Annotated in this window: 68 protein-coding genes and 1 pseudogene (2 of these 69 only partly in view); 9 read left to right on the plus strand and 60 right to left on the minus strand. The window is 43.6% G+C overall.

The features are described from left to right. The 4 genes from ilvD to tgt all read right to left on the minus strand — a co-directional run. Positions 1 to 787 carry the 5' end (the start) of a dihydroxy-acid dehydratase gene (ilvD, locus tag B5F53_RS11265; RefSeq protein ID WP_087223435.1) on the minus strand. 884 nt of this gene lie to the left of the window's left edge, so the window shows 787 of its 1,671 coding nt (coding positions 1-787); it begins with the start codon at positions 785 to 787; its stop codon lies beyond the left edge, outside the window. Positions 788 to 808: 21 nt separating this feature from the next. After that, positions 809 to 1,894, minus strand: coding sequence for a 3-isopropylmalate dehydrogenase (gene leuB, locus B5F53_RS11270; RefSeq protein WP_087223437.1), 1,086 nt, complete (start codon positions 1,892 to 1,894; stop codon positions 809 to 811). A gap of 165 nt (positions 1,895 to 2,059) precedes the next feature. After that, on the minus strand, positions 2,060 to 2,380 hold the full coding sequence (yajC, locus tag B5F53_RS11275) for a preprotein translocase subunit YajC (RefSeq protein ID WP_087223439.1): 321 nt from the start codon (positions 2,378 to 2,380) through the stop codon (positions 2,060 to 2,062). A gap of 79 nt (positions 2,381 to 2,459) precedes the next feature. Further along, complete coding sequence (gene tgt / locus B5F53_RS11280) at positions 2,460 to 3,599, minus strand: tRNA guanosine(34) transglycosylase Tgt (RefSeq protein ID WP_087223441.1); 1,140 nt, start codon at positions 3,597 to 3,599, stop codon at positions 2,460 to 2,462. 212 nt (positions 3,600 to 3,811) lie between these two features. Between tgt and B5F53_RS11285 the strand changes: the two genes are divergently transcribed. Together B5F53_RS11285 and B5F53_RS11290 are read left to right on the plus strand one after the other, a co-directional pair. Further along, positions 3,812 to 8,074 (plus strand): acyl-CoA dehydratase activase-related protein, encoded by a 4,263-nt coding sequence (locus B5F53_RS11285; RefSeq protein WP_330396193.1) that lies wholly within the window; start codon positions 3,812 to 3,814, stop codon positions 8,072 to 8,074. Positions 8,075 to 8,193: 119 nt separating this feature from the next. Continuing rightward, the gene (locus B5F53_RS11290) at positions 8,194 to 9,327 is read left to right on the plus strand and encodes an aldo/keto reductase (RefSeq protein ID WP_087223443.1); all 1,134 of its coding nucleotides are present in this window, start codon (positions 8,194 to 8,196) and stop codon (positions 9,325 to 9,327) included. 46 nt (positions 9,328 to 9,373) lie between these two features. Here the strand turns inward: B5F53_RS11290 and B5F53_RS11295 are convergent, their stop codons facing one another. The 12 genes and pseudogenes from B5F53_RS11295 to B5F53_RS20850 form a co-directional block, all read right to left on the minus strand. Then, positions 9,374 to 10,000: a serine hydrolase gene (locus tag B5F53_RS11295; protein WP_087223445.1), complete on the minus strand. Its 627-nt coding sequence runs from the start codon at positions 9,998 to 10,000 to the stop codon at positions 9,374 to 9,376. Beyond that, entirely contained in the window at positions 9,975 to 11,615 is a 1,641-nt protein-coding gene (locus B5F53_RS11300) for a recombinase family protein (RefSeq protein ID WP_087223447.1), read from the minus strand. The genes B5F53_RS11295 and B5F53_RS11300 overlap by 26 nt, the downstream gene beginning before the upstream one ends. A gap of 94 nt (positions 11,616 to 11,709) precedes the next feature. Continuing rightward, a complete protein-coding gene (locus tag B5F53_RS11305; RefSeq protein ID WP_087223449.1) occupies positions 11,710 to 11,946 on the minus strand; it encodes a hypothetical protein in 237 nt (78 codons plus the stop codon). Further along, positions 11,947 to 12,297 (minus strand): replication initiator protein A, encoded by a 351-nt coding sequence (locus tag B5F53_RS11310; RefSeq protein WP_087223451.1) that lies wholly within the window; start codon positions 12,295 to 12,297, stop codon positions 11,947 to 11,949. 370 nt (positions 12,298 to 12,667) lie between these two features. Continuing rightward, the gene (locus B5F53_RS11320) at positions 12,668 to 13,030 is read right to left on the minus strand and encodes a cysteine-rich VLP domain-containing protein (RefSeq protein WP_087223455.1); all 363 of its coding nucleotides are present in this window, start codon (positions 13,028 to 13,030) and stop codon (positions 12,668 to 12,670) included. Between the two features lie 259 nt (positions 13,031 to 13,289). Beyond that, entirely contained in the window at positions 13,290 to 13,754 is a 465-nt protein-coding gene (locus tag B5F53_RS11325; RefSeq protein WP_330396194.1) for a response regulator transcription factor, read from the minus strand. 78 nt (positions 13,755 to 13,832) lie between these two features. After that, positions 13,833 to 14,417 (minus strand): flavodoxin family protein, encoded by a 585-nt coding sequence (locus B5F53_RS11330; RefSeq protein ID WP_087223458.1) that lies wholly within the window; start codon positions 14,415 to 14,417, stop codon positions 13,833 to 13,835. Between the two features lie 27 nt (positions 14,418 to 14,444). Next, positions 14,445 to 15,194: a dihydrofolate reductase family protein gene (locus B5F53_RS11335; protein ID WP_087223460.1), complete on the minus strand. Its 750-nt coding sequence runs from the start codon at positions 15,192 to 15,194 to the stop codon at positions 14,445 to 14,447. Between the two features lie 48 nt (positions 15,195 to 15,242). After that, positions 15,243 to 15,755, minus strand: coding sequence for an MATE family efflux transporter (locus tag B5F53_RS11340; protein ID WP_162610586.1), 513 nt, complete (start codon positions 15,753 to 15,755; stop codon positions 15,243 to 15,245). Continuing rightward, entirely contained in the window at positions 15,740 to 16,558 is an 819-nt protein-coding gene (locus B5F53_RS11345) for an MATE family efflux transporter (protein WP_087223464.1), read from the minus strand. Before B5F53_RS11345 ends, B5F53_RS11340 begins: the two co-directional genes overlap by 16 nt. A gap of 5 nt (positions 16,559 to 16,563) precedes the next feature. Further along, positions 16,564 to 17,154, minus strand: coding sequence for a cytidylate kinase-like family protein (locus B5F53_RS11350; RefSeq protein ID WP_087223466.1), 591 nt, complete (start codon positions 17,152 to 17,154; stop codon positions 16,564 to 16,566). After that, positions 17,151 to 17,926 (minus strand): annotated as a pseudogene (locus B5F53_RS20850) (MFS transporter). Before B5F53_RS20850 ends, B5F53_RS11350 begins: the two are co-directional and overlap by 4 nt. 130 nt (positions 17,927 to 18,056) lie before the next feature. Between B5F53_RS20850 and B5F53_RS11360 the strand changes: the two are divergent. After that, positions 18,057 to 18,968, plus strand: coding sequence for an AraC family transcriptional regulator (locus B5F53_RS11360; protein ID WP_087223468.1), 912 nt, complete (start codon positions 18,057 to 18,059; stop codon positions 18,966 to 18,968). Positions 18,969 to 19,330: 362 nt separating this feature from the next. Here the strand turns inward: B5F53_RS11360 and B5F53_RS11365 are convergent, their stop codons facing one another. The 7 genes from B5F53_RS11365 to B5F53_RS11395 form a co-directional block, all read right to left on the minus strand. Further along, positions 19,331 to 19,765 carry a serine hydrolase gene (locus tag B5F53_RS11365; RefSeq protein WP_087223470.1) on the minus strand — a complete coding sequence of 145 codons (435 nt, stop codon included), beginning with the start codon at positions 19,763 to 19,765 and terminating at the stop codon, positions 19,331 to 19,333. A 19-nt stretch (positions 19,766 to 19,784) separates the two neighbouring features. Beyond that, entirely contained in the window at positions 19,785 to 21,437 is a 1,653-nt protein-coding gene (locus B5F53_RS11370; RefSeq protein WP_087223472.1) for a putative polysaccharide biosynthesis protein, read from the minus strand. A gap of 14 nt (positions 21,438 to 21,451) precedes the next feature. After that, positions 21,452 to 22,126, minus strand: coding sequence for a uracil-DNA glycosylase (gene ung / locus B5F53_RS11375; RefSeq protein WP_087223474.1), 675 nt, complete (start codon positions 22,124 to 22,126; stop codon positions 21,452 to 21,454). Between the two features lie 45 nt (positions 22,127 to 22,171). Beyond that, complete coding sequence (gene hisF / locus B5F53_RS11380) at positions 22,172 to 22,930, minus strand: imidazole glycerol phosphate synthase subunit HisF (RefSeq protein WP_087223476.1); 759 nt, start codon at positions 22,928 to 22,930, stop codon at positions 22,172 to 22,174. Then, the gene (gene hisH, locus B5F53_RS11385) at positions 22,930 to 23,550 is read right to left on the minus strand and encodes an imidazole glycerol phosphate synthase subunit HisH (protein ID WP_087223478.1); all 621 of its coding nucleotides are present in this window, start codon (positions 23,548 to 23,550) and stop codon (positions 22,930 to 22,932) included. Before hisH ends, hisF begins: the two co-directional genes overlap by 1 nt. 102 nt (positions 23,551 to 23,652) lie before the next feature. Then, positions 23,653 to 25,158, minus strand: coding sequence for a sensor histidine kinase (locus B5F53_RS11390; RefSeq protein WP_242970304.1), 1,506 nt, complete (start codon positions 25,156 to 25,158; stop codon positions 23,653 to 23,655). Beyond that, complete coding sequence (locus tag B5F53_RS11395; RefSeq protein WP_087223480.1) at positions 25,142 to 25,822, minus strand: response regulator transcription factor; 681 nt, start codon at positions 25,820 to 25,822, stop codon at positions 25,142 to 25,144. The genes B5F53_RS11390 and B5F53_RS11395 overlap by 17 nt, the downstream gene beginning before the upstream one ends. Before the next feature lie 207 nt (positions 25,823 to 26,029). On the opposite strand from B5F53_RS11395, the gene B5F53_RS11400 reads away from it, so the two are divergent. Together B5F53_RS11400 and B5F53_RS11405 are read left to right on the plus strand one after the other, a co-directional pair. Next, positions 26,030 to 26,542, plus strand: coding sequence for an RNA polymerase sigma factor (locus tag B5F53_RS11400; protein WP_087223482.1), 513 nt, complete (start codon positions 26,030 to 26,032; stop codon positions 26,540 to 26,542). Beyond that, complete coding sequence (locus tag B5F53_RS11405; protein WP_087223484.1) at positions 26,539 to 27,837, plus strand: DUF4179 domain-containing protein; 1,299 nt, start codon at positions 26,539 to 26,541, stop codon at positions 27,835 to 27,837. Before B5F53_RS11400 ends, B5F53_RS11405 begins: the two co-directional genes overlap by 4 nt. A 50-nt stretch (positions 27,838 to 27,887) precedes the next feature. Here B5F53_RS11405 and B5F53_RS11410 read toward each other — a convergent pair whose 3' ends face one another. From B5F53_RS11410 to B5F53_RS11440, 7 genes are all read right to left on the minus strand, one after another. Next, positions 27,888 to 28,310: a flavodoxin gene (locus B5F53_RS11410; protein ID WP_087223486.1), complete on the minus strand. Its 423-nt coding sequence runs from the start codon at positions 28,308 to 28,310 to the stop codon at positions 27,888 to 27,890. A 35-nt stretch (positions 28,311 to 28,345) separates the two neighbouring features. Continuing rightward, positions 28,346 to 28,897 (minus strand): DUF3793 family protein, encoded by a 552-nt coding sequence (locus B5F53_RS11415; protein WP_087223488.1) that lies wholly within the window; start codon positions 28,895 to 28,897, stop codon positions 28,346 to 28,348. Between the two features lie 162 nt (positions 28,898 to 29,059). Next, positions 29,060 to 31,168 (minus strand): heavy metal translocating P-type ATPase, encoded by a 2,109-nt coding sequence (locus tag B5F53_RS11420; protein WP_087223490.1) that lies wholly within the window; start codon positions 31,166 to 31,168, stop codon positions 29,060 to 29,062. An 11-nt stretch (positions 31,169 to 31,179) separates the two neighbouring features. Continuing rightward, positions 31,180 to 31,419, minus strand: a complete 240-nt coding sequence (locus tag B5F53_RS11425) for a DUF1490 domain-containing protein (protein ID WP_087223494.1) — start codon at positions 31,417 to 31,419, stop codon at positions 31,180 to 31,182. An 86-nt stretch (positions 31,420 to 31,505) separates the two neighbouring features. Further along, on the minus strand, positions 31,506 to 32,120 hold the full coding sequence (locus tag B5F53_RS20350) for a DUF3783 domain-containing protein (RefSeq protein WP_242970305.1): 615 nt from the start codon (positions 32,118 to 32,120) through the stop codon (positions 31,506 to 31,508). A gap of 11 nt (positions 32,121 to 32,131) precedes the next feature. Further along, positions 32,132 to 32,365 carry a helix-turn-helix domain-containing protein gene (locus B5F53_RS11435; RefSeq protein ID WP_087223496.1) on the minus strand — a complete coding sequence of 78 codons (234 nt, stop codon included), beginning with the start codon at positions 32,363 to 32,365 and terminating at the stop codon, positions 32,132 to 32,134. A gap of 48 nt (positions 32,366 to 32,413) precedes the next feature. Next, positions 32,414 to 32,884 carry a YbaK/EbsC family protein gene (locus B5F53_RS11440; RefSeq protein WP_087223498.1) on the minus strand — a complete coding sequence of 157 codons (471 nt, stop codon included), beginning with the start codon at positions 32,882 to 32,884 and terminating at the stop codon, positions 32,414 to 32,416. Positions 32,885 to 33,119: 235 nt separating this feature from the next. Between B5F53_RS11440 and B5F53_RS11445 the strand changes: the two genes are divergently transcribed. Then, positions 33,120 to 34,490: an MATE family efflux transporter gene (locus tag B5F53_RS11445; protein WP_087223648.1), complete on the plus strand. Its 1,371-nt coding sequence runs from the start codon at positions 33,120 to 33,122 to the stop codon at positions 34,488 to 34,490. Positions 34,491 to 34,500: 10 nt separating this feature from the next. Here the strand turns inward: B5F53_RS11445 and B5F53_RS11450 are convergent, their stop codons facing one another. The 3 genes from B5F53_RS11450 to B5F53_RS11460 all read right to left on the minus strand — a co-directional run bounded on the left by B5F53_RS11450 (position 34,501) and on the right by B5F53_RS11460 (position 37,073). After that, positions 34,501 to 34,815, minus strand: a complete 315-nt coding sequence (locus B5F53_RS11450; RefSeq protein ID WP_087223500.1) for a hypothetical protein — start codon at positions 34,813 to 34,815, stop codon at positions 34,501 to 34,503. A 15-nt stretch (positions 34,816 to 34,830) separates the two neighbouring features. Further along, on the minus strand, positions 34,831 to 36,114 hold the full coding sequence (locus tag B5F53_RS11455) for a DNA polymerase Y family protein (protein ID WP_087223502.1): 1,284 nt from the start codon (positions 36,112 to 36,114) through the stop codon (positions 34,831 to 34,833). Between the two features lie 83 nt (positions 36,115 to 36,197). Further along, positions 36,198 to 37,073: an aminoglycoside 6-adenylyltransferase gene (locus B5F53_RS11460; RefSeq protein ID WP_087223504.1), complete on the minus strand. Its 876-nt coding sequence runs from the start codon at positions 37,071 to 37,073 to the stop codon at positions 36,198 to 36,200. Between the two features lie 172 nt (positions 37,074 to 37,245). Between B5F53_RS11460 and B5F53_RS11465 the strand changes: the two genes are divergently transcribed. From B5F53_RS11465 to B5F53_RS11475, 3 genes are read left to right on the plus strand one after another with little or no spacing between them, the layout of a single operon-like run. Further along, positions 37,246 to 37,611 (plus strand): YccF domain-containing protein, encoded by a 366-nt coding sequence (locus tag B5F53_RS11465; RefSeq protein ID WP_087223507.1) that lies wholly within the window; start codon positions 37,246 to 37,248, stop codon positions 37,609 to 37,611. A gap of 58 nt (positions 37,612 to 37,669) precedes the next feature. Next, on the plus strand, positions 37,670 to 38,566 hold the full coding sequence (locus tag B5F53_RS11470; protein WP_330396198.1) for a helix-turn-helix transcriptional regulator: 897 nt from the start codon (positions 37,670 to 37,672) through the stop codon (positions 38,564 to 38,566). 55 nt (positions 38,567 to 38,621) lie between these two features. After that, a complete protein-coding gene (locus tag B5F53_RS11475; protein WP_087223510.1) occupies positions 38,622 to 39,239 on the plus strand; it encodes a GyrI-like domain-containing protein in 618 nt (205 codons plus the stop codon). A gap of 343 nt (positions 39,240 to 39,582) precedes the next feature. On the opposite strand, the gene B5F53_RS11480 is transcribed toward B5F53_RS11475, so the two are convergent. From B5F53_RS11480 to B5F53_RS19630, 27 genes are all read right to left on the minus strand, one after another. Next, positions 39,583 to 41,883: a hypothetical protein gene (locus B5F53_RS11480; protein WP_087223512.1), complete on the minus strand. Its 2,301-nt coding sequence runs from the start codon at positions 41,881 to 41,883 to the stop codon at positions 39,583 to 39,585. Between the two features lie 76 nt (positions 41,884 to 41,959). After that, positions 41,960 to 43,186 (minus strand): sensor histidine kinase, encoded by a 1,227-nt coding sequence (locus B5F53_RS11485; RefSeq protein ID WP_204246930.1) that lies wholly within the window; start codon positions 43,184 to 43,186, stop codon positions 41,960 to 41,962. Beyond that, complete coding sequence (locus tag B5F53_RS11490; RefSeq protein ID WP_087223514.1) at positions 43,179 to 43,862, minus strand: response regulator transcription factor; 684 nt, start codon at positions 43,860 to 43,862, stop codon at positions 43,179 to 43,181. Before B5F53_RS11490 ends, B5F53_RS11485 begins: the two co-directional genes overlap by 8 nt. Positions 43,863 to 44,136: 274 nt before the next feature. Continuing rightward, positions 44,137 to 45,276 (minus strand): tyrosine-type recombinase/integrase, encoded by a 1,140-nt coding sequence (locus tag B5F53_RS11495; RefSeq protein WP_162610587.1) that lies wholly within the window; start codon positions 45,274 to 45,276, stop codon positions 44,137 to 44,139. Between the two features lie 138 nt (positions 45,277 to 45,414). After that, positions 45,415 to 45,729 (minus strand): conserved phage C-terminal domain-containing protein, encoded by a 315-nt coding sequence (locus B5F53_RS11500; protein WP_162610588.1) that lies wholly within the window; start codon positions 45,727 to 45,729, stop codon positions 45,415 to 45,417. Between the two features lie 14 nt (positions 45,730 to 45,743). After that, positions 45,744 to 46,154: a hypothetical protein gene (locus B5F53_RS11505; RefSeq protein WP_087223520.1), complete on the minus strand. Its 411-nt coding sequence runs from the start codon at positions 46,152 to 46,154 to the stop codon at positions 45,744 to 45,746. 22 nt (positions 46,155 to 46,176) lie between these two features. Further along, complete coding sequence (locus tag B5F53_RS11510; protein WP_087223522.1) at positions 46,177 to 46,404, minus strand: hypothetical protein; 228 nt, start codon at positions 46,402 to 46,404, stop codon at positions 46,177 to 46,179. A gap of 1 nt (position 46,405) precedes the next feature. Beyond that, the gene (locus B5F53_RS11515; protein ID WP_087223524.1) at positions 46,406 to 46,750 is read right to left on the minus strand and encodes a hypothetical protein; all 345 of its coding nucleotides are present in this window, start codon (positions 46,748 to 46,750) and stop codon (positions 46,406 to 46,408) included. Further along, positions 46,750 to 46,956 carry a hypothetical protein gene (locus tag B5F53_RS11520; protein WP_087223526.1) on the minus strand — a complete coding sequence of 69 codons (207 nt, stop codon included), beginning with the start codon at positions 46,954 to 46,956 and terminating at the stop codon, positions 46,750 to 46,752. The genes B5F53_RS11515 and B5F53_RS11520 overlap by 1 nt, the downstream gene beginning before the upstream one ends. Before the next feature lie 2 nt (positions 46,957 to 46,958). After that, positions 46,959 to 47,393: a hypothetical protein gene (locus B5F53_RS11525; protein ID WP_087223528.1), complete on the minus strand. Its 435-nt coding sequence runs from the start codon at positions 47,391 to 47,393 to the stop codon at positions 46,959 to 46,961. After that, on the minus strand, positions 47,393 to 47,698 hold the full coding sequence (locus B5F53_RS11530) for a hypothetical protein (protein ID WP_087223530.1): 306 nt from the start codon (positions 47,696 to 47,698) through the stop codon (positions 47,393 to 47,395). Before B5F53_RS11530 ends, B5F53_RS11525 begins: the two co-directional genes overlap by 1 nt. Continuing rightward, a complete protein-coding gene (locus tag B5F53_RS11535) occupies positions 47,699 to 48,364 on the minus strand; it encodes a hypothetical protein (RefSeq protein ID WP_204246931.1) in 666 nt (221 codons plus the stop codon). Continuing rightward, positions 48,357 to 48,548, minus strand: a complete 192-nt coding sequence (locus tag B5F53_RS11540; RefSeq protein ID WP_087223532.1) for a hypothetical protein — start codon at positions 48,546 to 48,548, stop codon at positions 48,357 to 48,359. The genes B5F53_RS11535 and B5F53_RS11540 overlap by 8 nt, the downstream gene beginning before the upstream one ends. Further along, positions 48,542 to 48,865 (minus strand): hypothetical protein, encoded by a 324-nt coding sequence (locus B5F53_RS11545; protein WP_087223534.1) that lies wholly within the window; start codon positions 48,863 to 48,865, stop codon positions 48,542 to 48,544. The genes B5F53_RS11540 and B5F53_RS11545 overlap by 7 nt, the downstream gene beginning before the upstream one ends. Continuing rightward, complete coding sequence (locus B5F53_RS11550) at positions 48,862 to 49,155, minus strand: hypothetical protein (RefSeq protein ID WP_087223536.1); 294 nt, start codon at positions 49,153 to 49,155, stop codon at positions 48,862 to 48,864. The genes B5F53_RS11545 and B5F53_RS11550 overlap by 4 nt, the downstream gene beginning before the upstream one ends. Next, positions 49,148 to 49,660: a GNAT family N-acetyltransferase gene (locus B5F53_RS11555; RefSeq protein ID WP_087223538.1), complete on the minus strand. Its 513-nt coding sequence runs from the start codon at positions 49,658 to 49,660 to the stop codon at positions 49,148 to 49,150. The genes B5F53_RS11550 and B5F53_RS11555 overlap by 8 nt, the downstream gene beginning before the upstream one ends. Next, a complete protein-coding gene (locus B5F53_RS11560) occupies positions 49,654 to 50,133 on the minus strand; it encodes a hypothetical protein (protein ID WP_087223540.1) in 480 nt (159 codons plus the stop codon). The genes B5F53_RS11555 and B5F53_RS11560 overlap by 7 nt, the downstream gene beginning before the upstream one ends. Beyond that, on the minus strand, positions 50,130 to 50,534 hold the full coding sequence (locus tag B5F53_RS11565) for a hypothetical protein (protein WP_087223542.1): 405 nt from the start codon (positions 50,532 to 50,534) through the stop codon (positions 50,130 to 50,132). The genes B5F53_RS11560 and B5F53_RS11565 overlap by 4 nt, the downstream gene beginning before the upstream one ends. Positions 50,535 to 50,546: 12 nt before the next feature. Then, positions 50,547 to 51,122 (minus strand): pentapeptide repeat-containing protein, encoded by a 576-nt coding sequence (locus tag B5F53_RS11570; protein WP_087223544.1) that lies wholly within the window; start codon positions 51,120 to 51,122, stop codon positions 50,547 to 50,549. Beyond that, positions 51,119 to 51,406, minus strand: coding sequence for a hypothetical protein (locus B5F53_RS11575; RefSeq protein WP_087223546.1), 288 nt, complete (start codon positions 51,404 to 51,406; stop codon positions 51,119 to 51,121). Before B5F53_RS11575 ends, B5F53_RS11570 begins: the two co-directional genes overlap by 4 nt. Before the next feature lie 3 nt (positions 51,407 to 51,409). Continuing rightward, entirely contained in the window at positions 51,410 to 51,721 is a 312-nt protein-coding gene (locus tag B5F53_RS11580) for a MazG nucleotide pyrophosphohydrolase domain-containing protein (RefSeq protein WP_087223548.1), read from the minus strand. Further along, positions 51,718 to 52,104 carry a hypothetical protein gene (locus B5F53_RS11585; protein ID WP_087223550.1) on the minus strand — a complete coding sequence of 129 codons (387 nt, stop codon included), beginning with the start codon at positions 52,102 to 52,104 and terminating at the stop codon, positions 51,718 to 51,720. Before B5F53_RS11585 ends, B5F53_RS11580 begins: the two co-directional genes overlap by 4 nt. A gap of 33 nt (positions 52,105 to 52,137) precedes the next feature. Then, positions 52,138 to 52,851 carry a DNA methyltransferase gene (locus tag B5F53_RS11590; protein ID WP_087223552.1) on the minus strand — a complete coding sequence of 238 codons (714 nt, stop codon included), beginning with the start codon at positions 52,849 to 52,851 and terminating at the stop codon, positions 52,138 to 52,140. Positions 52,852 to 52,912: 61 nt separating this feature from the next. Next, entirely contained in the window at positions 52,913 to 53,086 is a 174-nt protein-coding gene (locus tag B5F53_RS19870; RefSeq protein WP_162610589.1) for a hypothetical protein, read from the minus strand. Continuing rightward, positions 53,067 to 53,690: a hypothetical protein gene (locus tag B5F53_RS11595; RefSeq protein WP_087223554.1), complete on the minus strand. Its 624-nt coding sequence runs from the start codon at positions 53,688 to 53,690 to the stop codon at positions 53,067 to 53,069. The genes B5F53_RS19870 and B5F53_RS11595 overlap by 20 nt, the downstream gene beginning before the upstream one ends. 189 nt (positions 53,691 to 53,879) lie before the next feature. Then, positions 53,880 to 54,473, minus strand: coding sequence for a hypothetical protein (locus tag B5F53_RS11600; protein WP_087223556.1), 594 nt, complete (start codon positions 54,471 to 54,473; stop codon positions 53,880 to 53,882). Further along, a protein-coding gene (locus B5F53_RS19630; protein WP_140398241.1) for a hypothetical protein crosses the window boundary here: on the minus strand, positions 54,382 to 55,225 show its 3' portion. It continues 71 nt past the right edge of the window; only the last 844 of its 915 coding nucleotides appear in the window; its start codon lies beyond the right edge, outside the window; the stop codon is at positions 54,382 to 54,384. Before B5F53_RS19630 ends, B5F53_RS11600 begins: the two co-directional genes overlap by 92 nt.

The raw sequence follows: 55,225 nt of genomic DNA on the forward strand, positions 1-55,225 counted from the left end.
CCATATCTACGGTTAAAGCATTTAAAATTGCTTTTTCAGTCATAATGTCTCTCGGGCGGATATTCTTTCTGTACATCTCCATAACCTGCATTCCTGCATGTTTTGCAAGGGCAATACGCTCCGAATAGACCGCCGGAATGGTTCCGTTTCCTTTTAATCCCATACCCAGAACTTCTGTCAGACAGTTCATACTGTTGGCCGTATACATACCGGAACAGGAGCCGCAGGTTGGGCAGGCTTTATTTTCATATTCTTTTACATCTTCCTCCGTCATGGTTCCTGCACTGTAGGAGCCAACTGCTTCAAACATGCTGGAAAGGCTGGTTTTATGTCCTTTCACATGGCCTGCCAGCATGGGACCGCCGCTGACAAATACGGTGGGTACATTAATTCTGGCTGCCGCCATCAAAAGTCCCGGAACGTTTTTGTCACAGTTCGGCACCATAACCAGGGCGTCAAACTGATGGGCCAGAGCCATGGCTTCTGTGGAATCTGCAATTAGATCTCTGGTAACCAGAGAATATTTCATTCCAATATGTCCCATGGCGATTCCATCACACACGGCAATGGCCGGAAACATCACAGGAGTTCCTCCTGCCATGGCAACCCCCTGTTTCACTGCATTTACAATTTTATCCAGGTTCATATGTCCCGGTACAATTTCATTATAGGAACTGACAATCCCCACCAATGGGCGTTCCATCTCTTCTTTTGTCATTCCAAGAGCATTAAATAATGAACGGTGAGGGGCCTGCTGCATTCCTTTTTTTACTGCATCACTTTTCATATCGGTTTCCTCCTTGCTTTATCAGTCAATTGCTTCTGCAATCTTATCTCCCATTTCTCTGGTTCCCACACAGGTGCATCCTTCCGACATAATATCCGGAGTACGGTAACCCTGGGTAAGAACCGTCTGTACCGCCTTTTCCACAGCGTCTGCCTCCTGATCCAGATTCAGGGAATAACGCAGCATCATAGCTGCAGACAAAATCGTAGCTATGGGATTGGCTTTATTTTCTCCCGCAATATCCGGCGCGGATCCGTGGCTTGGCTCATACAGGCCAAATGAGGTTTCATTCAGACTGGCTGAGGAAAGCATACCGATAGATCCGGTTACCATGCTGGCTTCGTCAGAAAGAATGTCTCCAAACATATTCTCTGTTAAAATCACGTCGAACTGTCCCGGATTCTTTACAAGCTGCATGGCACAGTTGTCTACCAGCATATGTTCCAGGGTAATCTGAGGGTATTCTTTGGCAACCTCTTCCACCACGCTTCTCCAGAGTCTGGAAGAATCCAGTACGTTGGCCTTATCCACACTGGTTACTTTCTTTCTTCTTTTGCCGGCGATTTCAAAAGCTTTGCGGGCAATTCTTTCAATCTCTTTTTCATTATAAGTAAGGGTATCAATAGCTTTCTTTACCCCGTTTTCTTCGATGGTTTTTCTCTCTCCGAAATAGAGACCTCCTGTCAGTTCCCGGACAATCACCATATCAAAACCGTCCCCGATGATTTCTTCTTTCAGAGGGCAGGCTTCTTTTAATTCCTGATACAGATAAGCGGGTCTTAAATTTGCAAACAAGTTTAAGGATTTCCGAAGCTTCAAAAGTCCGGCTTCCGGACGTTTCGACGGCTCCAGCTGATACCATGGGGACGTTTTTGCATCTCCTCCTATGGATCCCATCAGCACGGCGTCTGCCTTTTTTGCCTCTTCAATGGTTTCATCTGTAAGGGGAACTCCATGTACGTCAATAGAGGCTCCGCCCAGCAGCAGTTCCGTGTAGGTAAATGAATGTCCATATTTTTCACATACTTTATCCAGTATTTTTTTCGCTTCTCTGACAATTTCCGGCCCGATTCCATCCCCCGGAATCAATGCAATTTTCTGTTCCATCGTATCATATCCTTTCTGTTTTTAGCGTATCGTTATTATCATACTCCACTTTTTGCAGGATTTCAACTAAATATAGAAAATTCGACACGCAGATTAAGACATGCTGCACAATTTTAAAAGCCGCCCGGAATCTCCTATGAGTTTCCGGACGGCTCCCCGTTTTTCTTATTCTGCAGAGGCGCTCTCTGGCTTTTCTACTTCTGCAATCGCTGCTTTACGCATGGGAATTCTGCAGTTTCTGTTATTTCCAAATTCTACAATCACATCTTCTTCTGTCATGCTGATAATGGTACCGTAGAATCCGCTTGTTGTTACTACACTATCACCAACTTCCATGTTGGAAAGCATTGCACTGACTCTTTTTTGTTCTTTTTTCTGCGGGCGAATCATCATAAAGTACAGCAGACCGAAGATAACTACCATCCAGATAACTGTAAATCCGATTCCCGTTGTCCCTGTTGAGGCTGATGCCACTACATTACCCATTTTCTTTCCTCCTATTTCTTGTATGAACATTATAGAACATCATACCGAAAAATTCTTATTTTATCAAGTGTTTTTCCAATTATTTTTCTGCCTTCGCCTGTTCAAAGCCCTCCAGCTTTTCTTTTTTATAAGCTTCAAATCTTCCCTGTTCCAGAGCCTGCCGAATCTCTTCCATCATATGATTATAGAAATACAGATTATGAAGGACACATAAACGCATTCCCAGCATCTCTTTTGCCTTCAGAAGATGGCGGATGTATGCCCGGCTGTAATGACGGCAGGCCGGACACTGACAGCCCTCTTCAATGGGTCTGGAATCCAGTTCATATCTGGCGTTAAACAGATTCCGTTTTCCCTGGCTGGTATATACGTGACCGTGGCGGCCGTTTCTGCTGGGGTAAACACAGTCAAAGAAGTCCACGCCTCTGCTGACTGCCTCCAGAATATTGGACGGAGTCCCTACTCCCATTAAATACGTGGGTTTATTCTGTGGAAGATGAGGCACCACCTCATCTAAAATCCGGTACATTTCTTCATGACTTTCCCCCACAGCCAGTCCTCCCACAGCATAACCGTCCAGATCCATTTCTGCAATCTCCTGGGCATGGGAAATACGAATATCCTCATAAACCGCCCCCTGATTAATACCGAAAAGAAGCTGATTCTTATTAATGGTATCTTCCAGGCTGTTCAGTCTTGCCATTTCCTCTTTACACCGTTTCAGCCAGCGGGCTGTCCGGTTTACAGAAGCCTGTACATAGTCTCTGTCCGCCCTGCTGGAAGGACACTCATCGAAAGCCATGGCGATTGTGGAAGCCAGGTTGGACTGAATCTGCATACTTTCCTCCGGCCCCATGAAAATCTTCCTTCCGTCCACATGCGAGTTAAAATAGACGCCCTCTTCCTTAATTCTTCTTAATTTCGACAGGGAGAAAACCTGAAATCCGCCGGAATCGGTCAGGATCGGTTTATCCCAGTTCATAAATTTATGCAGGCCTCCAAGCTGTTTTACCACCTTGTCTCCCGGTCTTACATGGAGGTGATACGTGTTGGACAGTTCCACCTGGGTTTTAATTTCCTGTAAATCCATCGTGGAGACAGCCCCCTTAATGGCAGCCGCTGTTCCCACATTCATAAAGACCGGCGTCTGAATGGTGCCGTGCACCGTCTCCAGCTGCGCCCGCTTTGCTCTTCCTTCCGTTTTAATTATCTGATACATAATGCTCCTCTTTGTTTTCTCTTCTATTTTTTCAGCTGAAGGTAGTATATATGGAATAGAAGAAAATGTAAAGTATTTCAATTTAATCCAGTACTATTATTGTTAAGTTTTAACATTGTCTTTTTAAATTTCTTGTCGTATAATGTTACGGAATTAAAATTTTATTACTTATTTATTATATTTTAGAGAATAAGAGGAGGCAGTTTTTAACCTTGAATACATCAATACATACTTATACTCTGGGAATCGACATCGGTTCCACAACTGTAAAAATTGCTGTTCTGGATGAAGAGGCTCATCTTCTCTTTGCAGATTATGAACGTCACTTTGCCAACATCCAGGAAACTCTGGCTTCCCTTCTGGGAAAAGCCCGTAAACAGCTGGGGGAACTGACGGTACACCCCGTAATCACCGGTTCCGGCGGCCTCACCCTGGCCAACCATCTGGAAGTTCCTTTTGTTCAGGAGGTCATTGCCGTTTCCACTTCTCTGGAAAAGTTTGCGCCGAAGACAGACGTGGCCATTGAACTTGGCGGGGAAGATGCGAAAATCATATATTTTGAAGGCGGAAATGTGGAACAGCGTATGAACGGAATCTGTGCGGGAGGAACCGGTTCTTTTATTGATCAGATGGCTTCCCTTCTTCAGACAGACGCGCCGGGACTGAATGAATATGCGAAAAACTATCAGGCGCTCTATCCCATTGCCGCCCGCTGCGGCGTTTTCGCCAAAACGGATATTCAGCCTTTAATCAATGAGGGCGCCACAAAAGAAGATTTGTCAGCCTCCATTTTCCAGGCAGTTGTGAATCAGACCATCAGCGGTCTGGCCTGTGGAAAACCTATCCGAGGACATGTGGCTTTCCTGGGGGGGCCGCTTCACTTTCTCTCCGAATTAAAGGAAGCCTTTATCCGTACCTTAAAGTTAGATGAAGAGCATACCATTGTGCCGGAAAATTCTCATCTGTTTGCCGCTATAGGTTCTGCTCTGAATTATAAACCGGAAGTAACCGTTTCTCTGACTGCCATGCGGGACCGTCTGGCGGCCTCCATCCCCATGGATTTTGAAGTGGAACGTATGGAACCTCTGTTCTCTTCCGAAAAAGACTATAATGATTTCAATGAGAGACAGGCGCTCTATCATGTCCCAACCAAAGAACTGTCCGAATATCAGGGACGCTGTTATCTGGGAATTGATGCCGGTTCCACTACCACCAAAGCTGCCCTGGTAGGAGAAGACGGAACCCTGCTCTATTCCTTTTACAGCAACAACGACGGCAGCCCGTTAAAAACAAGTATCCGGGCCATCCAGGATATTTACCGGAAACTTCCGGGCTCTGCCGAAATTGCTTATTCCTGCTCCACCGGATACGGAGAAGCTTTAATTAAAGCCGCACTCCTTTTGGATGAGGGTGAGGTGGAAACGGTTTCTCATTACTATGCAGCCGCCTACTTCGATCCGGAAGTGGACTGTATTTTAGACATCGGCGGTCAGGACATGAAATGCATCAAAATTAAAAACCAGACCGTTGACAGTGTCCAGTTAAATGAAGCCTGTTCTTCCGGATGCGGTTCCTTTATTGAAACCTTTGCCAAGTCCTTAAACTACAGTGTTCAGGATTTTGCCAAAGAGGCTCTTTTCGCTCAGCATCCCATTGATCTGGGAACCCGCTGTACCGTATTTATGAATTCCAAGGTAAAACAGGCTCAGAAAGAGGGGGCTTCCGTAGCCGATATTTCTGCCGGGCTTGCCTACTCAGTCATTAAGAACGCCCTTTATAAGGTCATTAAGGTATCCGACGCTTCTGAACTGGGAAAACACATTGTTGTTCAGGGCGGAACCTTCTATAATGACGCTGTTTTACGCAGTTTTGAAAAAATCGCCGGATGCGAAGCCATCCGTCCGGACATTGCCGGAATCATGGGAGCCTTCGGAGCGGCTCTGATTGCCCGGGAACGGTACACCCAGGGAAAAGAAACCACCATGCTGCCCATTGAAAAAATTAACAGTCTTCAGTACAAAACCACTATGGCAAACTGCAAAGGCTGTACCAATAACTGTCGTCTGACTATCAGCAAATTCAGCGGAGGACGTCAGTTTGTCAGCGGCAACCGCTGTGAAAAGGGAATCGGAAAGGAAAAGAACAAGGATAAAGTCCCCAATTTGTTTGATTACAAATACAAACGACTTTTTTCCTACAAGCCTCTGGATCCTGTATCCGCTGTCCGGGGAAAAGTGGGAATTCCCAGAGTTCTGAATATGTTTGAGAACTATCCGTTCTGGTACACCTTCTTTACCAGACTGAAATACCAGGTGATTCTCTCCCCAACCTCTACCAGAAAGATTTATGAGCTTGGCATTGAATCCATCCCCAGCGAATCCGAATGTTATCCGGCCAAGCTGGCCCACGGCCATGTAACCTGGCTTCTGCGAAATGACGTAAAATTTATTTTCTATCCCTGTATTCCTTATGAACGGGTGGAATTTCCGGACGCCGTCAACCATTATAACTGCCCCATTGTAACTTCTTATCCGGAAAATATTAAAAACAATGTGGATGAGTTAAATGATCCCTCCATTGATTTCCGCAACCCGTTCCTGGCCTTTACTTCTGAACAGATTCTGACCGACCGGCTGGTGGAAGAATTTGCGGATCTTCCTTCACAGGAAGTAAGGGAAGCCGCTCACGCTGCCTGGGAAGAACTGGAAGCCGCCAGAAAAGACGTGCAGAAGAAAGGGGAAGAAACCCTGAAATATATGAAAGAGACCGGACGCAGGGGAATCGTCCTGGCCGGCCGCCCCTACCATATTGATCCGGAAATTCATCACGGAATCCCGGATCTGATTAACAGTTACGGCGTCGCTGTGCTTACGGAAGATTCCATTTCTCATCTGGCGCAGATTGAACGCCCCATCCGCGTCAACGATCAGTGGATGTATCATTCCCGCCTTTACGCCGCTGCAAATTTCGTTAAGACACAGGAGAATCTGGATCTGATTCAGTTAAATTCCTTCGGCTGCGGTCTGGATGCCGTAACTACCGATGAAGTTTACGAAATCCTGGAAAAGAGCGGAAAGATTTACACCTGTCTGAAGATCGACGAAGTGAATAACCTGGGAGCCGCCAGAATCCGGGTGCGTTCTCTTCTGGCAGCCTTAAAGGCAAAGGAGAAACAGGAAACCAAAAGACAGATCCTGCCTTCTTCCATTGAAAAAGTATCCTTCACCAGGGAAATGCGCAAAGATTATACCATTCTCTGCCCGCAGATGTCTCCCATTCACTTCACCATTCTGCAGGCGGCTTTTAACGCTTCCGGATACCATCTGGAAGTATTGCCAAACGATAACAAAGCCGCGGTGGATGTGGGATTAAAATACGTAAACAATGACGCCTGCTATCCTTCTCTGATGGTCGTGGGACAGATTATGCAGGCCCTTCTGTCCGGCAAATATGATTTGAATAAAGTAGCAGTTGTCATGTCTCAGACCGGAGGCGGCTGCCGTGCTTCCAACTATATTGCCTTTATCCGCCGCGCTCTGAAAAAAGCCGGCATGGAACAGATTCCGGTTATTTCCGTAAACTTAAGCGGACTGGAGAGCAATCCCGGATTTAAGATGACTCTTCCTCTGATAAAGCGTGTGGTCTATGGAGCCGTATTCGGAGACATTTTAATGAAATGTATTTACCGTATGCGTCCCTATGAGGTCACAAAGGGTTCCGTAAATGCCATGCATAAGAAATGGGAAGAACGCTCCATCCAGTTTGTGACAGGAAAAAACGTCAGCCACAGCCGTTTTAAAAAGATGTGCCGGGAAATGGTTCATGACTTTGATAATATTCCCATTACCGAGGAGCGGAAACCACGGGTAGGTATTGTGGGCGAAATCCTGGTGAAATTCCTTCCGGCAGCCAACAACCATCTGGCAGATTTGCTGGAAGCCGAGGGCGCTGAACCGGTGGTTCCTGATTTGATCGACTTTATTAATTACTGTTTCTATAACCAGAACTTTAAAGCTCAGTTCCTGGGATTTAAAAAATCCAAGGCAACCATTGCCAACTGGGGAATCAAAGGAATTGAATGGGTGCGGAAAGCGGCCAATGAGGCCCTGGAGGCCAGCCGTCATTTCCATCCTACTGCAGACATCAGAGAGCTTTCCCAAATGGCTTCTCCCATTGTCTCCACCGGAAACCAGACAGGAGAAGGCTGGTTCTTAACCGGAGAAATGCTGGAGCTTATCCATGACAATGTCCCTAACATTGTCTGCATCCAGCCCTTTGCCTGCCTGCCGAACCACATTGTAGGAAAGGGTGTTATTAAAGAAATCCGACGCCGCCATCCGGAAGCAAATATTGTAGCGGTTGACTACGATCCGGGAGCCAGCGAAGTCAATCAGCTGAACCGAATCAAACTGATGTTATCCACCGCCTGGAAAAATCTGAAAAAGGAAGAAGAAAGTAAATCCTCTGCAGGCTGAGACAAAGACGGCAGTCATGCCCTTTGCGTATCTTAATCCATATAAGATAAGCATTTGTAAAATTTCTTTCCGGCGTTTATACTAAGAGGAGAAGAAGTATCGAAGAAAGGAGTATCACTATGATTTACAAAAACTTTCAGGACTTAAAACTTTCTGCTCTTGGTATGGGCGCCATGCGTCTTCCGGTTCTCAATCAGGATGACTCATCCATCGATGAAGAAACTGCTGCAAAAATGGTGGCGTATGCCATGGAGTCCGGCGTGAATTATTACGATACCGCCTGGGGATACCACGGCGGTAATTCCGAACTGGCAATGGGCAGGATCTTATCCGGTTATCCCCGGGAGAGTTTCTATCTGGCAGATAAATTCCCGGGCTATGATCTTTCCAATATGGATAAAATAGAAACGATTTTTCCGGAACAGTTAAAGAAATGCCAGGTTACATATTTCGATTTCTACCTGTTTCACAATGTCTGTGAAATGAATATCGACGCATACCTGGATAAAAAGTACGGAATTTTTGAATATCTTTCCCAGCGGAAAAAAGAGGGCCAAATCCGTCATCTCGGTTTTTCCGCCCACGGAAGTTACGACGTGATGAAACGTTTTCTGGAAGCCTACGGCGAGCACATGGAATTCTGCCAGATTCAGCTGAATTATCTGGACTGGGATTTCCAGGACGCCAAACGAAAAGTGGAACTGTTACAGGAATATCAGATTCCCGTATGGGTAATGGAGCCCCTGCGCGGCGGCAAACTGGCCAGTTTAAAGGAAGAAGACGCAGCACAGCTTCAGGCCCTGCGTCCCGAAGAGAAAATTCCTGCCTGGGCCTTCCGTTTCCTCCAGTCCATTCCCAGTGTCACTATGATTCTCTCCGGTATGTCCAATGAAGAACAGTTAAAAGAGAACATCCGTACTTTCCAGGAAGACAAACCACTGAATCAGGAAGAAATGGATACGCTTTTAAATCTTGCTGATACTATGGTAAAACGGATTGCCCTTCCCTGTACAGCCTGCCGGTATTGTGTCAGCCACTGTCCTCAGCATCTGGATATTCCCGATCTTCTGGCCCTTTATAACGAGCATTGTTTTACAGAAGGCGGTTTCCTGGCTCCTATGGCATTATCCGCCATCCCGGAAGACAAACGTCCCGGCGCCTGCATCGGATGCGGAAGCTGCGAGGCAGTCTGTCCCCAGCAGATTAAAATCTCCGAGGCCATGGCCGATTTCAACGAGAAATTAAATCAATAGAAAAAACGTCAGATCAGAATTTATCCCCTCTCTGGTCTGACGTTTTTTAAGTTTCCAGTGCAGCATACGTTATACCGGATAAAACCCGGATCGTTTCTATCGCTCTTCCTTCTTCTTTCCATCCACAGGACATGATACATATAATATAATCGGTTTTTTCTCCGAATACAATAGCAGCGTCATGCTGAACTTCTTCGGTTTCTCCCGTTTTATTTGCAACGGAAATCCCATTGGGAACCCCCTGAGGAATTTTCTCTGTGGTCTCCTGATGCAGAAGGAAATCCATCATCTCTTCCGATGCCTCTTCAGAAACACAGGTTCCCCTGTAGATCTCCTCCAGCAGCTTTCCACAGTCTGCTGCGCAGGTATAGTTCTTGGTATCTTCATCTGCAATGGATTCCTCTTTTGTCTCCGAGGGACTTAAGGTATGAAAAATTCCTGTGTTTTCATACCCTGTCTCTGCCAGATATTCTCCTATCTTCCTGCATCCCTCTAAGAAATCTGCACTTTCACTGTGCAGACGGACCAGCTCATTATATGCTTCGTTATCGGAAGTCTCAATCATATTCCTCAAAAGTTCTTTCACATTAGCCGGAGACCCATAAGGAAGTAAATGAAATTTCCCGGTAGAACCGGCGTGGTAAAAATCACGCCGGTTTTTCCGTACTTGCAGGCAGTTCCGGTTTCTGAAGCGGAATCCGAATCTTGCCTACATAAGTAAAATAAATCTCAATCGTCACATGCTTTCTCCCGTCGATTTTCTCCGGGCTGTGTATGACGATTTTTTCAATCAGTTCGTTGACTGTCGCGGCGTCAAGCTCCTGTATATCGGAATACCGTTCTGCGAGCTGTAAGAAACGCCCTACATCAGAAACCTGTTTAGCTTCTTCTTGGATTTCCCGCTCCAGCGTCTCGGAAAGCTGCCGGATTTCTGCCTGCTCTGTCTCATACTGTGCGGATAACTTCTGGAAACGGAGGTCGCTCAGTCTTCCCAATGCATTATCTTCATAAAGGCGTTGGATAATTCTATCCAAATCCTCCATACGCTTCTGTGCACCGGAGAGGGCTTTTCGTTTCTGCGTCAGTTCCGCTTTCCGGCTGGCTTCATCCTGCATCAGCATTTCCTGTGTGAAATCATCCTTAAACAGTTGCACATAAGTCAGGGTCTGTTGAATACATTCCAGCATCCGTTTATACAGCGTAATTTCACGGATATAATGAATCCGGCAGGAACCGGTATTGCTCTTGTAATTGGAACAGACGAAATGGTCTTGCGAATCATCTTTGTAGCTGTTGCAGGTACAGTAGTAGAGCTTAGCTCCGCAGTCAGCACAACGGACAAGTCCGGAGAACATACTTGTCTTGCCGGTTTTGGTCGGTCTACGTTTATTTTCCCGGAGAATCTGTACCCGTTCCCATTGTCCATACTCAATGATTGCCGGCTGTGTTCCCTCAAATATCCGTTGGTTTTCTTTTGGATTTTGCAGCCGTTTCTTAAATTTCAGGGATTTGGTATAGGTTTTTAAGTTGACGGTACAGCCGGTATATTCCCGCCGTTCCAAAATACCGGAAACCGATTTTGCACACCATTGATACAAATGCTCCGGCATAGTCCAGCCTTTCTGTCTTGCATGGTAGGCGGTAACGGTCAGAACCTTTTCGGCTGTCAGGATTTTTGCAATCTGCATCGGCCCTTTCCCTGCAATGCACAGTTCAAAGATACGTCGCACCACCTTCGCCGCTTCTTCATCCACAATCCATTTCTTCTTGTCCTGTGGGTCTTTGATATAACCATAAGGCGGATTGCTGGCAAGGTGTTCCCCGGCTTCTCCACACATTTTGACAACCGCCCTTATTTTCTTGCTGGTGTCCTTTGCGTAATAATCATTGAACACATTTTTGAAAACGGCGAAATCATTTTCTCCTTTGGCGCTGTCCACATCGTCATTGATTGCGATAAAGCGGACATCGTAAGCCGGGAAAATGAAATCCTGCAAACGCCCCATATAGGAATACTCTCTGCCGAGCCGGGACAAATCTTTGACAATCAGGATAGAAACGGAATAGTCTTCCACATATTTCATCATTTCCTGAAATCCAGGTCGTTGAAAATTCGTTCCTGAGAATCCGTCGTCCACAAAAAACATAGTGTTGCGGAAGCCGTGTTCCGCCGCATACTTGGAGAGCAGAGCCTTTTGGTTGGTAATGCTGTTGGATTCCCCGTCAAGGGCATCATCCTGACTTAAACGGCAATATAAAGCTGTGATTTTATCTGGCTGCTGGTTCATAAGTAGCTCCTTTCATCCCATAAAAGGGATAACAGCCAGGTAAACGGTTGCCTGTATTATAACGCATTCTTCCTGCTTTTTCAGCCTCCCGCATTTACATTTCCTCCATATTTTTTGCAATCATCCGGCGCAGCTTGTCCAGCACGCTTTCCGCACCGTCACCGGCATAATGGGGAATGACATGGTAAACCGTGTTGCCTTCCTCGGAGATATGTTCCCCGGTATCAAAATCAAATTCAAACGCGCCGTCTTTGAAATGCTTTGCCACACGTTCCGCCACTTCCGGTTTTAGAAACTGCGGAAGTGTACTTAAATCTTTTTTCTCCGCCATTCAGTCCTCCTTTCCAGCAGGAATCCTCAGGGTAATTACCGCCGGTCTGCCAAGCCCCTGTTTCCTGCGGACAATCAAGCCACTGCGCTCTAATTCCTGAAATGCACGAGTTGTTACCTGACGGCTACGGTGCAGCTTTTCCTTTGCTTCCTGTACGGTAAAATACAGCCGCACTGTCCCGTCTGTTTCTATAAAGCCATTCTCCTTTGAAATGCCTGCCCGGTCAAAAAGCAGGGTATAAAGAACCTTTGCGTCATTGGATAAAGCCAATGGAATTAAAAATCGTGGAAACGGCAGATAAGGAGGTACTGCTGTGTCCGCTTTGTAAGGAATAAAAATATTGTTCTGCATACATTTTCCTTTCCATCGATCCATCCTGATTGATTGGATTGATATTGACTATTTTATAATTTACTTATTTCTCTTTGATTTCCGTCTAATTTCCGGCTCTCCAAAGGGTCGGAATACCCACTGCCGGAAAGACAGTTTTGGGGCCGTACAGAGCGTCCGCTTTTCCAGTCTCTGAAATTCCAGGACAGGATAACCCCGTTTGGGCGGGAACGCAAGGATACATGAACTATAAGAGAAACAGATAGGTACCTAATCGGGAAAATCCCGGATAGGTGAAATTGCCTCTGCGGACAGTTTCAGGCCAGCTTTTCGGGCATAGAAGGGATTTATACTGACTACCCACTGACAAGCGTTGAAACAGCTAGCAATATCAAGGATTTTTCACTCCTAATCGTCCGCATAGGAGCCTTCTTTTGCGGTTGCTGGCATTCTTCTGCTTCCGGTGCACCTTTGACGCACATGGCTTGCAGTATTTCGCCCGGTTGGAGCCTGGGAGAAATGGTTGCCCGCAGACAACACACCGCTTCATACTGTCCCTGTGTAACAGGGCTGCCTCTAAAGGCTTGTCCAGTGGAAGAACCGCAATCTGAAACCATCTGCATAAAAGTGAATAGGAAATGCTCTGAACACAGACGCATTCCTCCCCGTCATCCAGCAAGATGCAGTTTCCGTTGTCATAATTGCAGCACATATGGACTAATTTCCTTGCCCTGCGGTACTGCCTGTAATCCATGCCCCATATTTTATTTTTAATATACTTCACCTCCTGACCGTCAAAAAATATCCCTTCACTATACAGGACATTTTTCGGGCAAAATTACGGGGGTATTTTGAAAAATTCACAAAAAATTCATAATCAGCCTTGTCAGAAAAGGGCAGACGCAAAATTCCCTCCATTATTCAGTACATATTTCAGGAAAAAGTTGCCGTCTATCCTGAAAAATACAAAAAAATTCACACCGCAGGTTTTGCCCTATGGTGTGAATCTATAGTCATGCAAATTTATATCCGATTCCGGTAACGTTTTTAATATAGCTGGGATCGTCCGGCCGTATCTTTAATTTTTTGCGCAGATTGCTCACATGGTTGGTAATTGCTTTCCGGGAATAGTAGGTATAGCCCTCGTTCCAGACGAAATCCATGATAAGTTCATAGGTAAACACTCGTTTCGGATTGCTGGCAAGTAAAAACAATATATCAAACTCTTTTGCAGTCAAAAAAATTTCCTGTTCACGGACTTTTACAAGCCGTTGTTCCAGGCAGCGGTATAAATCGCCTTCCCGTATTTCTGTGAGAGGACTATCCTGCTGCCAGTTATGCTTTGCTAAATTTGCACCTGTATCAACAGTTGATACTATATCCTCAAGAAGATATTGAGCAAGCTCTTTTTGTTGCTTTTCGTTAAGCAGGAGTGCTAATTTTTCACCAATCTGTACACCGGTTTCAGATATATCCAATACAGCTAATTTCCCATATTACCACCACCTAACGATTGTCAAATGCAATGCTTCTCTATTTTGAGCTTTTTAGCCATATTACTCGTTGGGATAGATATTTTTTCCAAACGCAAACGCCTGTTCAAGCCATTTCGTTTCTTTAATCTTGCCTGATCCATTGGTATCCCCGCACCCCCCGGCAAGAATCATTCCCCGGTCGTGGAAGCCTATATAGTTTACCAGAGCAAATTGATAGTAGGACACCGCCTGTTCAAATGTCCAAAAATAGTTATCCGCCGCTGTCATCAAAAGGGCGCTGTCTTTGACAGGATAGGATTCATACCTTCCCAACGAAGGCTCGCATTCCTCCGCCATGCAGTAAAAGCGGTCGATAAAGGCTTTTAATCGAGCCGAAAATGTAAAGTAGTACAGAGGTGAAGCAAACACAACTAAATCAGCAGCCACGATCTTGGGAACCATTTCATTGAAAGAGTCCTTTTGCACACAGGGCTTCCCATACCGGCAGGCGTTACAGCCCATGCAGTCCTTTACCTCATTTTTGAGAAGCGATATAATTTCTGTCTGATGTCCGGCGCTTTTCGCTCCCTCCACGAAAGCGGCGATAAGCTGGGCCGTGTTTCCGTTTGGCCTTCCGCCGCCTTGTATCACTAAAATACGTTTCATAAACTTCTCTCCTTTGCAAATGGTCGTTTACTTATTTTTAGTAAATGTCATCAACAGGCCGGTATCGTCAATCTTTTCTACCTTTTTCACAGTAAAATTAACTGGAACCATCGCCCCTTGATTCGCACTCGCTTCAAAAGAGGTCTTGGCTGGCTCTTTGGGGGAACCGCCGTCAACCGTGGCAACCAGCAGTACAGTGTACTCATCTACCAGACCTTCCCGGATGAAAGTGCCATTAAGGTGTCCGCCCCCTTCCAAGAGTAGATGGTCGATCCCAAACAGGGCATAAAGTTTTTCAACCACCAGCTTGAAATCCAGCGTTTCCTTGCCGCCGAAGATATAGGAAACTTTCATGTTCCGGAGGTATTGCAGGTAGGCATCGGAAACTTTTTCCGTCAGGACAGAAATAATATGGTCGCCCACCCGGTTTGTGTAAATGTCGGACGAACCGCGCAGCATCACATTCGCTCCCCATGCAAGTTTTCCCGACTGGTCGATAGCAACGCAGTATTTATCCGCCTCCACATCTGCCACATAGTCCGTCCGGTCTATATGAGGAACATTTTCTGGAAGCTCCGGCTTGTTTCCTGGGGCTAATTGCCAGGGCCAATCCATAAAAGTAACCCGCCCGAACATACAGGCCTTTGCGTCCATCCTGTCATGAAACTGCTCATATTTGGCGATGTATTCACGGCCTCGTTCTGTATTGAAATACTCCCCGATGATCTTTCCATCCAGTGAGTTCAGCATATAGCAGGTAATATAAGGTCTGTTCATTGTAAAATACCTCTTTTCTTTTTTTAATTTGATTTTATAAACTATACTTCAGGAGACTTGCCTATTGGTACGCCTTAACGGAACCAATATGGCAACAACCAAAATTTCGGCAATTCCCATTGCCCACCACACACCATCAAGCCCCCATGCTAATGGAAGCAGGTACACCAATATTCCACTGAATAGCAAGCCTCGCAGCAAAGCCAAAATGGTCGCCAATTTTGCCTTCAATATCGACTGAAAATAATAAACCGTTTGGATATTGACACCCATCAAAAGGAACGAAAGGAAATAAATACGGATAATTTTAGGCGCAATTTCCAAAATTTCAGGGGTTGCATCAATAAACAGCCGAATGATCTGTAAAGGGAACAGCTCGCCGATCAAGGTAAATCCCGCCCCCATAAAAAGCGCTGTCATCATTGAAAATCTATCAACATCACGAATTCTCTGTTTGAACCCGGCTCCAAAGTTTGTTGAAACAATCGGTTGTATTGCCTGTCCTACACCGGCAAACAGGCTCTGGAACAATAGCAAAAAGGTAACTACCACACCAAACACGGCCAGCGCTGTTTCTCCGCCATAACGCACAACCTGTGTTTATTGAGAATGACTGTCAGGATGCTGAGTGAAATTGAAACAACGCTGGAACTAAATCCTGTAAGCAGTATGTTTCGGAAAGCTCGGAGAGGTCGAAACGGCTTTGCAATCCTTAGTCCACATTGCTTGCTCCAGAAATGGGAGCACAATATGGTAAACTGGATGATCATTCCCAGTACAGTAGCTAAGGCGGCACCAAACATTCCCCACCCCATAGGGAATACAAAAAACCAATCTCCAAATATGTTAAATATGCCGCCGATTATGACTGCCTTCATAGCCTTGTTTGGAGCGCCGTCACTTCTCACAATGTTCGTGAGGTACGCCGACAGAATAAAAAATGGCATTGTCCAGACAATACAATTCGTGTATTCCTGCACATAGGGCATCAGATTTTCCGTAGCGCCAAAAAATCGATAGATGGGGGTTGAAAAGACGATAAATCCCACCCATGCAAAAATGGTCACAACAACTGCAAGAAAAAGCGACGCTGAAAAATAGGCGTTTGATTTTTCTGTTGCTCCTTCGCCGCGTGCTTTTCCCAAATATACGCTCCCACCTACACCACAGAGGATACCAAAAAAAGAGATGATCCCTAAAATGGGGGTTGCAATAGAAATCGCAGCGGTTCCTTCCGGGCCTACACCCCGCCCAATCGCAATCATGTCAACAAAGCTATAAACGGAAGTAACGACTGCTGAAAGTAAGGATGGAACAAGAAAATTCCTATATAACTTTTGAATTGGACTTTTTAGTAAATCCATATAATCTACCTCCTGAAATGTTCTGCAAAGACAGCTACAGCATCCGCACAGCCTTCCAAAGAGTTATGTGTGGTGTTGATACAGAGATGATAATTCTTAATATCTCCCCATTTGACATCTGTGTAATGCTCATAATAGTGTCTGCGTTTTTTGTCAATCTCTTTGATATGATGTTCTACCTCTTGAACAGAGCCGGGAATACCTTGCCGGATTTTGCGCTCTATCCTTGCTTTCATATCTGCATATGCAAAAATACACAGCGCATCATCCAGTACCTTGTCAGCACAACGCCCTACAATGACGCAAGGGCCTTTTTCCGCCAATTTCCGAATGATTTCACACTGTCGAAAATAGATTTGATCCGTAATGGGCTGCTGATAAAACGGGAGCAGATTTTGTCCTGCGCTCCAAAGCGTGTTTAATTGCAAATGTTCTTCATATTGTTCAATCACTTCAGCCGACAGGGTATTGCCCTGAGCGGCAAGAAAAATCAGTTCTTTGTCGTAAAAGGGAATATGAAACCGCTGGGCGATAAGCGCCCCCAGCTCCCGGCCTCCGCTTCCAAATTCCCTGCTGATGGTAATGACTTTGTTCATATGTTTCTCTTTCCTCCATTCCTGAGCATGATTTTCTTACAAAGAAAAGCTCCAACAAGCAGCAATATCGGAAAAATAGTTGCCGCTAAAATTCCTACTTTCAAATTGCCACTAAAAGCGTTTGACACAATTCCCACCAAAGTGGGGCCGGACGAACTTCCAATATCTCCGCCTAAAGCCAGGAGCGCAAACATGGCCGTCCCGCCTCTTGATAACGCTGCGGATGCTTTACTGAATGTTCCGGGCCACATAATTCCAACGGAAAGTCCACAAACCGCACAGGCTATTAAACTGAGCTGTGGGATATGGAGAACAGCACGACACCCGCCTGACCCCAAGAGTAAAAGGGGTGCAGCTTACTCATCGTCTTTTCTTTGTTGTCGGAAGGACACTCTTCCACCACTGGGCTTACAAGCACCTCCAGAACACCGCCCCCAATGGCATATACTGCTACAGCAACCAAGATTCCAGCAAAAGCAGATGGCAAAATCTCTGGCAATATTGTCAAAAGGATAAAACCGACTGCCGTAAGCAGATGGGCCAGAACCATGGATGCCCGATACCCAATCCTGTCGATGAATCCGGTGGAAAACAAATCAATCAAAAGCTGTATTCCAAAATTAAATGTAGCAATCAATGTGATTTGTGAAAGCGGAATATGGTAGCTTTTTTGAAACGTCAAAAAAAGCAATGGCACAAAGTTATTTACAATGCCCTGAACGATATAACCGACAAAGCACGCTCTGATTGTCGTGCGAAAACTGGCTTTCATGTTCAGTCCTCCTTTCTTCTTGTTGACATTCGCACAGTATATGATTATAATACCGATATAAAGTGAATCAAAGAGAGAATAGTACATATTTTTGTAAAAATCGTTCCATCTTCACGGAAGGAGGTAACCCATGGAGTATAAGACGCTTCAAATTGCGGAAAATTTTCGGGAAAATATATTATATGACAGCGACTCTCTTGCGCTTGCTGTATGTAGCGACCATTTCGATGATTATTTGCACAGAGAATGGGGGTGTCATTGGCATGACGAATTTGAGTTTGGACTTGTTTTGCAAGGCGTTGTAGAATATACGATTTATAATGAACACGAGCAATTGTCAGTACATAAAATCTCCGTAGGCGATGGTATTTTCCTGAATGCCGGATGCTTTCACAGTGTCAAAGGACTCGAACCAGGTACAGTGATGGCAGGCATCATCTTGCCGACCAATTTTTTTAATACAGAGTCTTTTCGTACCATTTATAATCGGAATATTTACCCTATACTGGAATCGGGGACGGAATGTTTGGTTTTTGCACAAAGCAATCCGTCCAACGCCGCCATTTTGTCCGGCCTAAAAGATTTATATGAAATAAACAGGACAGAGCAAACATACGAACTTCGCTGCATGGAAGCTGTTTGTAAAATATCCCGCTTATTGGCAGAGCAAATAAGCGCAAACAAAAGTCCGCTCACACCTATTTCAAAGAGTACTCAGACGAAGCGCTTACAAAAGATTATGACTTTTATTCATGCACATTATGGTGAGCGCATCAGCGCAGACGATATGGCAAGAGCAGCCGCTATCAGCAGAACCGAGGTTTTTCGCTGTTTTCAGACTGTTTTAAGGAAAAAACCGATTGAATATCTTACAGAATATCGACTATCCATAGCTACCATACTGCTTGCAAGCACAGACAAAACCCTGTTAGATATTTCTATTTCATGCGGCTTTAACAGCGCGAGCTATTTCGGGAAAGTTTTTCGGGAACATCATGGTATATCCCCCAAAAAATACAGAGACCAGCTCCGAGAAAAATAAATACTTTATACTTTAATTTTTCCCTGAATGATAAATGTCATAAATCAATGTCAAGTTAACTAAATAAGTTATCGCTTATCTTTCGAGAAACATATCGGCAAGCAATGCAATCTTCCGTAAGACTGCGTATTTTAGGAAGGAAACCGTTCCCGGTATTCCTGCCTAAAATGCTTGTTGGTGACATATCCCCAAACCCCTACGATCATCGCCTGCGGCGATGGCTGCGCGTTCCGTTGGAACGCTGAAAAGCAAATAAATAAACTGTATTAAAACAAAAACTCTATGTGAAAGATTTCTCAATCACATAGAGTTTTTTATTTTCCCGTTTACCTAGCATAACTCATAGTATCTGTAATATTTCCTTATGAGCTACCGCCATTCTCAGGATTCCTTTTGTTCTGCGCCGTCTTCCGGCTGTTTTCTTCCAGCAGTTCCCTGTTTTCATAAGAACTTTCCATCACAAACAGTTTAATTAAACTGGCCGCATACATCTGCTCCGGATTGATGGAAATCTCATCTTCCGTATTCAGATCCTTTATATAGATACTCCAGGTTCCGCTCTCTTTGGCAACCCGCTCTTCCATTCTGGTCTGCAGGCTTTCCAGAGCGCTGACCGGTTCAGGAGTGGCTGTGACTTCTTCTGTTTTTGTTTCTGGGGCTGCAGCCGTTATTGCTTCTTTTTGTTCTTCTTTATCATTCTGCCAGCCGGCAAAAATCCCGGCTCCCATAATCAGAAGGAGTCCTCCGCCTGCAAGCAGCCTCCTCCTTCTCTGTCTTTTTCTCTGTTCTTTCTCCATAGTATCGCAAAAGAGTCTCTTAATCTCTTAACAGATGAAATCTGGAAGCAAGCCTGATAATAATTCCGGATCCGGGAAATCCCATCAGACTTTCCCGGGACGGTTTCGCCACAAATAAATAAACAATAAAATAAACCGCCGCCGCAATGGCGATAGTAATCACCAGACAGATTCCTATGGACACACTTATCGATCCCAGTACTTTCTCCGGCATTACCTTATCCAGGCCGAAATACAGAAGCCAGGCCACAATCCCCATGGGAATGGAGGCAAGAAACGGAGGAAGATAAGCTTCTTTCCATGGATTTTTGTAATCCATATATTTCTTCATGGCTCTGTCATTCAGTACGCACATTACAATGGCATACGCAATCATGGCGATAACCACACAATAAATTCCCAGGTCAGTAAACGCCAGTAAAACACCCAGCAATACCACATCCACAGCCAGGGAAACGGCTGCGTTCACCATGGGGATATTGGGTTTTCCGATTCCCTGAAGCACTCCGTTGGAAATATTGGACATTCCGTTTAACACAATGGTGACAACGCCCAGGATCATTAAATGGGCGGCAACACCGGAAGTCGCCGGGAACAAAAGAGCCGTAATCGGTTTGGCCAGAACTCCCAGTCCCACTGCGGCGGGAATGGAAATCAGCATGCTGATCCAGGCCGCTTTATTGGTTTTCTCCGTTGCTTCTTTTATATCGTTTCTGGCATAGTGGGCGGAAACCTCCGGAATCATGGAGGTAGGCGCCGTACTTGCCAGAGTCAGGGGAATATTAATCAGCGTCATATAATATCCGTATTCCGCATACAGAGCCTGAATCGTATTTTTCTCAAGTCCTTTCATCCCCATAAATTCTGAGTACATATAACTGTTGATATAACCGTTTACGTTATAAATAAAGGCGCTGAAAATAATGGGCATGACAATCATTACAATGATTTTCATAACCCTGCCGTAGCTCTCATTCTGAGAAACCCGGTCTCTTTCTATTTTCCGGCGGATGGTTTTCCGGTTCACCGCATATACAAAAAGCATAAACAAAAAAGCGGCAGAAACGCCGGCGCCGGTTCCCATGGTTGCTCCGGCTGCTCCCCAACGGATAGCTGCGTCTTCTCCCTGATTCGAAAAAAGACGCATCATATATCCTGCCATAGCTAACGCCACACAGGCATTTGCAATCTGTTCAATAATCTGTGACAGGGAGGTAGGCATCATATTCCGATAAGCCTGGAAATACCCCCTGAAAACCCCTAAAAGGCCGGAAATGAAAATCGTGGGAGCCAGCATCTGCAAAGCCAGTCTGGCATTGCTCATATTATCCGGAACCATAATCGAAGCCCCGAATACACAAAACAGAGCCACTGCACCCCCGGCCAGAGCTGCATATAATAACGCTCCTTTAAAGACCCTCTGTGCGTCCCGGTACCGTTTGAAGGCGATACGTTCTGCCATAATCTTGGAAACTGCCTGAGGAATACTGAAAGATGCAATCATCAGTAAGATGAAATAGGCGTTTTGTGCAAACTGAAAGCACCCAAAGCTCTCATTGCCCAGCATAGCAGAAAGAGGACTTTTATAAATCATACCGATGATTTTGGAAATCAGCGCCGCCACCATCAGAAAAGAAGCATTTTTCACAAGTGTGTTATCTTTCTTACTCATTGTGCCTTCCTTTCTTAATGATTCTCTATCTGCCAGTCAATGGGTGTCAGCCCGTTCTCTTCCAGGAACCGGTTGGCCTGGCTGAAATGCCTGCATCCGAAAAATCCTCTGCCGGCGGAAAAAGGACTGGGATGAGGCGCTTCCAGAATCAGATGCTTCGGATTATGCAGCATCTCTTTTTTCGTCTGAGCCGGTCTTCCCCACAGCATAAAAACTATGGGACGATCCTGTTCATTAAGGGCTTTAATTGCCGCGTCGGTAAATTCTTCCCAGCCGATTCCTCTGTGAGAATTGGCCTGATGGGCTCTGACCGTCAGCACGGTGTTTAAAAGCAGTACGCCCTGTCTTGCCCATTTTTCCAAATATCCGTGGCTGGGAATATAACATCCCAGATCATCATGAAGTTCCTGATAAATATTCACTAAAGAGGGAGGAATCGCCACGCCTTTTTTAACGGAAAAACAAAGGCCGTGGGCCTGACCGTAATTATGATAGGGATCCTGTCCCAGAATCACCACTTTTACTTTCTCTAAAGGGGTAAAGTCAAAGGCGTTAAACATATCCTGTGCCGGCGGAAAAATCGTCTTTGTCTTATATTCCTCTGTCACTGTCCGGTATAAATCTGCATAATAGGGCTTCCCGAACTCCTCTTTTAAGGCTTCCAGCCATTGTCCCTGTATTTCTCCCATACTTCTCTCCTTACTCAAATTCCCTTTTTGGGGATTTATCTGTTGTTAAAGTCTGACGGAAATTTCTCTTTCAGCCAGGTATTCTTTCACCTGCCGGATTTCCAGTTCTTTATAATGAAACAGGGAAGCTGCCAGAGCGGCGTCTGCTTTTCCCTCTGTAAATGCATCATAAAAATCTTCCAGGTTTCCGGCGCCCCCGGAAGCTATAACAGGAATGGATACTGCCTCTGCAATGGAACGGGTCAGTTCCAAATCGTATCCGGCCTTGGTTCCATCGCAGTCCATGCTGGTCAGAAGGATTTCTCCTGCACCCAGGCTCTCTGCCTGTTTTGCCCAGGTTACGGCGTCTATTCCCGTATCCAGCCGCCCGCCGTGTTTATAAATATTCCAGCCTCCGTCGGTTCTTCTCTTGGCGTCAATGGCCACTACCACACACTGGCTTCCGAATTTATTGGCTGCTTCTGTAATCAGCGCCGGACGGTCAATGGCCGAGGAATTCACGGAGATTTTATCCGCTCCTTCCCGCAGAAGGGTCCGGAAATCCTCCACGCTTCGGATTCCTCCTCCTACCGTAAAAGGAATAAATACATTGGCGGCCACTTCTCTGACCATGTCAACCACTGTTTTTCTTCCTTCATTGGAGGCCGTAATATCCAGAAAGACCAGCTCGTCTGCTCCGGCTGCGTCATAGGCCTTGGCAATCTCCACCGGATCTCCTGCATCCTGCAGGTCCACAAAGTTTACGCCTTTTACCACTCTTCCCTGATTTACATCCAGGCAGGGAATAATCCGTTTCGTAAACATCAGTCTCTTCCTCCTTTTAGTTCTGCAAAATTTCTCAGAATCCGAAGTCCTGTGGCACTGCTTTTTTCCGGATGAAACTGGCAGGCGAAAATGTTGTCTTTTTCCACTGCTGCATGGATACAGGTACTATACTCGGTTACTGCTTTAACTATCTGAGGCTCTTCTGCCTTCAGATAATACGAATGCACAAAATATACATAACTGTCTTCCGGAATTTCCCTGAAAAGCCTTCCTCCATTCTGCAGATGAAGGGAGTTCCATCCCATATGGGGAATTTTCAGTCCCGGAGAATCGGGAATACGCAGAATTTCTCCCTTTAATAAGCCAAGTCCGGAAACGCCCGGGCTCTCCTGGCTTCTCTCAAACAGAAGCTGCAGTCCCAGGCAGATTCCCAGAAAGGGAGTTCCTCTTTCTGCAATCTCATGAATCACAGGAATCAACTCATACTTTTTCAGATTTTCCATGGCGTCGCCAAAGCTACCCACTCCCGGCAGAATCACCTTGTCTGCCTTCAGAAGGGTTCCGGGATCTCTGGTAATTACCGGAGTTTCGCCCAGATATGCAAGCGCCTTCTCTACACTTTTAATATTACCGGCATCATAATCAATAATTCCAATCATCTTATCTCACAGCCTTTACTCATATACTCTATTTCACTAATATAATAGTATAACGCAAAAAGAGAATGGTTGCAAAACGTTTTTACAGCCATTCCCTTTTTTCTACTTTCTATCTAACGTAAACCAGAATTCCACCCCATTATCGTAATTTATGACACCGTATTCCTGATGGAAGGATTCCATAATCGCCTTTACAATGGACAGGCCGATTCCGCTGCCTCCGTATTCCCGGGTTCTGGCCTTATCTACCTTATAAAATTTGTTCCATAAATTAGGAAGATCTTCTTCAGGTATCGTTTTTCCCGTGTTAAACACATGAACCTTCACCTGGTTTTCCCCATATTCCGTAATTTTAATTTCGATTTCCTTCTCCCCTTCCAGATGATTTAAGGCGTTGGTAAAATAGTTGGTAACTACTTCTTCCACTTTAAATTCATCGGCCCAGACAGAGATCGGGTTCGTTTCTTCAAAAATCACGGTGGCTTCTTTTTGCTGTACTAAAATGTCGGAAGACTGAATGACGCCCCGTATCAGCTCCACAAGATCAAACCGCTCCATGGTCACCATATCCTGGCCGGATTCCAATTGATTTAAGGTCAGCAGATTTCTTACCATTTTATTCATCTTAGCGGCTTCGTCCATAATGACATCACAGTAGAATTCTCTGCTCTCTGCATCTTCTGAAATATTTTCTTTTAAACCTTCCGCATATCCCTGTACCAGGGCAATGGGTGTTTTCAGTTCATGAGACACATTATTTAAAAACTCTTTTCTCATTTCATCAATTTTCACTTTATCTTCGATGTCTTTCCGAAGAGCGTTATTAGCGGATTTCAGCTCAGAAATCGTATGTTCCAACTGCTCGGACATCCGGTTAAAATTCTCTCCCAGCACATCAATCTCATTGCCGGCGCGGCTTTGATACCTGGCGTCGAAATCCAGCTCGGACATCCGTACAGAAAGAGCCGTCAGTTCGCTGATGGGCCTTGCAATCCGTTTGGTTACCATCCAGATAATCACAATCCCCAGAAAGATAATCATAATTCCCACATAGAAGTAAAATCCATTGGAAATATTGGCGCTTTCCCGGATGCTCTCCAGAGGGGATCGAACCATACAGTAGTCTCCGTTGTTTAAAATCCCCCAGATTTCCAGATAATCCATCCCTGCAAAACTGTCCCTGTTTTTCTGTATAATATAGGTACTTGTTTTCTCTAAGACCTCCGGGCTCGTCCTGTCAATGTTATAAATATAGCCGAAAAGACGGGCCGCCTGCTGGCTGATGTCCTGTCCCACTCCGGCGACGGCAGCTCCCGACTGGGAATCCACAATAACCCAGGTCAGATTTTTCTTCTGACTGGTCCGATACCATTGATCAGGAATCTCTCCCTCTTCCTCCCGATACTCCTGAAGACTGTTAAACGCCTGTAAGAGCGACTCTGTTTTCTTACTTACATAGTAATCCTCCAGAAAAAATCCGTTAATGATAATTATAGAAGCGATGGACAGTAAAAACAGTCCCAGAAATATCACTGTAATCTGATACCGGAGGGAATGGGGCGTCAGCCTGTTCAGGGAATCCTGTGTTTTCTTATGATTCGATTTCAAATTTATACCCCATTCCCCATACCGTTTTAATGTATTCTCCGCACTCTCCCAGCTTTGAGCGCAGTTTCTTTACATGTGTATCAATAGTTCTGGCATCACCGAAATAGTCGTAATTCCATACGGAATTTAAAATCTTTTCCCTGGAAAGGGCAATTCCCTGGTTTTCCATAAAATACGCCAGAAGTTCAAATTCCTTATAACTGAGTTCCACCGGATTTCCTTTCATAGTCACCATATGAGCGGATTTATCCAGAACAATCTCCCCTGCGCTTATCACATCTCCCATTTCTCCCTGGCCGGTACGCCGCAAAATGGCTTCTACCCGGGCAACCAGAATTTTCGGGCTGAAAGGTTTGGAAATATACTCATCCACTCCCAGTTCAAATCCCAGCAGCTCATCTCTTTCATCGCCTCTGGCTGTAAGCATGATAATGGGCACCTTGGAATGTCTCCGGATTTCCCTGCATACCTGCCAGCCGTCCATCTTCGGCATCATCACATCCAGGATAATTAAGGAAATATCTCTCTGCTGAAAAAACAGATCCACTGCCTCTTCTCCGTCCCCGGCTTCCAGAACTTCAAAATTTTTCTTCATTAAGAAATCTTTTACCAGCTTACGCATTCTGCTTTCATCATCTACCACTAATATTTTCAGGGCTTCCATACCTGTTCTGCCTCCTCGTTCTTCCATTCTTTCCCTAAACTATAACAGAGAATTATGGCGCATTTGTGAACATCCTTTACAAATTTACGATATAATCCATTTATAAACAAAAAAAGTATCATCTATGCATCTTTTTCCTGTTTTTATCTGTCTAATAAGTAGTAACAAATAAAAGCCGGCCGGCTGCCAAATACAGGAGGATAATATATGTCTGAACTTCTGATACGAAAAGCCAAGAAAGGAGATTCCGATGCTTTTTGTAAATTAATGAATCAGCACATGGAGAGTATGTATAAGATTTCCCGGGCTTATCTGCGCCATGACGAGGATGTGGCTGACGCCATACAGGAAACCATCCTCTCCTGTTTTGAACACCTGCCTTCCTTACGGCAGAATCGTTACTTTAAAACCTGGATGACCCGCATCCTGATTAATCACTGCAAAGATATTCTTCATCAGAGAAGCCGGCTCCATCTTCTGGAACAGCTTCCCGAGACTCCCGTCTACGAAGAAAATTATGAGACGCTGGAGTGGGAACAGCTTCTGTCCGGTTTCGATGAAGAGACCAAATCCATCTTTCTTTTATACTATTTGGAAGAATTCCGTATCAGAGACATCGCGGATATTCTCGGTTTAAAAGAAAGTACGGTAAAATCCCGCCTGCAGCGGGGACGCAAAAAGCTGTTAAATTCTTATACCTTAAAGGAGGAACACGTATGAATCAAAAAGATCAGGAATTGAAAGAATTTTTCCATAAAGAAACAGAAATACCACAGGTTGTACAGGAAAAGGCCAACCAGGCCTTCCGCAAAATCGAAGCAAAACAGATTACCCAGGAAAAACCTCCGGCTTCCCTGCGCCGAATGAAAGTCTGCAGTATTGGTTTTGCATCTGCAGCGGCTGTTTTTCTCTTTGCCTGCCTTTTCTGCATTTCCAATCCGGTAATGGCCAAAGACCTGCCCCTGGTAGGACATCTCTTTGAGCGTCTGCAGGAACAGGTAAGCTTTTTCGGAAACTTTTCTGATGTAGCTGTTTCACTGGAAGAGAAAGAACCGGAATCAGATCCGGCTGCAGCAACCGGAAGCGCCGTTTCCGCCACCCCTGCTGCATTTACTCAGACCTCCGATGGTCTGACCGTTACTTTATCTGAAATTTATGCCAATCAGCAGGCCGCCTACATTACCATGCTTATGGAAACTGAAACAGATTTCCCGGATATTCTTATCAATCAGCAGGGAAATCCCTCCATTTCCATGACAGCCGATACCACTTATGACTTCGGCGCTTCCCCGGAAGATCCGTCTCATATTTACAACCTGGAGGGACGCTTCCTGGATGATCAGACCTATTCCTGTATTCTCCGTCTGGATCTGCAGGATGCCGCAGAAGGAGAACTTCCCTCTTCTTTCTCCATAGGGCTTGATATAGAGCAGATTTACGGATTCAAACAGAATCCGGAAGTATGGGACAGCGGATATACACAAGAAGAACTGGAAGCTATGTCGGACGAAGAGTGGGCGCAGCTGATGGCACAGAGAGATTCTTCCTGGGACACGATTCCCAACGATCACCAGTATTACATCTATCAGGGTTCCTGGAACTTTGACATTCCTGTTACCGTAGATACCTCCCGTACACAGCTCATAGAAGTAAATGACGTCAATGACGCCGGTCTGGGAATTGAAAGTATTCTTTTAACTCCTTATGAACTGGAAATCACCGGACAATATCCGGAAGACCAAATGGGAAACTTCTTCCTGGTGGCCCTGGACGCTGACGGAAACAAACTTCCCTATAATGAGTCTGACAGCAGTACCAATAATTTCGCCATCCAGGATCGTGACATTTCCACCATACAGATTTTCATCCTGGATTATGTACAGTATATGGATGAATTAAAGGGAGAAGAACGTTATAACAACAATGAAAGCAAACCTCAGGAAGAGAAATGGGAAACTCTCTTAAAGGAAAACGCCAAATATTCCACAACTTTGCATCTGGATAAAATACAGTAAAGAAAAGACGAGGGACTGCTGCGAAGATCTTTCGCAGCAGTCCCTCCCTGTTATGCCAGAGCCCTGCCTAAATTCATGCAGGATTCCTGGGCTTCCTCATCCGGTTCTTCGTTACAGATGACACTGTCACACGCCAGATTGGCTCCGTCATCTTTGCAGGTTTGGGTCCAGGTATCCATCCATTCCCCGTCTCCCCATCCGTAGGAACCGAATAAGGCGATTTTTTTACCGGAAAGTTTGGATTCACAGCTGCTGAACATGGGTTCAAATTCATCCTCTTCCAGCTCTTCCGCTCCCATGGAAGGGCATCCGAAAGCAACTGCATCATAGTCATCCATCATCTGGCTGTTGAACTCTGTCGCTGTAAATACGCTGACTTCTGCCCCTGCTTCTTTCGCCCCTTCTGCAACTTTCTGAGCCATCATTTCTGTGTTTCCTGTCCCACTCCAATAAACTACCGCAACTTTACTCATTTTTATTACCCTTTCTTTCTAAAATATATTTTATGTTAAGCAGCCACAGTCAGCTGCCAAACAGACCTTCCTTTTTGAAACAGTTCCTGATAAACTGCCCGGCATTTTCGGAATTTTCCAAACAGTTTTCTGGCTTCGCCCTCATCCTGGTATACCTTCCAGCATCCTGCACATTTATAATGCCGCCCCTGATGCTGAATAAATCCTTTCACATCTCCCAGGGGATACCCTAAAAAAACTCCGATTTCATGGGGAAAATCTTCTCTTTTGGAAAATCGCTCCCGAAGTCTGGCAATGGCATAAGTCTCTGTAAATTCCTCATAGCCATAGGAAGCAAGAAACTCAGATGTTTCCCTGCCCTGTAATTCTTTCTCCAGTCTTGATTTTCGATATACATAAATCAGGGCTTTTTCTCCTCCCATTCTGAGAATGGTAACATAGATTCCCTTCTCATTGAGCTGCTGATTACAGATGGAAATCTGACTGGAAAGCTCTTCTCTGTCTGTATAAGAAATGCTGAATAAGTTTGCGGTTTTCAGTCTGGCCAGAGTCGGAGAACAATATTCAATCAGATATTTTTCTATCATCGTTTCCTCACTTTCTAAAGTTAGTTATATCTAACTATCTATGTAAGAAAAAGGGATTTAAGAACCTTTATATCCCTTTTCAGTTAGCATTCACTAACTTATATTTATTTATAAATCCGCATTCCTTTATGCGGATTTATAAATATTATATAGACTCTTCCATTATCTGTCAATCTTTTTTTCGTCTCTTTTCTCCTCCAGGCAGGGCAGCATACTGACCCCGCTGATTCCCATAGTGGACAAATTATGGAGCAGCGCCGATGCATAGGGCGTTAAGATTCCCAGGATTCCTCCCAGGATTAACATCGTATTAAATCCTAAAATAAAATGGTAATTCCTGCTGATTCTTTTCATCAGTGACTGGCTTAATACCCGCAGGGTTACAAGTTCTCTCAGGCTGGCGGACAAAAGGGTTACATCTGCTACTTCTTTTGCTATATCTGAGCCTTCTTTCATAGCTACAGATACATCAGCAGCCGCCAGAGCCGGAGAATCGTTGACGCCGTCCCCTACCATAATCACTGTATGGCCTTCTTTTTTTATCTCTTCAATAACAGAAGCCTTGTCTTCCGGCAGCACCTGCGCCCGGTATCGTGTAATCCCAAGCCTTTCTTTCACCGATCTGGCCACTGCCTCTCCGTCGCCGGTCAGCATAATCACATGCCGGATTCCCAGATTTTTCAGGCCGGCAATCACTTCTTTCGCCTCCTGCCGTACTGGATCTTCAATGCAGAGCATCCCCGCAAGTCTTTCCCCCACAGCCAGGTAGACCGCCGAATACCCTTCTACTTCCCGTTCCAGAATCTCTTCTTCTTCGGAAGACAGCATCACCTTCTCATCCTCGAAGATGAAATGGGCGCTGCCAATCAGAACCCGTCTCCCATAAAGCATAGAAGAAATCCCGTGGGCTACCACGTATTCCACTTCCGCATGTTCTTCTTTATGAAAAACCTGTTCTTTTTCCGCATGGCGGACAATGGCTTTTGCCATACTGTGAGGAAAATGTTCTTCCAGACAGGCGGCAATCTTTAAGACTTCCCGTTCTTCATACTCTCCGAAAGGGATAATTCTAGCCACTTTGGGACAGGCATCTGTCAGCGTTCCTGTTTTGTCAAAGACAATGGTATCTGCCTTGGCAAAGGCTTCCAGATATTTCCCGCCCTTAACCATAATTCCCCGGTTGGCTGCTTCCCGCATGGCGGAAATAACGGAAATGGGAATGGAAAGTTTCATCGCACAGGAATAATCAACCATCAGAACCGATACTGCTTTTGTTACATTTCTGGTCACTGCCAGGGTAAGCAGAGAAGTTAAGAAGCTATAGGGGACAATCGAATCCGCCAGCTCTTCTGCCCGGCTTTGCACGCCTGCTTTTAAAGACTCCGAGGTATCAATCATTTCTGCTATCTTCTGAAGCCTTGTATCGTTGGCAAGTGTACGGACTTTCACCGTCAGCATCCCTTCTTCCACTACCGTTCCTGCATAGACACTGCTTCCCGCAGCACGGCGGACGGCATGGGGCTCTCCTGTCATCGTAGACTCATTTACCAGAGCCTCTCCTCCAACGACGGTTCCGTCCAGAGGGATTACCAGCCCGGAGCGAACCTGTATTTCATCTCCCACTTCCACTCTGGAAATCGGAATGGAAACTTCTTCTCCCTGCCGCAGCGCCCAGACTTTATCCACGTTCAGGGCCAGACTCTGGCTGAGAGCCAGCTTCGTCTTTTTCCTGGTATAATCCTCCAGAAGTTCTGTGATGTTCAAAAGCATCATAATAGAAGAAGCCGTAGTAAACGATTGCCGTACAATCGCTGTGGTCACGGACGTGGCGTCTAAAACAGCTACATCCAGACGTCCCTTTCCTAAAGACTGAAGTCCCTTCAGGAAATACCTGCATGCACGAAAAGTAATCAATCCGGCTCTGACCGGGAAAGGAAGAAAACGGCTGATGATATATTTTCTCCCCAGTATTTTCGCCAGTTCCCACTGGAAATGATCCCGTACTTCTCTCAGAGTATCTTCCTGCTGAGGCTTCCCTTCCAGAAGACTGGCCGCATCCGTCTGCTCAATAAATGCTAAAATCTCACTGCGTCTGTCTTCCGGATAATAAATTAAAATCCCTCCATTCATATAGGAGGTTTCTACTCTTTGGGCTCCTGCTTTCTTCAGCAGGATTTCCGATAAATAATATCCCTGCTCCTTTGTAAAGATTCCGGATCCCGCCCTGAGGCGCAGGCGTCCCGGTCTGTCATAGACAATTTTATATTTCATAAAACAGCCTCTTACTCTTCAGACGCCCGTGCTGCCTGCGCCTCCTGTTTGGCATCGTAGCAGATGTCCTCTGCTTCTTCTTTCATGTTCTGGAAAACTTCTTTTGCATCCTGCTGAAACTTCATGCCTTTGGCCAGACTTTTTACACAGGCTTTGCGCGTTTTGTCCCATTTTAACACCTTGCCTCCCACAACCGCAGCCGCAAGTCCGCCCAGAAAACATAATGCTTTTTCATTCTTTAAAAAATCCATTGAAATCTTTCTCCTTTCGTCTTTCTCTTTAGTTAATCAAGACTAACTCATAATCAAACTGATTATAGCATGGGAAAATTTTCCTGTCAATGCCGGAAAGTTTCCTCATCCCTTTCTGTAAGGATTCTTCCTTTGCAGGTTACAAGTACTTCGTCTCCCTCATTGATCTGTGCTTTTAACAGCTCTGCCTCCTCAGCTTCTGTCACAAATTCTTCTTTGCTGTCCGCCCACTGCAGAATCACTTTATCCATAACCGCATCTTTCTCCGGCCTGCCTTCGCATCCGAAATCCGGTTCTTCAATTCTGATCACTTTGGCCTTTTTTGCAGTCATTCGCTCATGCTCTCTGGAAATTTCCCGGTACAGTTCATAAAACGTCCAGTCCGCATTGGTTTCGGTTATCATCGCCTTCATGGGAATCGGGGGAATTTTCGCCTTCCTTAACTGAAAAAGCAGCTCTTCCATCCTTCTTTGGGTAAAGTTTTTCATAACCAGCATCTCTTCCGGAATCTCCCCTTTTTCTGCACCGGAAGGTTCTTCTCCATATCCCGGTATTCCTGCCAGATACCCTACTTTCTGATGGAACTGTCCGGACTCTATATTCCGAATCTGAATCCCCATTCTCACAAGAGTTCCTTTAAATTTCGCATTATGTCCTGTCCTGGCCGGACTGTAATACAATACCATTTCTTTTCTTGTCACTGTTTTACTCCTTACTGTTCAAAATCGAAAAAATCTCTCAGCGGAACTTCTAAAACGTCTGCAATATTCATCAGCGTTTCCAGGGAAACAGCCTTGTCCATATGAGGAGCCTCCAGATTACTCATATGCGTCCTGCTGATACCTGCCAGCTCCGCCAGTTTTAACTGGCTGATTCCCTTTCGTTCTCTGTAATATTTAATCTTGGCTCCGATTTGTCTGTAATAACCCGTATATTGTTTTTGCATCTAGTATCTCTGCCTCATTTGTATTTCTGATTTCATTTGTATTAGAATCTATTCCCAGCCTTTGCATACATCGATCCACTGCACATAATGGGAATGCTGTTCCAGCTCTTCCAGAGACAGTCTGACTGCGCTGTTGGAACTGCCTGCTGCAGGATAAACCCAGTCAAAACGTTTCATAGAAACGTCCAGATAGATCTTTACCTGTTCCGGAATCAGAAAAGGACATACCCCGCCCGGTGTATAACCCACATAGTTTTCTACCTGATCCGGACGTATCATCTTTGCCTTCACCTGGAAGAAATCTTTATACTTTTTATTATCTACCTTCGCATCCCCGGCTGCAACTACCAGCACCGCCTGATCATTTACCAGAAAAGACAGGGTCTTTGCAATTTCTTTCGGTTCACATCCCACTGCCATGGCTGCCTCTGCTACAGTTGCGCTGGATTCATTCAGTTCATAAACCCGCTCTCCTAAACCAACCGTTTCAAAATAGTTCTTAACTCTTTCTAATGACATATCGTTTTCCTCTCTTTTGCTTACTGCCGTAGATAAAACTATCTTACTACAGGAAAATGGGAAAATCAATTCTAAAGCAAAAGTCTTCTCTTGACTTTTCCGGTTCTGTGTGCTATTTTCTATGTGAAATTATTGAATTGCCGCCGGGTAACGTCTCAGTCTGTTCCATTAGGCCATAGAAGGAACAGATATGGAGACGTTTTTTTCTGCCATGCAGACTTTTGGCAGGCGTCAAATGATACGTATTTATCGGGAGGAATTTTCTGTGAAAAATGACAAAAACTGTTTGAAAGATTTTATCCGCTATTCTTCTTTAAATGTACTGGGAATGCTGGGTCTGTCCTGTTATATCCTGGCAGATACTTTTTTCATCTCAAAGGCCCTGGGCGCCAATGGGCTGACCGCCCTGAATCTGGCCATCCCCGTTTACAGCTTCATCCATGGAAGCGGACTTATGATCGGAATCGGCGGAGGAATCAAATATGCCATTTCCAAAAGTCAGGAAAATAAAAAAGCAGCCAATCAGGCCTTTACCACTGCCTTTTTACTCACTGCTCTGGTTTCCTCTTTCTTCTTTCTGACAGGAATCGCAGGAAGCGGACGGCTTACGGGTATCCTGGGCGCAGATGCTGCTGTTTTTGATATGACGAAAACTTATCTCCGTGTTATTTTACTGTTTGCTCCCATGTTTATGATGAACAATCTGCTTCTGGCCTTTGTACGAAACGACGGGGCGCCTCAGCGTTCCATGGCAGCTATGTTAATCGGAAGTTTTTCCAACATCGTATTGGATTATGTTTTTATGTTCCCCTTAAATATGGGAATCCTGGGAGCCGTACTGGCCACCGGACTTGCGCCTGTAATCAGTATGCTGGTTCTTTCCCCTTACTTTTTCAAAGGACAGAACCAGTTTGCCTTAAAAAAATGCCCCGTTACCAGACATCTCTGTCTGATGATTCTCTCCGGGGGACTTCCTTCTCTGATTACAGAGGTTTCTTCCGGAATTGTTATTATCCTGTTTAATCTTCTGATTCTAGGACTGGAAGGCAATGTGGGAGTAGCCGCTTATGGGGTCATTGCCAACCTCTCTTTAGTGGTAATTTCCATTTACACAGGAATCGCTCAGGGAATCCAGCCCCTTCTCAGCCAGAACTACGGAGCCGGAAATACATCCAATATGCGTTCTGTTTTACGTTACGCCCTGATTACCATGGCTGCGATCTCCATCAGCGTCTACGCCTTCGTTTATCTGGGAGCAGAACCGATTACCGCCGTTTTTAACAGCGAACAGAATCCTCTTTTGCAGGAAATCGCTGTCCCTGGTTTAAGAATCTACTTTACCGGCTGTCTGTTTGCCGGATTTAATATTATTTTATGCGCTTACTTTACTTCCATGGAGTTCGCTCTTCCGGCCCATATAATTTCCTTTCTCCGTGGTTTTATCGTACTGATTCCCATGGCCTTCCTTTTATCTGCCATCGGCAAAATTGTGGGAATCTGGTGTACCTTCCCGGCAACGGAACTGTTGGTGGCCGTAATCGGCGGCATCTGTTTCTTCTTATTTGCAAAGAAGCAAAAAAACCGTGGGGCTGACAGCAGTTCCTAATCCCTCCTTTTCAGCCATTCCAGGACAGAGTCCATTTACACTGCTCCGGATAATAATACAGATAGAATAAATATTCTCTGTCCTGGAGGCGGGTACTGCAAAAATAAACAAAGGTGGAAATTCCGCAGTAGTACTTTTTCTCTTTTGTTATCACCCGGATATTATCAATGCACTGTATTTCTCCTTCCTGATTCTGAAATTTCAATTTCTGAGGCAGAATCTCTCCCCGGCTGGTAAACCATATGCCGCAGGCAATCTCTTCCTGCCTTCTGCGATTTGGCCCGGCGTCAGGCTTCTGATTGTTTATCCCAATTCCCATTCCCATATCTGTTTCTCCTGTTTATCCGATTTTTACCCTGCTGTAATCAACCGTCCTTTTTTCCCTGGAAATTCCTCCTGACATATGATCAATCCTCCGGTTATTTCCCAGAAAAGCAGCCCGCTGTACTGCGTCGATTCCATAGCGCCTGCGGATATGGTCCACCATCACATCCGCCCGCTGCACTTTTTCATAGTTTTTAAAAGAAAACAGATCCAGTTGTCTTACCGGCATCTGCTCTTTGATACGGCTGGTATGGATTCCAAGATGCCGGATAGGCCTTCCGTCCCACAGCTGTTCAAAGAGACAGCAGGCATAATGGTGAATCTCTCCCGTCATATTGGTGGCATTTTCCAGCGTCATCTGATGGCTGGCATACTGCAAATCATAACTTTTAATTCCTACTGAAATGCCTCCTGCCTGCACCCGATCCGCTCTCAGTCTGGCTCCCACGGTTTCCGCCAGCCCCAACAGCACCAGTCTGGCAGTGGAAGGATCCGTTACGTCAAAGGCAATGGTGGTGCTGTTCCCATATCCTTTCTGCTCCGGTGGATTAGGCTGCACAAGAGAGACATCCTTCCCGTTTGCAAAGGCCCATATGACTTCTCCGTGCTTTTTTAAATGGCTTTTTAAAAGTCCGGGATCGGTGCGGGCTAATTCTCCAATGGTATAAATGCCAAGAGCCCTCAGCTTTCTTTCTGTGGCCCTTCCCACAAAAAACAAATCTCTTACCGGCAGAGGCCACATCTTTGACGGAATTTCTTTTTTCCAGAGGGTGTGTACCCGGTTCGGCTTTTTAAAATCACTTGCCATCTTGGCCAGAAGCTTATTTTCGGAAATGCCGATATTTACCGTAAATCCCAGTTCCCGGTGAATCTGTTCTCTCATTTTCTGAGCCGCTTCCCGGGGCTCTCCCCACAGCTTTCGGGTTCCTGTCATATCCACAAAGGCCTCATCTATGGAATAGGGTTCCACTGCAGGAGAATACTCTTTTAAAATATCCATAAACGCCTGAGAACATCGCTCATAAAGACTGTAATTGGGCGGAACCAGAATCAGATTCGGATATTTTCTCTGTGCTTCCAGGATGGTTTCTCCCGTTTTAATTCCATACTTTTTGGCAGGAACAGACTTGGCAAGAATAATCCCGTGGCGCAGGGCAATGTCACCTCCTACGGCTGAGATCTGTTCTCTCAGATCTTCTTTTCCGCCCAGATGGTGTATCCTGTATACAGCCTCCCAGCTCAAAAATGCAGAGTTTACATCAATATGAAAAATGGTTTTCTTTTGCTTTTCCAAACTTATGTTCGCCTCCCTTTTTCTTCATTATACAAACACATGTTCGTATAAACAAGTGGTAAATAAAGGGAGAACAGGCCGCTTTATTTTCAATAAATGGATCGTGCGTTTTTCGGAAGAGTCTGTATATGTTTTAAGAAATCATAACTGGCCTGTGCTTCTTTCCTGTCATAAATAAGCCCCTGTTTTTCCTCCAGCTCCATAGCCGTCTCATGAAACAGGAGGCACATTGTGTGTACTGATTCCCAGATGTCTTTTATGTTTCCATTGATATAGGTTTTCAAAAACCGATTCCATATATCCCCGGATAAGTAAGACTGTATATACTTAGACGCCTTTCCCGTGGAAACCTGAAAATCGGTTTCATATCCGATTTTCCAGTTCAGCATCTTCATAAGGGGAACATGGCATCCTTCGTAATATACCTGATGGATGTAGGGAATTTCTTCGCGCCACAGTCCTTTGGCAACATTGTTTAAACACCACCAGAATTCATTACAGCAGGCGGAAAATTCATTCTGCGTAGGTTTTCTGATCCAGTGTTCTTCATCAGAAGGTTCCGGCAGTTCCGGAAGGATTCCATCTTTATCCAGTAAAATCACACATAGTTTCCCGATATAAGCGGAAGCCTCTTCCAGGGGAATCACCCGCAAATCCAGCCGGTTACCGTCTTTAAACTGCATCAGCCAACCGTAACATTTATCAAAATCAACCTCCCGTCCGATACTTTTATCTACCTCTTCCGGACACTGCATAAACAGCCGTTCACCAAATAGATCAATCCATTTTTTCTGTTCATAAAAAGGTCTTGTCTCCCGGACAACGTACACAATGTCATAATCCTGAAAAATATCTTTTCTTGCATTTTTGTTTGTCCTGGAGCCGTTCATATATACGGCCCGGATCCGTTCATCTTTCCTTGCCGTACCGATGATTAAATCAAACATTTTTTTTTCGCTTCTCATATGATTTTTATCCTTTCTGCCGTTCCCTCTGTTTTTCTCTGTTTTTATTATATCATACCTTTTCTTTCCAACAGAAAAAAATTCCTTTTATCTTCAGCCTGTGCTATAATCTCAGAGACGGTCTCTGATTCATAACAAAACCGTCTCAGAAAAAACACAGGAGGTGAAACATATGGGATGTCTGGGAAATGTCATCTGGTTTTTATGCTGTGGCTTGTGGCAGGGCCTTTCGTGGGTGCTTGCGGGCGTTTTATGGAGTATCACAATTATCGGTATTCCCATTGGCCGGCAGTGTTTTAAGCTCGCCTCTCTTGCCTTCTTTCCCTTCGGAAAAGAAGTTCAGTATGGCGGCAGCGCGATTTCTGTTATTGCAAATATTTTCTGGATGATTTTCAGCGGAATTCCTCTGGCCGTAGCCGCTGTACTTAACGGGATCCTGCTGTGCTGTACCATCATCGGTATCCCCTTCGGTCTTCAGTGCTTCAAAATCGCCAAATTAGCTCTGTTTCCCTTTGGAGCTTCTGTTATAAATTCCTGAAATTTTATAAAATTTGTCATGCTTTATGGTATAATATGTTTGAGGTGTTGTTGTGCAGATGAACAGATTATTTAAGATAGTGTACTACCTGTTGGAAAATGGAAAATCTACCGCCCCCGAACTTGCTGAAAAATTTGAAGTTTCTATACGCACAATTTACAGAGATTTAGACACTATTAGTGCTGCGGGCATTCCCGTTTATGCAGCGCAGGGAAAAGGCGGCGGCATATCTTTGTTGGACGATTACATTTTGGAAAAATCGTTGTTTTCCAAAGAAGAAAAAGAGCAAATACTTATGGCATTGCAAGGCATATCCTCTACGAAAGGAACATCGGCAGACGAATTACTTTCTAAACTATCAGCGCTATTTCAAATAAAAAATACAGATTGGATAGAAGTTGATTTTTCCGAATGGGTAAAAAACAGTGCAAGCCAGGATATTTTCAATGATATTAAAAAAGCTATTTTTGACAGGCATTTCATTTCATTTTCTTACTTCGATAACAAAGGCTTTCGGTTGAACCGCACCGTCAAACCGATAAAATTGATATTCAGGAGCAAGGATTGGTATTTATATGGTTTTTGTCTGTTAAAAAATGATTATCGCCTTTTTAAATTAACCCGTATGAAAGAGTTAGTTATCTCTACGGAAACATTTAGCCGCGAAATTTCAGAACTCCCAAAAACAAAAATGGAAATTCCGCATTACAATATGGTTTCTGTAAAATTGAAATTTTCCCCACAAGCAGCCTTTCGTGTATATGATGAATTTACGGATAGTGTTACGACAGACTGCGAAAATAATCTCTATGTAACAACGAACCTGCCCGACAATGAAGTTATGTATAGTTATCTGCTCACATTTGGCGAATATGTAGAGGTTCTTGCCCCTCAATATGTGCGTGTGGGAATCACAGAAAAAATGAAATTGATTATGAAAAAATATAAAACATGACAATTGGTGTCATGTTTCTTGGTATATACTTCTTTTAAGACGAGGAGGTATATAGATGAAATATGAATGGAAAAAGCAAGATAAAAGCCTGTATGGGGCAAAGACTGCTCCAAATTTAATTAACATTCCGCCACAGAATTATATCATGATAGACGGAAAAGGAAATCCAAATGATTCTGATTTTTCTAATCGGGTATCGGCATTATATTCATTAGCCTATGCCATCAAGATGAGGTATAAGAAATCGGAGGATAAAGGGAAATCAGAAAATGATATTGATGATTTTTCTGTTTACCCTTTAGAGGGCGTCTGGAGTTTAACAGAAGGAACACAGCTTGTAAAAGAAAACTTAGAGTACACAATCATGATACGCCAGCCAGATTTTATCAGCAAAGAAATGTTTGTGGCGGCGTTAGAACAAGTCAAAGCCAAAAAGCCTTCTCCATTGTTTGATGAGATATACTTTGACGCTATGCAAAATGGAATGTGCATAGAAGTCTTGCATATTGGTTCTTTTGACACTGAGCCGTATTCTTTTGAAAAAATGAAACAGTACGCAGAAGCAAATAATCTGCAGTATGATAAGAAACAGCACAGAGAAATATATTTGAATAATACCAACAGGGTAGAACAAAGCAAGCTAAAAACAATTTTACGTTATTCAATCATTTAGTCCGAATCCATATACCGCCCAACGGCTACATTTCTGCTGCAGCCGCATCTTATCTGGATGAAAAGAAAAAAACTACTAGAAACCTAAGGGGCTGTCGCATTCAATGGTTGTCCACACCATCGAATACGGCAGCCTCGTTTTTTACGCCGCTTTTGATTAATCAATAATTGAAATTTCCTTCATTACTTTTTTAGCTGCTTCGTGATTCTTTCTAGTCTTTCCACTACGTCACCAGTATAAAAAATTTTGTCGCACTCCGAGCACTTATAAAAGGCACATTCCGCACAATAACAATTATAGCTGTGCACTGATGTAATATAATCAAGATTCCACTCCTTAAAATTTAACCTTGATTAAACAATGGTTCCAGTATATCCGCATACTGTTCAAAAATCTCAAGTAATGTACGGTTCCAGTGACGGGCATCTTGTTTTGAATTTCCGAACACGTAATCTTCCTGTCCATAATCAATAACATCAAATCCCGGGATAGACTTGCTGGCACCATCCGTCCGATAAGAAACTGCATCTGCCAATGTAAAAGATACATTGCCGGGATCTGAGTATTCTACCCAACTGCTCAAATCCGTTCCTGTTGCTTCTTTTGCAGTTCCATTTTCAGTCTGTACATCAGCGGCAGGAGTGTCAATCGTCTCTCCATCCGCATACTCTCCATACATCTGATCGATATACAAAGAGAACGATTCGCTAAGCACCTCGGAAGGAACATGACCGCCATCCCACTGCCATTCAATATTGGCGTCAATGCCTGCATTCAACATTGCAATCTGAAGATTCAGAGAAGAAAACAGCGACATATCTCCCTCAGAAGCCCCCATCACGATTCTAACCCATGCGGGATTCTCTGTACTTTCTGCACCAATGTAGTTCAGTGGATTATACAGTTCAACAATGTTATTACCGTATTCATCGCCCGCTTCAATTTCCCCAATATCCGCCGCATAAGCTTCCACCATTTCCTCATAGGTGGAATAATCGAATGAATCTGTACTGCTTCCTGCCGCCTGTGTTGTTCCTGCATCGGGTGTTCCTACATCCATCATATCTCCGGTGCTGTTTTCTGCTACACCCCCATTAGAAAATCCTCTTTCCTCTGTACTATCTTCTGACAATTCATCATTGGGCAGATTTCCCCTTGGCAGTTCACCATCCGGTAGCTCGCCGCCCGGGCGTTCTCCACTCGGCTGTTTTTCATCGGAAAGCTTGCCATCCGGTAATTCGCCGCCTGACATATTGCTTCCTCCCGGCATACCTCCACTCAGATTTCCCCTGCCATCAAAACTTCCTTTTGCATATCGGCCTTCCAGAAACGCCGTCGCTTTATCGGCTGAAGTCATAGAAGCTGCTTCTTCATCGCTAAGGACATTACCATCTTCATCGAACCATGTCCAGCCTTCGGCATAGTCCAGATTATCCAGATACCACTGGAGATTCGATTGAAACTCGGCTAAATACAAATCAAGATACGTTCCATAATACCCATTTGTTTCGGGATGTGCTTCCAAATTATATTCAATGGTAAGGTCTATGGTATCTTCCTTATCTCCGTCTTCATTCAGGTCAAATCCAACAGACGATTCTTCTGCTGTCAGATTCTGACCGTTGATATATTCCATGTAGGCAGCGGAAAGATATTCCGCAAGCTGTGCCTGAAATGAGGTGCCAAATTCATAAGTGGTATCCATATAGTATTCAAAAGCCAGCGCCATATCTGCTTCTGCCAGAGAAGTAATGGCACTGTAAGCAACACATCCCCAAGCTCCATCAGATATTTCATAATCTGCGCCATCAATGGTTACAGTCGTTGTATATCCCCCATCTTCAAGCAGATATACCCCTACGGCGCCGGCTTCGATTTCATAATCATAAAAATCCTCATTATTGGAAGTTGCCGCAAACATTGCCGCATGCGCTCCCCCGCCGGAGCCGCCTGTTGACACGAAATAATCTGCATTCCCCGGCAGATTTCCGAGTAAAATATTATATTTCACATAACGGGCTGCATTTTTCTGATCTGTCAGGCAGGAAGGTGCATCTCCTGTATAGTAAGTTTCACCCGATTCATCTTCCGCAGTATCCTGTTTGCCCCGATTGCCGCAGGCAACATTGATATATCCCTCTACTGCATATGTGGCAGCCGCGAGGGTATTTGTGCTGGAACCATAGCCTGCCGCACCTGTATTCAAAATGACAGGGGCATCAGCAGCAGTATAAACCTGTCCATTTGTACTTGTGAGCTCTGCTTCATAATCAATCACAAGAGAACCTAAAACAGCGTCCGAATAAGTATCTGCGGTCACATCCTCTGTTCCGTCTCCATCGGTGTCAATGCCAGATACATAGGCCCCCGGCACACAAACAGATACTCCCTGCTGATCCGGAAGTTCCGGATATGCCACCGCAGATACGACGGAAAGCACCCATGCGTCATCCTGGGAAGAGTACGCCCATTCCTGTTCTTCATTGTTTGCCAGATTGAGTGTATCTTCAATGTATGCCTTTTGCTCCGCATCGGCAACCTGCGGCGATTCTTCCTGTGTCTCTGTACTCTTAGAGCAGGCACAGAGTCCTGCCAGCATTGTGAACGCCAAAAATACTGCTGTCATTTTTTTATATTGTCTCATAAAAAATCCTCCTGTACTGTAATGTCATCATTGTACAGAAGGATGATTGAAGTTATATTGAAGAATCCATATTATTTTATATAAGGGGGAGTAAAACTACAAATTCTACCTTGCTGTCATGGCAAAAAATCTGAATTTTCCCTTTATGGACAGTCGTTATCGCTTTCGCAATCGCAAGTCCCAGGCCATAATGCCCGCCATTTTCACTCCGGGCCATATCCCCGCGATAAAACCGCCCAAACAGTTTCTCTTTTTCCGCAGGGGGTATCTCATTCCCGTTGTTTAGAACAGAAAGTTTTGCACAACCATGTTCTTCTTTAAGCGTCAGTTTAATTTCTTTCCCGTTTTCTCCGTGGCAGATTGCATTATCCAGTAAAATAGAAACAAGTTGTTTCAGTTGATCTCTGTTTCCTTCAACAGAAAGTCCCTCTTGAATCTCATCATTCAATAAAAATCCCTTTTCAAAGGCAATACTTTCAAAAGGCAGCGCTTCCCCCTTAACCAGACGGCTGAAATTAAGCGGTTCAGTCCGAATATCAGAATTTTCTGTTCTGGTAAGTTCTAAAAGCTGTGAAACCAGATTTCCCATTTTTTCATTTTCATATTGGATATTAGAAAGCCATGGGTTCTCTCCAATCTCTCGTGCAAGTAATTCTGCGTTTGTACTGATTACAGAAACGGGCGTTTTCAGTTCATGACCTGCATCTGAGATAAACTGCTTTTGCTTTTGATGACTTTCTTCCAAAGGTTTTACAATTTTACCGGCCAGGTAAACTGCCACAAAGAACAATGCCGCCATCATAATACTTCCAAAAACAATCGTATAGCGAAAAAGCGTTGTCATACTTTGCTGCATGATTGTATTGTCCATAAAAGCAACTAATGTGTACCCGTCTTTTGCGGCTGCGGTATATAAAAGGTTCTCTATCCTGCCATTGTCTTTTGGGCTTTTTATTATCTCTGAAGCATATTTCTGAAGAACTCTGTCTTCATAAACGGTTCCTTTTTCATTGTCCATCGCCAGTATTTCACCATTATCCGAAATCGCCACCGAATAAAAAGTAGAAAGCTGAAACGCCGGATTACCATCAAAATGCGTAACCTCTGGATTATCAGGCGGCATGTTTACTCCTGGCTGCTGTTCCAGAGAATATAACTTTGCATACCGTTCAAGCATTTCATAATTGGAAGCAGATACCTCGAAATAGCTGGAACCGTATATAACTGCAAGTGTACCAAGATAGAGCAATGTAAGTACTGCCATAATCGCTGCAACAATTTTTCTTTTCGATTGTTTAAACATCGCTGCACCTCAATTCATAGCCAAGGCCCCGTACCGCCTTTATCTCCGTTTTTGCTCCTACAAAATTCAGTTTTTTTCTGGTAAAAGACATATAAACTTCAACATTATTGTATTCTGCATCACTGTCAAAGCCCCATATTTTGACAGCAAACTGCTCCCGTGTAAGTACCTGTCCCTGATTTGCAGTCAGATATTCAAGAATACGATATTCCTTTTCGCTCAGTTTTACATTCTGTCCGTTTGTAATGCAGCATAAAGTAAAAGTATTTGTATCAAGCTGTATATCGCCAAAAGAAAGCACTCCGTCCGGTGTGTTCATGCCACGTCTCAGAAGCGCACGCAGTCTGGCAAGCAGTTCTTTTGTCATAAAAGGTTTTGTCAGATAGTCATCTGCCCCACTGTCAAGCCCTGTTACTTTATCATCTAATTCTCCTTTGGCTGTCAGCATAAGAATAGGAGTGCGTATCCCCTGTTTTCTTGCTTTCTTTGCAATCGTAAAACCATCCAGCCCGGGCAGCATTACATCTAAAATAATAACATCGTAAACATCGCTCTCCACAGCATCCAGACCAGAGATTCCATCCCTATAACAATCTACTTCATATTTTTCTAACCGCAGTATCTCGCAAAGAGCCTGTGCCATTCTTTCTTCATCCTCGACCAATAGAATTCTCATTGTGCACACCTCCGTAATTTCATTATACCATAGAAGACTGAAAAAGAAATGTCCCCGATATTCTGCAGTGCTTTTACAGACAAACGCCCTTTTAAAAACAGCACATGCTGATTTTACCGTAAAAAACAAAAACCGCAAAACCCTTGATTTTCAAACGGATTTCACGGTTTTAAGATATGGACCTGGCGGGAATTGAACCCGCGTCCGAACTCTCAACCCCCTTTAAAATAAGGCTTTTTCAGCACTCGGTAATCAAAGGTAATCAATGAGGTAATCAAATTATTTTCTCAATTAATTCTTTTTTATAATCCATTCCAGATATATCGTATGTGTAATTGTTTACATTTACTTCTTCTGTATGCCCCAGGAGAGAAGATGCAACAACAGATGATACGCCTGCGCACCTCAGTTTTGAATTGAGAGTTCTCCGCAATGCATGAATGCTTTTTTCCGGTATCCCTGCCTGTATGCACTTGTATCGTATGCAGTGCGCTACCGATGCGGTATGCAACTTTCCATTTTCATTCTGAAAAACAAAATCTCCTATAAAACCATATTGCATTTCCACCTTTTTTATTTTGTGCAATAATTCTGAAATTTTTTCAGAAATAGGAAATTGTCTTTGCTTTCCGGTTTTTGTTGCTTCAATTACATATTCTCCAGTAATTCGATCATGTTTTTCTGAACGGCAAATAATTATGACACCCTGATTTTCTCTGACATCATCCCATTTAAGTGCAACAATCTCGCCAATGCGCATACCCGTGTATATGGCAAGTTCAACAGCATAACTTGGGATGTATTCTGGTTTTTTCTCTTGACTAATACGCAGCTGTGTCAAGAGCAACTGCATATCTTCCTGGCATACAGTTCGCTTTTCTTCATCTCGGACGGGACGGTTATAGAATTTGGAAAATCTCCTTGTCTCAACATAATCACATGGGTTTTCATTAATCACTCGCATAATTCTCGCATGTTTAAATACTCCACCGATGTAACTCATAAGAGCCTTCCCTGCCCGCTCTTGTAATTTAAGTCTTTTTATACTCTGAATCATAAAAGCAGTAATATCCTCTTCGTTGATTGCCCGAATATCTTTACATGCAAAGTCTGTATTGCTGAAAAATCTTTCATAATCAGAAGCATATTTTGCTAAAGTATTATTTGATACGCCATATGATACTTGATTTTTCTTCCAGCTTTCCCATAATGCGCTAAATCGATAGTCCTTTTTTCTTTCCTCTTCAATGCTTTTGTAATATTCGACAACTATATCTTCTATGCCTTTTTGTGATGAGCGTTTTTTTAGAATCCTCTTACCGTCATTGTCAATTAAATATGTACGCCACTTTCCATCCTTTCCTTCCCATATCGCATATGGATGTTTATCTAATAATTCTTTTCTCTTGTTCATTTCGACGTGCTCTTGCACGTATGACATATCTATCATACCATGTTCAAGAGCGTATTTCAACAAATCCTGATTTTCCATAATTTTAAAAGGAGCCAGGAATTCCTTTTTCGCTGGCCAGCGGCTCCAGACTCCTTTCTTTTATCTATTTAACATTTTCTTCTCTAAGTCTTCAAAGTCATACTCTCTCTGGTGGAAGTTATTAAAACGATTTTTTGATTTCTTTTTGCCAGAACGTTCGTTTAAATACCCTTCGAAATTATCTCCAAAGAGTGTTTTAGGCCTTAAGAATTTTTCCATTTCAGTTCCAATCCAATCATCACATTTCTTTCTGATGACCAGCTTCAAATCATCAACAGTATACTTTTCTTTCAGTCTGTCATTGATATACTCAATTGTGCTCTTATTGGTATATCTGTACTTTGTCCCGCATTTTTCATTCAAATAGTCGATCACAATTTTTATTTCATCTAAATTTTTTTTTTAGATGGATCACTATCTTCTCCCAATAATTCCTTGAGATAATTACGAAATCTATCATTCTTCACCTCGCTTATCTCTTTCTGCAATGCAGGTCTTATCTTCGGTGAACTTGTCCAATTATATTTGTGCCAGTTAATAACCAGAATTTCTTTTCTATCGAAATCATAGTCCACCATTTTGTATGTCGATATAAATTTATCTAGAATATTTTTTATTTGCTCTATCGAATATCCCATTTCTATCGACATTTGTTTTATACTTATTTCATAACATCCACACAAATTTGTATGAATATTAGTCAATATGTAAAGAAAAAAATACTTGTCTTCCGCTGTAAATTCGTCCATTACTTTTGTATCTTTCCAGAAAGACAAGTATATACTTCTGTATAAGGCCATGCTTTTTGCTCCTTTTTTTTCGCTAAGGTAGATACTCCGGAAATTGTTCGATACTCATCTGCCCCGGTATCTCTTCCGGCGGAACGTCAAAATATTTACAGGCCACGTAACTCCCTTTCCAGGCACGCGGCTCTGGATGTCTGCTACAGTCCTCCCGTTTCCCTATAATCCCATAATTGCAGCACTCTTTACAATGGTGTTGATAATTGGTGCCGCCGGAACGCAGGTACATTTCACTGATTCCTCTCATGTTAGTCTCCTGTTATCCTCTTTATGATTTTATCTGCAATGTCTTCTGGTTCCGGGTAAGACATGGTATCCGGATCCTTAATGGAGTTTATAATTCCCGCACGAAACGCATTGTAGAAGTCCTCCTTTTTGTTTAGTTCCTCTATGAGCTTGTTACATGCAAGAGCTAATGGAACTGGCTTTATCGGACACCAATCCGGCTTCTCATTTTCATTCATGATAACCGACTCGTCAACAATTTCACATTCACGAATAAATTCCCCAGTAACCATGTCTCTGAAAAGATTGCGAAACTTGCAATCTACACATCTTTCCGGCACATCCACCACAATAATTCCTTTTGCCATTAGTCCACCATCCTTGTCATTGGCATTGGATAGCCATCAGGAAGTGCATTTATCAGTTTCCTTTGTGATTGCAGCGCATAAATTTGTACGTTCACAAATACGTTTCTTTCGAAAGTCTCCAATGCCCTTATGTTGTTATCAATAGCGCCTATTAATTCGTCTCTAAAATCAGGCGTTAATGGTTTGCAAAAATGTTCTTCTTTCATCCCTATCCCTCACTTTCCGCCGGGCTTTTCAGCCAGTCTAAAATAATCGCCTCTGCATATGTTTGTGTGCATAAAAATCCAGTAGTCGCTCCGCAAGTATCTCTTTCTGCATCTTGGTACTCACATACTTTGCACGCAGAAAAGGTAGTATAAAACTCCGCCAATTCCTCATCCGTCATGCTCCTGATTTTGTCGGCGTTGGTCTGTTTGCGTTGACTCTTGATAAATTCCCGTACAAGAGGATAATCCTTGTCCATCGTAGACAGATGTTCCTTTGCGTCCTTTTTCTGATACACGATTACTGTATCTCCATCCTTTTTCGCTCGCAAAACCTCGTACGGATTTTTGCTTGTAGCAAGAATCATATATCCTTTTGATTCAAGAAAGCCCTCGAATGCCTGTAATTCACTAATACGCAAAATGCTTCTCGTTGCCATCACTCCACACCGCCTTTCTCGACAATCTCAATAGCCTGTCCAAATGCTCTTGATTCTGTATCTCTTATATCCATATTGTCTGTATCGCCTATTTCATCATATTTAGCCGCCCATTTTTCGGCATCTTCTTTCCAATCCTTCAAGTCTTCAATAATCTTTTCCTTATCAAAAGCCGCCGGAAGCCTTTCTATCTGCTCTTGTAAATCTGCAATCAAGTACGCCTTTGACAAATCCTTGCCTGCCCTGAACCTTGCATTTTCCAGGATTGTAATAACAGCATTTGCACTAATCAACTTGTCCTCCATCTATAACACCTCCGGCCTCTCGCACCGTTTAAACTCTATCCTCCATACCCACGGGTTTGCGTCCCACCCATAAAGCAGAAGGTCTTTCTTTTTGATAGTGTGATTCCACAAATCGGTAAATTCATTTTTATTCCCTGCTACATCAATAAGTTTCCTGATTCTTGCTGCATCAATCCAAATGTCCGCACATCCTTCTTTAATGACTTCTGCAATGGTTATGTCTTGCAATCTCTCCACCCGCACATCCGTAACCTTAAGCCAGATACGAGCTGCTTCTTTTGGCATGTGGATAGACGGTCGCCACGGTATTCCAAATCTGTGTGTACCGTCTGGATTTATCCATGTATCAACGTTAAATCCATCGGCAGCATATACATAACGTCCTGTATCTTCGATAATCTGGTCATTTCCGTCTAAATCGTACATATACTGCCATGTTTCACGGACATACAGAATATCTCCCGGATGATATGGCGCATGTGTGTATAGCGAATGCCCATACATGGGATATATCTTTTTAATGTTATAACTCCATACTGCACCATATATTTTCCAGAATCCCTCATTATGTATGGGTTGCGGCTTAACCACTCGCCTTGTAACCGTCTTTCTTCCGTCCAGAATCGCCCGAACCATGTCGGTGTTGAATAATATAGGTTTAATCATCGATTGCCTCCTTATGTCCTTTGCATGGATATTCCTGTTTGAAAAAATTCGGGTATGGAACCGCTGTTCTTGCATATCCTCCATAATGTTCCGTATAGTCACAATAGTCTGTACCAAATTCCGCAACCTTATGATGTACGCATTTTACACATTTGGGAGGTATTTTCTCCTTCTTAATCAGCATTCTTCGTCACTCCATTCTATCGCTTGTCCACATTTGCAATGATGTTCCTTTTTGTTTATTGGCTCTTTGCAATTAGGACATACATCTATTCCTTCGTATGGAATAATGAAACTCCGTTTAACAGGTTTCTTCGGATTCTGCTTTTTCATCGCCGCCCGGCACTCTTTCACTGTTCCAATTTTCCGGTACTGCTGTATTTCTTTCAGGGCTTTGATTGACATATTTAATGCTTGTGTAATATATATCGCCCTGATTTCCTTTAATGCGTGAACCTCCATATGGTCTTTAATCCGCTTAATCGCTTCTTTCTCTGTCATTCCTCTACACCTCCTTTTTCAACCTCTTTGATAGCCTCGCCGTATGCGTTTGCAGCCATTTCGCTTTGTTTTGCTTTTTCCTCGCATCCATCTTTTTTGTATTTTTTCACCCATTCGATGGAATAGTTTTTCCAGAACTCTAAGCCCTTGACTACTTTTTCTTTGTCAAATGCGGCAGGCTCAGAATATATGATTGTGATTATCTTCCCGAGCAAACACATATCCCCTTTTTCTACCAGTACGGGAATCAGTTTTTTAATGATAGAATTTGCACTAATAAGTTTATCCATTACATTTTCCTTTCCGCGGGCGAAACTCGCTCGCCAGAATCTCAAACTCTACACTGTCGTGTAATTTTCCGTCCTGCAACTTTGCATTCTGGCGATAGTATCCGCATTCTTTACCGCCATGCTTTTTGACAAAATTTCGGTATGCTCTGATTGCAGGATTTTCCACATATGCAAACCAAGAAACCCGGTTCATATGATAAACTTCAAACAAATCACAAATCGCTTTATACACATCCCTGGCAAACTCCAAAGTTCCTTTGTTAAATGAAATAATCCCAAATCTATCCGCATTCATTGAACCCCAGTCTACGGAATACGATATGTAACCTATTAGATTGTCATCCTCGTCAACACTTACAAAATGGTGGCTATCGTAATTGTTGTCCGGGATTTCTGGCGCCCTATCCCCTGTATATCCGGTATAAAACATATTCTCTTGCTTATACCAGGTTTTGACGTACTCTGTATAAAGTCTGTCTTTGTATAGCTGTGCTGGCATTAACATATTTTCGCTCCTTTCTCCGGGCGGTATTGCTCCGGAAGTGGCTGCCATGCGATTATTAAATTACTATAGGTCATAAACTCCTTTTCTTCTCCGTTATACAAAACGACAACCCTGTCCGAATAATCCTCATTTGGCAGTTTCCTTGACAACTGCACAAGATAGTATCCCGTTTTATTTGGTTTCTCCTCCACTGGAATCCATCTGTCATTCTCTTTGGTAGGGACATTAATGTCCTTACCATCATTCATGTGCTTATCAACCATTTCAAAGAATCCATCCAAATATCCAAACACAATATCCAGACTATATGAGCTAAATCCTATATGATATTCATTATCTGACAGGTCGTAATATCTTATTTCGTAATACGGCTTTTCTTTTGTTCCATGCACAACGATTTCCGCACTTGATACCTTGATTTTATAAGGCTCTTTTTCGGCTACTATCTCTTCCAGAATCTCCTCATATGTCATACCTCTACTCCTTTCTCCGGTCGGTATGGCTCAAATGGTTTCCATGCCAGCACAAAATCCTTCTTTTTGAAGAATAGCACTTTCGGGATACCTCCCCTGTCAAAGTCTATCTCCGATTCCAAAAATCTTCCTGTCATAAACCAGAGCAAGACATACCAGCCACCGCTATCAGGGTTGTACCATCCAACTGTCTCACCGTACTCTGTCAATATCCTATACTTGGGGCAAATTGCACCTTTATGGTTTGCATTATCCGGCAGCCTCTCCTCCGCCGGAATCCAATCGTCATTCATGTACTTTCGGATGATGTCTTCTACATCCGCGTACTTTAGTAGACATCCATCATCCATATCCGTTATGACTGGTAAATCATCAATCTCTTCCAGAATCTTCTCTAACATGTCAGCTCCTCCTTAATATCTAACAGCCTCATCCCTAGTTATAAAGAAATGGATTCCTGTGCTGCACTCATTCCACCGGTCTTCATCGAAATCAGGGACTTCGACTGTTTCTCCAACTTTATAAATAAAGTCAGAGCTGTAATCGCTTGCTACCTTCTCTATATCGGCCTTTGTACCATCCATATTTGTTATGGAGAGCACTTTTGCTTTGCTGCACCTGCATTTTCTTGTGGTTGCACTGCTTCTTTTTGCGTCTTCGCATACCTGTATTTCGACTATATATCTCCCTGCTTTTTTGTACCCGATAAAAGCTCCTTTTTCTGGGCACTGTAATGCAAACGCGCCTGTTCTTTCGTCATAGTCGGCTCCATACAGGTCGGCTCCATACAGGTTGGCTCCATACAGGTTGGCTCCACGCAGGTCGGCTCCATGCAGGTCGGCTCCACGCAGGTCGGCTTCATACAGGTATGCTTCATACAGGTCGGCTCCACGCAGGTTGGCTTTACTTCCTTCAACGTTTCTTGTGAATCTAGTTCTTAACCATTTTGCATGTTCGTCTAATATTTCTTTTAATCTTTCCTGATTCATATCTTCTCCTCCATCATCCTTATAATCTCATCCGCAATACGTTTATTTTCCTTTTCTAACCGTTCTAAGTATCCCTCCAGGGAAAGTTCCATCCCCTTCAGCTTTTCTATTTGTGCGAGGCGTATAAACTCTTCTACACACTCCCTGACATTGCCAAAATACCCACAGACCTTTTCGGCCGCTTTATCATTTCCGCTGCTATCTTTCCCGATGTACTTTTTCTTCAGAGTGTAATTCAGCGGGTCAATGTCAATCACATAGTTCTCTGCCAAAATGATTCTCATTTCCTATTCTCCTTCCGTCTTAATTACCCCGGCCTCTTTCGCCAGGTTTATGGTTCTGTCCGCTTTGTAATCTATTATTTCCCTTATTTCTTCTTCAGCTCCTAAAAGATAGGAGTTTTCCATTAGTGTGAGCCGCAAATCCCCCATTTCTTCTTTCAGGTTTTTTGTATCTCCATATCGTTTGTACTTACAGATTGCTTTTATAAGTTCCGCGCACTCCTCCAGCATTATGTCCAACTGTTTGTCTAGGCCATATGTGTCTGCAATCAGACGGGCTTTTCCTTCCAGGGTTTCCATTTCCATTATCTCTATCAAAGTCCATACCTCCTAACCAGTTCCTTATATCTTTCGTCAAAATGCAGCTTATCTTTTTTCTCCAGGGATTCCATTAACTCTGTTACGGTTACTTCTCCCTCGTTTGCCAATCGAACTAACCGGTTGCTTTCACGGATAACGTCTCCCATTCTTTTTCCGCTGAACCCATAGAGGTTTTTTAACGCCGTCATCAAGGTTATGGTATTAATGGTATTCGCCCAATCTTCCGCTTCTGTCCAGGCATCTCTCCAGATTTTCTCTTCCATCTTTTTTAGGTTTCCTTTTGCAGCTTTTATCTGCATAGAGATTTCATGGGCTTTTTGGTTTGATAAAGGCAGGCGTTTTGGCGGTGCCTTTCTTTTTGTTTTTAATTTGTTACTCATATATTTTTTATCTCCGTTTCTGATGTTCTCTGCTTATTCATCGCTCTTCCTCTCAATTCCTAAATCCCATAAAGTAATTTGACTTCTATATTCTTCCAGACGTGTACTTGACAAATCATAATAATATGGATCTTTTTCAAATCCGATATAATCAAAACCGTTCTTGTGGCAGGCAATAAGGCTGCTTGCAGAACCTACGTGAGTATCAAGTATTTTATCTCCCGGTTTTGCATATTTTGATAAAAACCAATCATATAATGCTATTGGTTTTTGTGTGGGATGAATTCTCTTTTCATTTAAAGCCTTATTCCCTTGTTGAATCCAACCTTCTGAAATAGATTTCCCCTGGAACATTCCATTCCACATGTATCGGAACAGACGTACCGAATCATGTAAACTACAGGCAGCTATCTCACAATCTGAAAAAACTGAACCCTGATTGCATTTATCCCAAATAATGCGGCCCGGTGGAAAATAGTAATCAAAATAATTGCACCCCCAGATAATTTGGTTTTGGGAAACCCTGAATAATTCATCGAAGTATCTTTTATCTGGTATGCTCCATTCATCTGATGGTTTATAGAAGCGCTTCACACCTATCGGGCTGATTGTTCTTCCGTAATAATTTCTGCGCTCTGGGCCAGAAAAGTATGGCGGGTCTACAATCGCTAGGTCGAAATACTTATCCGGGAACTGCGGAAGAAAATCCATGCAATCACCGAAAATAAAACTGTTCAATTCAATCATATTTTTCAAAGGAACCCGATATATCGTTACCCCGGCCGGAGGTTCGGCTCCTTTCTGAAGTTTACATTGCTCTTGTTATTCTTAAAGTTTCTGCAACGTCATTTAGAGTCGAACAACGCTCAATTTCCTTTCCATCTGGATTTTTTACAGACCAAAAATATCGTCCTTCCATATATGGATTCATCTCACGCCGCAAAACTACATTATATTTTTTCTCAATCTGCTGTTTTGTCATTTTCGCCTCCGATAACTTCCAACGCAACCGCCACATCTTCAATAAACTCATCTGGTATGTAGATTCCGGCCTGCATACAAACTGTGTACTGCACTTTGGCTATGTTCTCGATGGATGCACCTTGCTTCTCCATTGTCTTTGTCAAAACCTTCAGCAGATTTGCCACGCCGCCATGAGAATTGGGTCGCTTGCCGTTCTCTACAATTTGTTTCTTGGCTTCCGTTACATCAAATTTCATCTGAAACTCCCTCCTTTTGTCTCCAAACCAGAATAGGAACTGCTGGAACAGCACCATAAAGTCTCCGGTTTTATACATGGCATACTCCACATCTCCGCAATATTTTTCTTTGATAAAAGCTGTGCATATCCTGTTGGCGTTCTTGTTAAAAAACGCAACGTATTTGTCATGGCACATTTTTCTTGGCTTTGTCATGCCGATTAAATATGTGTCAAACCAACCAAATTCGCCGTTCACAAAATCCTTGTATGGATTCGGCTGATACTCTCTTGTATCGCATTTAAGGCGAATCAGGGGCGGATTATGCGCTTCAACAATAGGTCTGCACAGCTTTTTCAAAGCACTTTCACACACTCTTTCAACCATGCCGCACTCCTTATTCAATTTTTATTCTTTGGAATTTCGCGGCAGATTCGCCGCATTTATCTGATGTATCTTGTAGAATTGTTGTTTATTTTCTTCTTTTAATTCTTTTTCTTTTTTTCTTACTTCCCAAAAATTTTCCGTTTGCTGTTATCGGTCTTCCGTAAATAAACAGATTGAAGTTTTTCCGGCTCATGAATCTACCCCTTCTTCTAGCAATCCCTTGAACTTCTCAAACATCTTCTGAGATACCTTATTCCCTGCCTTTTCCGGTTTAATCTCCACAATCAAATGCTTATCCATGATGTGGGATAACTCTTTGGCAAGCATTTTCTTTCCTTGCACTACACCATCATAATACCCTCGCGGCGGCTTTCTCTCTCCCAATTCTTGCTTGCCTGCACCTCCGCCAGTATCTTTGTTTCTGGACTGGTAACCGTTCTTGGCATACAAAGTGATATAGTACCGTTCCATTTCATCCAGTTCTTCTTTTGGAAAATGCATAAAATTCACTTGCCATCCACCTGGGTTATCCTCCGTAAAAAACTTGTGTTTGCGTATGCTAAGGTCTATATGTTGATAACCTGTCATGTGTTGCAACATACGTTGTTTGATATGTAGTGCCTGTCCTACATAAGAAAACTTGATTCCAGTTTCAGTATCGACTCGTGTTAGGAAATAGATTCCGCTACCATTATCTAGTTTCGGATTGACAGAAAGAAGTATTTTCTCGTTCTTTCGCTCTATTGATTTGACCTTTGCGATATTCTTGTATTTCTGATTCATCTGCCACCTCAATTCTTAAATCTGGATATTTGCAATTCTGCCCGCCTTTTGAATAATGCAACAAATTCCAGTAATCAACATTGTATTTCCTTGCTATATTCGCAACCGTTCCAACTTCCCCGTTGACTTTTATAAAATGATTATTTCTTTTGTTGTTTGCTTGGACAAATTTATCCACCCATCTGCAATTATCTGGAGAATAGCCCTTGTCATTATCAATTCTGTCAAGAGTCAATCCATCATAATATCCATTCGATAATGCCCAATTTGAGAAATTTAAAAATCCATCTACTCCAATCCATTCATTACAAACCGTTATTCCGCGGCCACCATAATCGGAATATTCACTGTTATTTTCTCTATTGCATCTATTACACATATTGCAATAGGTATAATATAATTTCGTTCTACAAAGACCAGTTTTGTAATTGACTGAGCTGATTTTTTCTGCATTTAAACACCCACATGATTTTGTATGTCCGCTCCTTAAATGCGTGCCCTGAACAATCACTTGTTTTCCGCAATCGCATTGGCAAAGCCACATCATTCTTCGCCTTCCAATAGTTCCTTCGCATTTCAGCACCGTAAGTCTGCCATATTTTTGACCGGTTAAATCTATTTTGGGTTTGTTCTTTTTGTTAAGACATCCACAAGATTTTGTTCCGTTTTTCGTTGCAACTCTACACGCAGGAAGATCAACTATATTCCCGCAATCACATTTAAATTTCCAAATAGCGCCAATTTTAGACTCC

It is taken from the genome of Blautia sp. An249 (assembly GCF_002159835.1).
In the GTDB taxonomy this organism is placed as follows: Bacteria; Bacillota; Clostridia; order Lachnospirales; family Lachnospiraceae; genus Blautia_A; species Blautia_A avistercoris.

What these genes read in the sequence shown, in the direction of transcription:
- B5F53_RS11595 (WP_087223554.1), bottom strand. Translation starts at nt 53,690, where the DNA reads ATGGTTGAAAGAGTGTGTGAAAGTGCTTTGAAAAAGCTGTGCAGACCT.
- B5F53_RS11570 (WP_087223544.1), bottom strand. Translation starts at nt 51,122, where the DNA reads ATGAATCAGGAAAGATTAAAAGAAATATTAGACGAACATGCAAAATGG.
- B5F53_RS11335 (WP_087223460.1), bottom strand. Translation starts at nt 15,194, where the DNA reads ATGAACAGACCTTATATTACCTGCTATATGCTGAACTCACTGGATGGA.
- B5F53_RS11400 (WP_087223482.1), top strand. Translation starts at nt 26,030, where the DNA reads ATGTCTGAACTTCTGATACGAAAAGCCAAGAAAGGAGATTCCGATGCT.
- B5F53_RS11470 (WP_330396198.1), top strand. Translation starts at nt 37,670, where the DNA reads ATGAACAGATTATTTAAGATAGTGTACTACCTGTTGGAAAATGGAAAA.
- B5F53_RS11590 (WP_087223552.1), bottom strand. Translation starts at nt 52,851, where the DNA reads ATGATTGAATTGAACAGTTTTATTTTCGGTGATTGCATGGATTTTCTT.
- B5F53_RS11525 (WP_087223528.1), bottom strand. Translation starts at nt 47,393, where the DNA reads ATGGCAACGAGAAGCATTTTGCGTATTAGTGAATTACAGGCATTCGAG.
- ung (WP_087223474.1), bottom strand. Translation starts at nt 22,126, where the DNA reads ATGGGAGAAATACAGGGACAATGGCTGGAAGCCTTAAAAGAGGAGTTC.
- B5F53_RS11560 (WP_087223540.1), bottom strand. Translation starts at nt 50,133, where the DNA reads ATGACATATGAGGAGATTCTGGAAGAGATAGTAGCCGAAAAAGAGCCT.
- B5F53_RS11310 (WP_087223451.1), bottom strand. Translation starts at nt 12,297, where the DNA reads ATGCAGAACAATATTTTTATTCCTTACAAAGCGGACACAGCAGTACCT.
- B5F53_RS11305 (WP_087223449.1), bottom strand. Translation starts at nt 11,946, where the DNA reads ATGGCGGAGAAAAAAGATTTAAGTACACTTCCGCAGTTTCTAAAACCG.
- B5F53_RS11480 (WP_087223512.1), bottom strand. Translation starts at nt 41,883, where the DNA reads ATGAGACAATATAAAAAAATGACAGCAGTATTTTTGGCGTTCACAATG.
- B5F53_RS11360 (WP_087223468.1), top strand. Translation starts at nt 18,057, where the DNA reads ATGGAGTATAAGACGCTTCAAATTGCGGAAAATTTTCGGGAAAATATA.
- B5F53_RS11420 (WP_087223490.1), bottom strand. Translation starts at nt 31,168, where the DNA reads ATGAAATATAAAATTGTCTATGACAGACCGGGACGCCTGCGCCTCAGG.
- B5F53_RS11415 (WP_087223488.1), bottom strand. Translation starts at nt 28,897, where the DNA reads ATGATAGAAAAATATCTGATTGAATATTGTTCTCCGACTCTGGCCAGA.
- B5F53_RS11445 (WP_087223648.1), top strand. Translation starts at nt 33,120, where the DNA reads ATGATACGTATTTATCGGGAGGAATTTTCTGTGAAAAATGACAAAAAC.
- B5F53_RS11520 (WP_087223526.1), bottom strand. Translation starts at nt 46,956, where the DNA reads ATGAAAGAAGAACATTTTTGCAAACCATTAACGCCTGATTTTAGAGAC.
- B5F53_RS11405 (WP_087223484.1), top strand. Translation starts at nt 26,539, where the DNA reads ATGAATCAAAAAGATCAGGAATTGAAAGAATTTTTCCATAAAGAAACA.
- B5F53_RS11540 (WP_087223532.1), bottom strand. Translation starts at nt 48,548, where the DNA reads ATGCTGATTAAGAAGGAGAAAATACCTCCCAAATGTGTAAAATGCGTA.
- B5F53_RS11465 (WP_087223507.1), top strand. Translation starts at nt 37,246, where the DNA reads ATGGGATGTCTGGGAAATGTCATCTGGTTTTTATGCTGTGGCTTGTGG.
- B5F53_RS11535 (WP_204246931.1), bottom strand. Translation starts at nt 48,364, where the DNA reads ATGATTAAACCTATATTATTCAACACCGACATGGTTCGGGCGATTCTG.
- tgt (WP_087223441.1), bottom strand. Translation starts at nt 3,599, where the DNA reads ATGTATCAGATAATTAAAACGGAAGGAAGAGCAAAGCGGGCGCAGCTG.
- B5F53_RS11600 (WP_087223556.1), bottom strand. Translation starts at nt 54,473, where the DNA reads ATGAATCAGAAATACAAGAATATCGCAAAGGTCAAATCAATAGAGCGA.
- B5F53_RS11505 (WP_087223520.1), bottom strand. Translation starts at nt 46,154, where the DNA reads ATGGCCTTATACAGAAGTATATACTTGTCTTTCTGGAAAGATACAAAA.
- B5F53_RS11475 (WP_087223510.1), top strand. Translation starts at nt 38,622, where the DNA reads ATGAAATATGAATGGAAAAAGCAAGATAAAAGCCTGTATGGGGCAAAG.
- leuB (WP_087223437.1), bottom strand. Translation starts at nt 1,894, where the DNA reads ATGGAACAGAAAATTGCATTGATTCCGGGGGATGGAATCGGGCCGGAA.
- B5F53_RS11565 (WP_087223542.1), bottom strand. Translation starts at nt 50,534, where the DNA reads ATGTTAGAGAAGATTCTGGAAGAGATTGATGATTTACCAGTCATAACG.
- B5F53_RS11510 (WP_087223522.1), bottom strand. Translation starts at nt 46,404, where the DNA reads ATGAGAGGAATCAGTGAAATGTACCTGCGTTCCGGCGGCACCAATTAT.
- B5F53_RS11545 (WP_087223534.1), bottom strand. Translation starts at nt 48,865, where the DNA reads ATGACAGAGAAAGAAGCGATTAAGCGGATTAAAGACCATATGGAGGTT.
- B5F53_RS11575 (WP_087223546.1), bottom strand. Translation starts at nt 51,406, where the DNA reads ATGAGAATCATTTTGGCAGAGAACTATGTGATTGACATTGACCCGCTG.
- B5F53_RS19870 (WP_162610589.1), bottom strand. Translation starts at nt 53,086, where the DNA reads ATGACAAAACAGCAGATTGAGAAAAAATATAATGTAGTTTTGCGGCGT.
- B5F53_RS11530 (WP_087223530.1), bottom strand. Translation starts at nt 47,698, where the DNA reads ATGGAGGACAAGTTGATTAGTGCAAATGCTGTTATTACAATCCTGGAA.
- B5F53_RS11435 (WP_087223496.1), bottom strand. Translation starts at nt 32,365, where the DNA reads ATGCAAAAACAATATACGGGTTATTACAGACAAATCGGAGCCAAGATT.
- B5F53_RS11345 (WP_087223464.1), bottom strand. Translation starts at nt 16,558, where the DNA reads ATGGATTTACTAAAAAGTCCAATTCAAAAGTTATATAGGAATTTTCTT.
- B5F53_RS11460 (WP_087223504.1), bottom strand. Translation starts at nt 37,073, where the DNA reads ATGAGAAGCGAAAAAAAAATGTTTGATTTAATCATCGGTACGGCAAGG.
- B5F53_RS11330 (WP_087223458.1), bottom strand. Translation starts at nt 14,417, where the DNA reads ATGAAACGTATTTTAGTGATACAAGGCGGCGGAAGGCCAAACGGAAAC.
- B5F53_RS11450 (WP_087223500.1), bottom strand. Translation starts at nt 34,815, where the DNA reads ATGGGAATGGGAATTGGGATAAACAATCAGAAGCCTGACGCCGGGCCA.
- B5F53_RS11370 (WP_087223472.1), bottom strand. Translation starts at nt 21,437, where the DNA reads ATGAGTAAGAAAGATAACACACTTGTGAAAAATGCTTCTTTTCTGATG.
- B5F53_RS11495 (WP_162610587.1), bottom strand. Translation starts at nt 45,276, where the DNA reads ATGAACAAGAGAAAAGAATTATTAGATAAACATCCATATGCGATATGG.
- hisH (WP_087223478.1), bottom strand. Translation starts at nt 23,550, where the DNA reads ATGATTGGAATTATTGATTATGATGCCGGTAATATTAAAAGTGTAGAG.
- B5F53_RS11395 (WP_087223480.1), bottom strand. Translation starts at nt 25,822, where the DNA reads ATGGAAGCCCTGAAAATATTAGTGGTAGATGATGAAAGCAGAATGCGT.
- B5F53_RS11555 (WP_087223538.1), bottom strand. Translation starts at nt 49,660, where the DNA reads ATGTTAATGCCAGCACAGCTATACAAAGACAGACTTTATACAGAGTAC.
- B5F53_RS11290 (WP_087223443.1), top strand. Translation starts at nt 8,194, where the DNA reads ATGATTTACAAAAACTTTCAGGACTTAAAACTTTCTGCTCTTGGTATG.
- B5F53_RS11440 (WP_087223498.1), bottom strand. Translation starts at nt 32,884, where the DNA reads ATGTCATTAGAAAGAGTTAAGAACTATTTTGAAACGGTTGGTTTAGGA.
- B5F53_RS11490 (WP_087223514.1), bottom strand. Translation starts at nt 43,862, where the DNA reads ATGAGAATTCTATTGGTCGAGGATGAAGAAAGAATGGCACAGGCTCTT.
- B5F53_RS11350 (WP_087223466.1), bottom strand. Translation starts at nt 17,154, where the DNA reads ATGAACAAAGTCATTACCATCAGCAGGGAATTTGGAAGCGGAGGCCGG.
- B5F53_RS11550 (WP_087223536.1), bottom strand. Translation starts at nt 49,155, where the DNA reads ATGGATAAACTTATTAGTGCAAATTCTATCATTAAAAAACTGATTCCC.
- B5F53_RS11410 (WP_087223486.1), bottom strand. Translation starts at nt 28,310, where the DNA reads ATGAGTAAAGTTGCGGTAGTTTATTGGAGTGGGACAGGAAACACAGAA.
- B5F53_RS11585 (WP_087223550.1), bottom strand. Translation starts at nt 52,104, where the DNA reads ATGAGTAACAAATTAAAAACAAAAAGAAAGGCACCGCCAAAACGCCTG.
- B5F53_RS11485 (WP_204246930.1), bottom strand. Translation starts at nt 43,186, where the DNA reads ATGTTTAAACAATCGAAAAGAAAAATTGTTGCAGCGATTATGGCAGTA.
- B5F53_RS11515 (WP_087223524.1), bottom strand. Translation starts at nt 46,750, where the DNA reads ATGGCAAAAGGAATTATTGTGGTGGATGTGCCGGAAAGATGTGTAGAT.
- hisF (WP_087223476.1), bottom strand. Translation starts at nt 22,930, where the DNA reads ATGTTTACGAAACGGATTATTCCCTGCCTGGATGTAAATCAGGGAAGA.
- B5F53_RS11365 (WP_087223470.1), bottom strand. Translation starts at nt 19,765, where the DNA reads ATGGAGAAAGAACAGAGAAAAAGACAGAGAAGGAGGAGGCTGCTTGCA.
- B5F53_RS11300 (WP_087223447.1), bottom strand. Translation starts at nt 11,615, where the DNA reads ATGAACCAGCAGCCAGATAAAATCACAGCTTTATATTGCCGTTTAAGT.
- B5F53_RS11320 (WP_087223455.1), bottom strand. Translation starts at nt 13,030, where the DNA reads ATGGATTACAGGCAGTACCGCAGGGCAAGGAAATTAGTCCATATGTGC.
- yajC (WP_087223439.1), bottom strand. Translation starts at nt 2,380, where the DNA reads ATGGGTAATGTAGTGGCATCAGCCTCAACAGGGACAACGGGAATCGGA.
- B5F53_RS11425 (WP_087223494.1), bottom strand. Translation starts at nt 31,419, where the DNA reads ATGGATTTTTTAAAGAATGAAAAAGCATTATGTTTTCTGGGCGGACTT.